Annotated in this window: 51 protein-coding genes and 1 riboswitch (1 of these 52 running past the window's edge); of the genes, 28 read left to right on the forward strand and 23 right to left on the reverse strand. The window is 70.7% G+C overall.

Features of this window, described 5'->3' with window-relative positions; genetic code table 11:
* Together AB0M63_RS35400 and AB0M63_RS35405 are read right to left on the reverse strand one after the other, a co-directional pair.
* The coding region (locus tag AB0M63_RS35400; RefSeq protein WP_366022215.1) for a maltotransferase domain-containing protein at positions 1-774 on the reverse strand (774 nt) is incomplete at its 3' end.
* Positions 775-992: 218 nt separating this feature from the next.
* The gene (locus tag AB0M63_RS35405) at positions 993-2,213 is read right to left on the reverse strand and encodes a S8 family peptidase (RefSeq protein ID WP_366022216.1); all 1,221 of its coding nucleotides are present in this window, start codon (positions 2,211-2,213) and stop codon (positions 993-995) included.
* 229 nt (positions 2,214-2,442) lie between these two features.
* On the opposite strand from AB0M63_RS35405, the gene AB0M63_RS35410 reads away from it, so the two are divergent.
* The gene (locus tag AB0M63_RS35410; protein WP_355924820.1) at positions 2,443-5,061 is read left to right on the forward strand and encodes a glycosyltransferase family 1 protein; all 2,619 of its coding nucleotides are present in this window, start codon (positions 2,443-2,445) and stop codon (positions 5,059-5,061) included.
* Here AB0M63_RS35410 and AB0M63_RS35415 read toward each other — a convergent pair.
* The 8 genes from AB0M63_RS35415 to AB0M63_RS35450 form a co-directional block, all read right to left on the reverse strand.
* The gene (locus tag AB0M63_RS35415; protein WP_355924822.1) at positions 5,058-5,576 is read right to left on the reverse strand and encodes a DUF1990 domain-containing protein; all 519 of its coding nucleotides are present in this window, start codon (positions 5,574-5,576) and stop codon (positions 5,058-5,060) included. The two genes, AB0M63_RS35410 and AB0M63_RS35415, sit on opposite strands and share 4 nt — an antisense overlap.
* 82 nt (positions 5,577-5,658) lie before the next feature.
* Complete coding sequence (locus AB0M63_RS35420) at positions 5,659-7,314, reverse strand: M4 family metallopeptidase (RefSeq protein WP_366022218.1); 1,656 nt, start codon at positions 7,312-7,314, stop codon at positions 5,659-5,661.
* A gap of 256 nt (positions 7,315-7,570) precedes the next feature.
* On the reverse strand, positions 7,571-9,598 hold the full coding sequence (locus AB0M63_RS35425) for a M4 family metallopeptidase (protein ID WP_366022219.1): 2,028 nt from the start codon (positions 9,596-9,598) through the stop codon (positions 7,571-7,573).
* A gap of 214 nt (positions 9,599-9,812) precedes the next feature.
* Positions 9,813-11,576 (reverse strand): ABC transporter ATP-binding protein, encoded by a 1,764-nt coding sequence (locus tag AB0M63_RS35430; protein WP_366022221.1) that lies wholly within the window; start codon positions 11,574-11,576, stop codon positions 9,813-9,815.
* Positions 11,573-11,704 carry a hypothetical protein gene (locus AB0M63_RS35435; RefSeq protein ID WP_366022223.1) on the reverse strand — a complete coding sequence of 44 codons (132 nt, stop codon included), beginning with the start codon at positions 11,702-11,704 and terminating at the stop codon, positions 11,573-11,575. The genes AB0M63_RS35430 and AB0M63_RS35435 overlap by 4 nt, the downstream gene beginning before the upstream one ends.
* Positions 11,701-11,823: a hypothetical protein gene (locus tag AB0M63_RS35440; RefSeq protein ID WP_366022224.1), complete on the reverse strand. Its 123-nt coding sequence runs from the start codon at positions 11,821-11,823 to the stop codon at positions 11,701-11,703. The genes AB0M63_RS35435 and AB0M63_RS35440 overlap by 4 nt, the downstream gene beginning before the upstream one ends.
* 167 nt (positions 11,824-11,990) lie before the next feature.
* A complete protein-coding gene (locus AB0M63_RS35445; RefSeq protein ID WP_366022225.1) occupies positions 11,991-13,703 on the reverse strand; it encodes an ABC transporter ATP-binding protein in 1,713 nt (570 codons plus the stop codon).
* 169 nt (positions 13,704-13,872) lie between these two features.
* The gene (locus tag AB0M63_RS35450) at positions 13,873-16,155 is read right to left on the reverse strand and encodes a hypothetical protein (RefSeq protein ID WP_366022226.1); all 2,283 of its coding nucleotides are present in this window, start codon (positions 16,153-16,155) and stop codon (positions 13,873-13,875) included.
* A gap of 206 nt (positions 16,156-16,361) precedes the next feature.
* Between AB0M63_RS35450 and AB0M63_RS35455 the strand changes: the two genes are divergently transcribed.
* Positions 16,362-17,084: a DUF6333 family protein gene (locus AB0M63_RS35455; protein WP_355924835.1), complete on the forward strand. Its 723-nt coding sequence runs from the start codon at positions 16,362-16,364 to the stop codon at positions 17,082-17,084.
* 101 nt (positions 17,085-17,185) lie between these two features.
* Here AB0M63_RS35455 and AB0M63_RS35460 read toward each other — a convergent pair whose 3' ends face one another.
* Positions 17,186-19,045: an ABC transporter ATP-binding protein gene (locus tag AB0M63_RS35460; RefSeq protein WP_366022228.1), complete on the reverse strand. Its 1,860-nt coding sequence runs from the start codon at positions 19,043-19,045 to the stop codon at positions 17,186-17,188.
* Positions 19,042-20,862 carry an ABC transporter ATP-binding protein gene (locus AB0M63_RS35465; RefSeq protein ID WP_366022229.1) on the reverse strand — a complete coding sequence of 607 codons (1,821 nt, stop codon included), beginning with the start codon at positions 20,860-20,862 and terminating at the stop codon, positions 19,042-19,044. The genes AB0M63_RS35460 and AB0M63_RS35465 overlap by 4 nt, the downstream gene beginning before the upstream one ends.
* A gap of 206 nt (positions 20,863-21,068) precedes the next feature.
* On the opposite strand from AB0M63_RS35465, the gene AB0M63_RS35470 reads away from it, so the two are divergent.
* The 4 genes from AB0M63_RS35470 to AB0M63_RS35485 are packed head-to-tail and all read left to right on the forward strand — an operon-like array spanning position 21,069 to position 24,650.
* On the forward strand, positions 21,069-21,980 hold the full coding sequence (locus AB0M63_RS35470) for an ABC transporter ATP-binding protein (RefSeq protein WP_355924841.1): 912 nt from the start codon (positions 21,069-21,071) through the stop codon (positions 21,978-21,980).
* Entirely contained in the window at positions 21,977-22,711 is a 735-nt protein-coding gene (locus AB0M63_RS35475) for an ABC transporter permease (protein WP_355924843.1), read from the forward strand. The genes AB0M63_RS35470 and AB0M63_RS35475 overlap by 4 nt, the downstream gene beginning before the upstream one ends.
* Before the next feature lie 24 nt (positions 22,712-22,735).
* Complete coding sequence (locus tag AB0M63_RS35480; protein ID WP_366022231.1) at positions 22,736-24,001, forward strand: sensor histidine kinase; 1,266 nt, start codon at positions 22,736-22,738, stop codon at positions 23,999-24,001.
* Positions 23,994-24,650 (forward strand): response regulator transcription factor, encoded by a 657-nt coding sequence (locus AB0M63_RS35485; RefSeq protein ID WP_366022232.1) that lies wholly within the window; start codon positions 23,994-23,996, stop codon positions 24,648-24,650. The genes AB0M63_RS35480 and AB0M63_RS35485 overlap by 8 nt, the downstream gene beginning before the upstream one ends.
* A gap of 5 nt (positions 24,651-24,655) precedes the next feature.
* Here the strand turns inward: AB0M63_RS35485 and glgX are convergent, their stop codons facing one another.
* The gene (glgX, locus tag AB0M63_RS35490; RefSeq protein WP_366022234.1) at positions 24,656-26,962 is read right to left on the reverse strand and encodes a glycogen debranching protein GlgX; all 2,307 of its coding nucleotides are present in this window, start codon (positions 26,960-26,962) and stop codon (positions 24,656-24,658) included.
* 152 nt (positions 26,963-27,114) lie between these two features.
* Here glgX and AB0M63_RS35495 point away from each other — a divergent pair, with 152 nt between their 5' ends.
* The 7 genes from AB0M63_RS35495 (at position 27,115) to AB0M63_RS35525 (ending at position 34,150) form a co-directional block, all read left to right on the forward strand.
* Positions 27,115-28,347, forward strand: a complete 1,233-nt coding sequence (locus AB0M63_RS35495; protein ID WP_366022235.1) for an Ig-like domain-containing protein — start codon at positions 27,115-27,117, stop codon at positions 28,345-28,347.
* A gap of 167 nt (positions 28,348-28,514) precedes the next feature.
* Entirely contained in the window at positions 28,515-29,765 is a 1,251-nt protein-coding gene (locus AB0M63_RS35500; RefSeq protein ID WP_355924853.1) for an Ig-like domain-containing protein, read from the forward strand.
* 84 nt (positions 29,766-29,849) lie between these two features.
* A complete protein-coding gene (locus AB0M63_RS35505) occupies positions 29,850-30,617 on the forward strand; it encodes an enoyl-CoA hydratase-related protein (RefSeq protein WP_366022237.1) in 768 nt (255 codons plus the stop codon).
* A gap of 180 nt (positions 30,618-30,797) precedes the next feature.
* Positions 30,798-31,406: an ATP-binding protein gene (locus AB0M63_RS35510; RefSeq protein ID WP_355924484.1), complete on the forward strand. Its 609-nt coding sequence runs from the start codon at positions 30,798-30,800 to the stop codon at positions 31,404-31,406.
* Positions 31,407-31,495: 89 nt separating this feature from the next.
* Entirely contained in the window at positions 31,496-32,281 is a 786-nt protein-coding gene (locus AB0M63_RS35515) for a polysaccharide deacetylase family protein (protein WP_366022238.1), read from the forward strand.
* Positions 32,281-33,474, forward strand: coding sequence for a hypothetical protein (locus AB0M63_RS35520; protein WP_366022239.1), 1,194 nt, complete (start codon positions 32,281-32,283; stop codon positions 33,472-33,474). The genes AB0M63_RS35515 and AB0M63_RS35520 overlap by 1 nt, the downstream gene beginning before the upstream one ends.
* 76 nt (positions 33,475-33,550) lie before the next feature.
* A complete protein-coding gene (locus tag AB0M63_RS35525; protein ID WP_355924490.1) occupies positions 33,551-34,150 on the forward strand; it encodes an ADP-ribosyltransferase in 600 nt (199 codons plus the stop codon).
* On the opposite strand, the gene AB0M63_RS35530 is transcribed toward AB0M63_RS35525, so the two are convergent.
* Complete coding sequence (locus AB0M63_RS35530; RefSeq protein WP_355924492.1) at positions 34,104-34,772, reverse strand: GNAT family N-acetyltransferase; 669 nt, start codon at positions 34,770-34,772, stop codon at positions 34,104-34,106. The genes AB0M63_RS35525 and AB0M63_RS35530 overlap by 47 nt on opposite strands.
* 59 nt (positions 34,773-34,831) lie before the next feature.
* On the opposite strand from AB0M63_RS35530, the gene AB0M63_RS35535 reads away from it, so the two are divergent.
* Together AB0M63_RS35535 and AB0M63_RS35540 are read left to right on the forward strand one after the other, a co-directional pair.
* Positions 34,832-35,743: a MerR family transcriptional regulator gene (locus tag AB0M63_RS35535; protein WP_366022240.1), complete on the forward strand. Its 912-nt coding sequence runs from the start codon at positions 34,832-34,834 to the stop codon at positions 35,741-35,743.
* A 48-nt stretch (positions 35,744-35,791) separates the two neighbouring features.
* Positions 35,792-36,004: an EF-hand domain-containing protein gene (locus AB0M63_RS35540; RefSeq protein ID WP_266772742.1), complete on the forward strand. Its 213-nt coding sequence runs from the start codon at positions 35,792-35,794 to the stop codon at positions 36,002-36,004.
* A 58-nt stretch (positions 36,005-36,062) separates the two neighbouring features.
* On the opposite strand, the gene AB0M63_RS35545 is transcribed toward AB0M63_RS35540, so the two are convergent.
* A complete protein-coding gene (locus tag AB0M63_RS35545; RefSeq protein ID WP_366022242.1) occupies positions 36,063-36,857 on the reverse strand; it encodes an ATP-binding cassette domain-containing protein in 795 nt (264 codons plus the stop codon).
* Positions 36,854-38,452 (reverse strand): 2-isopropylmalate synthase, encoded by a 1,599-nt coding sequence (locus AB0M63_RS35550; protein WP_366022243.1) that lies wholly within the window; start codon positions 38,450-38,452, stop codon positions 36,854-36,856. The genes AB0M63_RS35545 and AB0M63_RS35550 overlap by 4 nt, the downstream gene beginning before the upstream one ends.
* A 211-nt stretch (positions 38,453-38,663) precedes the next feature.
* On the opposite strand from AB0M63_RS35550, the gene AB0M63_RS35555 reads away from it, so the two are divergent.
* The 3 genes from AB0M63_RS35555 to AB0M63_RS35565 all read left to right on the forward strand — a co-directional run bounded on the left by AB0M63_RS35555 (position 38,664) and on the right by AB0M63_RS35565 (position 41,004).
* Positions 38,664-39,341, forward strand: coding sequence for an FCD domain-containing protein (locus AB0M63_RS35555; RefSeq protein WP_355924501.1), 678 nt, complete (start codon positions 38,664-38,666; stop codon positions 39,339-39,341).
* 116 nt (positions 39,342-39,457) lie between these two features.
* Positions 39,458-40,117, forward strand: a complete 660-nt coding sequence (locus AB0M63_RS35560) for an NAD(P)-binding domain-containing protein (RefSeq protein WP_366022245.1) — start codon at positions 39,458-39,460, stop codon at positions 40,115-40,117.
* A gap of 440 nt (positions 40,118-40,557) precedes the next feature.
* Positions 40,558-41,004 (forward strand): endonuclease domain-containing protein, encoded by a 447-nt coding sequence (locus tag AB0M63_RS35565; RefSeq protein WP_366022247.1) that lies wholly within the window; start codon positions 40,558-40,560, stop codon positions 41,002-41,004.
* Between the two features lie 3 nt (positions 41,005-41,007).
* Here AB0M63_RS35565 and AB0M63_RS35570 read toward each other — a convergent pair whose 3' ends face one another.
* Genes AB0M63_RS35570 through AB0M63_RS35580 form a run of 3 tightly spaced genes read right to left on the reverse strand, consistent with a single transcriptional unit; the run spans position 41,008 to position 43,659 of the window.
* Positions 41,008-41,565 (reverse strand): GH25 family lysozyme, encoded by a 558-nt coding sequence (locus AB0M63_RS35570; RefSeq protein ID WP_366022248.1) that lies wholly within the window; start codon positions 41,563-41,565, stop codon positions 41,008-41,010.
* 35 nt (positions 41,566-41,600) lie between these two features.
* Positions 41,601-42,641, reverse strand: a complete 1,041-nt coding sequence (locus AB0M63_RS35575) for a phosphatidylinositol-specific phospholipase C domain-containing protein (RefSeq protein ID WP_366022250.1) — start codon at positions 42,639-42,641, stop codon at positions 41,601-41,603.
* A 58-nt stretch (positions 42,642-42,699) separates the two neighbouring features.
* Positions 42,700-43,659, reverse strand: a complete 960-nt coding sequence (locus AB0M63_RS35580) for an aminoglycoside phosphotransferase family protein (RefSeq protein WP_366022251.1) — start codon at positions 43,657-43,659, stop codon at positions 42,700-42,702.
* A gap of 72 nt (positions 43,660-43,731) precedes the next feature.
* Between AB0M63_RS35580 and AB0M63_RS35585 the strand changes: the two genes are divergently transcribed.
* From AB0M63_RS35585 to AB0M63_RS35605, 5 genes are all read left to right on the forward strand, one after another.
* On the forward strand, positions 43,732-44,088 hold the full coding sequence (locus AB0M63_RS35585; protein WP_366022253.1) for a PRC-barrel domain-containing protein: 357 nt from the start codon (positions 43,732-43,734) through the stop codon (positions 44,086-44,088).
* A 53-nt stretch (positions 44,089-44,141) separates the two neighbouring features.
* Entirely contained in the window at positions 44,142-44,429 is a 288-nt protein-coding gene (locus AB0M63_RS35590) for a hypothetical protein (protein ID WP_355924515.1), read from the forward strand.
* Between the two features lie 417 nt (positions 44,430-44,846).
* Entirely contained in the window at positions 44,847-45,722 is an 876-nt protein-coding gene (locus AB0M63_RS35595; protein WP_366022255.1) for a phosphotransferase, read from the forward strand.
* Positions 45,719-47,575 (forward strand): ATP-binding cassette domain-containing protein, encoded by a 1,857-nt coding sequence (locus AB0M63_RS35600; protein WP_366022256.1) that lies wholly within the window; start codon positions 45,719-45,721, stop codon positions 47,573-47,575. The genes AB0M63_RS35595 and AB0M63_RS35600 overlap by 4 nt, the downstream gene beginning before the upstream one ends.
* Before the next feature lie 27 nt (positions 47,576-47,602).
* Entirely contained in the window at positions 47,603-48,694 is a 1,092-nt protein-coding gene (locus AB0M63_RS35605; protein ID WP_366022258.1) for an NUDIX domain-containing protein, read from the forward strand.
* On the opposite strand, the gene AB0M63_RS35610 is transcribed toward AB0M63_RS35605, so the two are convergent.
* The 4 genes from AB0M63_RS35610 to gcvT form a co-directional block, all read right to left on the reverse strand.
* Positions 48,681-50,048 carry an L-serine ammonia-lyase gene (locus AB0M63_RS35610; RefSeq protein ID WP_366022259.1) on the reverse strand — a complete coding sequence of 456 codons (1,368 nt, stop codon included), beginning with the start codon at positions 50,046-50,048 and terminating at the stop codon, positions 48,681-48,683. The genes AB0M63_RS35605 and AB0M63_RS35610 overlap by 14 nt on opposite strands.
* Before the next feature lie 102 nt (positions 50,049-50,150).
* Positions 50,151-51,410, reverse strand: coding sequence for a serine hydroxymethyltransferase (glyA, locus tag AB0M63_RS35615; protein ID WP_366022260.1), 1,260 nt, complete (start codon positions 51,408-51,410; stop codon positions 50,151-50,153).
* 16 nt (positions 51,411-51,426) lie between these two features.
* A complete protein-coding gene (gcvH, locus tag AB0M63_RS35620; protein WP_355924527.1) occupies positions 51,427-51,804 on the reverse strand; it encodes a glycine cleavage system protein GcvH in 378 nt (125 codons plus the stop codon).
* Between the two features lie 98 nt (positions 51,805-51,902).
* Positions 51,903-53,030 (reverse strand): glycine cleavage system aminomethyltransferase GcvT, encoded by a 1,128-nt coding sequence (gene gcvT / locus AB0M63_RS35625; protein ID WP_366022261.1) that lies wholly within the window; start codon positions 53,028-53,030, stop codon positions 51,903-51,905.
* Between the two features lie 142 nt (positions 53,031-53,172).
* Positions 53,173-53,294, reverse strand: a riboswitch (glycine riboswitch).
* 148 nt (positions 53,295-53,442) lie between these two features.
* Between gcvT and AB0M63_RS35630 the strand changes: the two genes are divergently transcribed.
* The 5 genes from AB0M63_RS35630 to AB0M63_RS35650 form a co-directional block, all read left to right on the forward strand.
* The gene (locus AB0M63_RS35630) at positions 53,443-54,117 is read left to right on the forward strand and encodes an AAA family ATPase (protein ID WP_366022459.1); all 675 of its coding nucleotides are present in this window, start codon (positions 53,443-53,445) and stop codon (positions 54,115-54,117) included.
* 64 nt (positions 54,118-54,181) lie between these two features.
* Positions 54,182-54,967, forward strand: coding sequence for an enhanced serine sensitivity protein SseB (locus AB0M63_RS35635; protein ID WP_355924531.1), 786 nt, complete (start codon positions 54,182-54,184; stop codon positions 54,965-54,967).
* A gap of 163 nt (positions 54,968-55,130) precedes the next feature.
* Positions 55,131-55,919, forward strand: a complete 789-nt coding sequence (locus AB0M63_RS35640; protein WP_366022262.1) for an enhanced serine sensitivity protein SseB C-terminal domain-containing protein — start codon at positions 55,131-55,133, stop codon at positions 55,917-55,919.
* Positions 55,920-56,262: 343 nt separating this feature from the next.
* Complete coding sequence (locus AB0M63_RS35645) at positions 56,263-57,261, forward strand: ABC transporter permease (protein WP_355924535.1); 999 nt, start codon at positions 56,263-56,265, stop codon at positions 57,259-57,261.
* A gap of 53 nt (positions 57,262-57,314) precedes the next feature.
* A protein-coding gene (locus AB0M63_RS35650) for an ABC transporter substrate-binding protein (protein WP_355924537.1) crosses the window boundary here: on the forward strand, positions 57,315-57,365 show its 5' portion. Its footprint extends 1,698 nt past the window's final position; only the first 51 of its 1,749 coding nucleotides appear in the window; it begins with the start codon at positions 57,315-57,317; the stop codon falls past the right edge of the window.

A 57,365-nucleotide genomic window follows, 5' to 3' on the forward strand; every position in this document is an offset into this window, starting at 1 on the left:
ACGGAACGTGCCGTGCGGCTCGGCCGCCGTGCCCTCGGAGCGCGGGAAGAACTCGTACCAGGCGCCGTACAGCGCCCGCTCCCGCTCCACCAGCAACGCACGAGGCTCGGAGACCGTCACCAGTTCGCGCAGCGGATAGCGGGCCAGGACCGTGTCCACCTCCGGCGTCAGCGCGGCGGCGAGCCGGGACATGGCCGGGCGGGTCTCGTCACGGAGAGCGGTGACGGCGGTGCGCAGGACGGCCTTCAGGCCCCGGCCCTTGGGCACACCGGTGATGGCGCGCTCGTAGAGCCGGGCGCCCTCCTCCAGGACCAGGTCCGTGTCCATGCCGGCCGGGATCTTGATCCGCGCGTGGTGGCGCCAGGTGGAGACCGGGTCGCTCCAGGCCTCGACCGTGTAGGTCCACCGGCCGGGTGCGCCGGGCGTGACGGTGGCGCCCCAGCGGTCGGTGCCCGGGGCGAGCTCCCGCATCGGGGTCCATGGACCCGGACGGCCGTCCGGGTCGTAGAGGACGACGTTGGCGGCGACCGCGTCGTGGCCCTCGCGGAACACGGTGGCCGACACCTCGAAGGCCTCACCGGTCACCGCCTTGGCGGGCCGGTGGCCGTGCTGGACGACCGGCCGGACATCGAGGACGGGGATGCGTCCGATGCCGGGGGACGTGCCGTCCTCGGAGGGTGGCTCCGGGACGGGTGGTGCGGTGCCGGCGGGGCGCACGGGGGGTGCGTCGGTGCCGGTTGTCGGGGGTGCTGACGAGTGGTGCGTGGCGGGCATGACCGCTCCTGTCCGCGTCAACGTGGGTATGGGCGGATGGATGTGGGGAGGTGGGTCCTGCGAAGGAGATCGGTGGTGCGTCTGGGGGATGTACCGGGGGAGCCTTCCCACCCTATTCGGGTTAGCAATCCGGCAGGTTGCTAACTACTTACACCCAGGTCTCCACAAAAGATCCGGCCCCGTCCTGGGCGAACGGGGCCGGAGCCGGCACTCTCGCCCTACGGCCGCGGTACTTGCAGAAGTTTGTCCGGCGAACCGGGCCCGGCGCCGGACACCTTGCCGGAAGCGGCCTCCGCGACGAGTGCCTTGGACACCTGTGCCGGTGCGGCACGCGGGTGGCCGCCGAGGTAGACGGCCGCCGCCCCCGCCGCGTGCGGTGACGCCATCGACGTACCGGAGTAGGTGGCCTTCCCGGTGTCGCTCGCGTACGACGCGGAGGTGATCGAGACGCCCGGGGCGAACAGATCGAGTGCCGGGCCGAAGTTCGAGAAGACGGCCCGTGCGTCGCTGCGGTCGGTGGCGCCGACCGTGATGGCCTCCTTCACGTCCGCGGGGGAGTACAGGCCGGCCGACAGCCCGTCGTTGCCCGCAGCGACCGTGTAGGTGACACCGGAGGCGATCGAGCTGCGTACGGCCGCGTCGAGCTGGGCGTTGTGGTAGCCGCCCAGGCTGAGATTGGCCACCGCCGGTTTGCGCGCGTGCCGGGTGACCCAGTCGATGCCCGCGATGACCTGCGAGGTCGTGCCGGCCCCGGTGTTGTCCAGGACCCGGACGGCGACCACCTTGGCCTTCTTGGCGACGCCGTACGTCGTACCGGCGATCGTGCCCGCGACATGGGTGCCGTGGCCGTTGCCGTCCTGGGCGGTGGCGTCGTTGTCGACGAAGTCCCAGCCGTAGCTCGCCCGGCCGCCGAAGTCCTTGTGAGTGACGCGGATGCCGGTGTCGATCACGTACACCGTCGCCCCGCCGCCCCCGGACTCCGGCGAGGTGTAGCTCCTGCTCAGCGGCAGGCTCGGCTGGTCGAGTCGGTCCAGGCCCCAGGACGGCGGGTTGTGCTGGGTGCGGCTTGTGGCGTCCAGGGTCACGCGGGTGTCCTGGGCGACGGAGGCGACCCGCGAGTCCGCCGCGAGGAGTCTCGCCCGTCTCTCGTTCGCCTCGACGGCAAAGCCGTTGAGGGCCGTGCCGTAGGTGTGGCTTATTCTCGCCCCGTACTTCCGGGCCAGGTCCTTTCCGGCGGCCGACGGAGCCGCTGTTCCCCCCTTGAGCGTCACCAGGTAACTGCCGCTGACGGAACCGGGTTCACCGGCGCCGAGTATGGTCCCCTCCGGTGCGGCCTGCGCGGGCAGGGTGATGACCGAGAACACCACGGCTGTGATGGCTGTGATGCCCGTGGTCAGGCCCCCCGCCCGGCGCAGACGCCGCGTGCGCGTCCGTGCCATGTCGAGTTCCCCTCCTTCAACTCTCCACGGGGCAGCCTCTCGTGCGGTGCGAAGCACCACAAGGGCGCATGAGGGTGCCTTTTCAGCCCACGCAACCCTTTTCGGCCCAGGTCGGCACCATCAGCCTGTCCGGCGTTTGCGGACGAGGGCCACACCAACGCCGGTACCTTCGTGGGAGACGACGACGCACAAGGCCGTGCGTCCTCCAGCGAACGCGCAAGGTGGAGCTGTGAAGGCGATCCGTCGATTCACCGTCCGTCCCGTTCTCCCCGAACCCCTCCGACCGCTGAGCGACCTCGCGCGCAATCTGCGCTGGTCCTGGCACGCCGACACCCGTGATCTCTTCCAGTCCGTGGATCCCGAGCGGTGGGCCGCCTCGGATCGCGATCCCGTACGACTCCTCGGGAGCGTCTCGGCCGAGCGGCTCGCGGAGCTGGCCGAGGACAGTCGATTCCTGCGCCGGCTCACCGAGGTGGCCGGCGATCTCGCCGACTATGTGGACGGCGACCGCTGGTACCAGGCCCAGTCCGCCGAACTGCCCGCCGCCGTCGCCTACTTCTCACCCGAGTTCGGCGTCACGGCGGCGCTGCCGCAGTACTCCGGCGGCCTCGGCATCCTCGCCGGCGACCATCTCAAGTCGGCCAGCGACCTCGGCGTACCGCTCATCGGCGTCGGACTCCTCTACCGGCACGGCTACTTCCGGCAGTCGCTGTCCCGGGACGGCTGGCAGCAGGAGACCTATCCGGTCCTCGACCCCAACGAACTCCCCGTGGCCCTGCTGCGGGAGGCCGACGGCTCCCCGGCCCAGGTCTCCCTGGCGCTGCCCGGCGGCCGGTCGCTGCGCGCCCGGATCTGGCTGGCCCAGGTCGGCCGGGTGCCGCTGCTGATGCTCGACTCCGACATAGAGGAGAACGACCTCGGCGAACGCGGTGTGACCGACGTCCTCTACGGCGGCGGCAGCGAACACCGGCTGCTCCAGGAGATGCTGCTCGGCATAGGGGGAGTGCGGGCGGTGCGGACGTACTGCCGGCTGACCGGTCACCCCGAGCCCGAGGTGTTCCACACCAACGAGGGGCACGCCGGTTTCCTCGGCCTGGAGCGGATCGCCGAACTCTGCGACGCGGGGCTGGACTTCGACGCCGGCCTGGAGGCGGTGCGGGCCGGCACGGTCTTCACCACGCACACGCCCGTCCCGGCCGGAATCGACCGTTTCGACCGGGAGTTGGTCGCCACCCACTTCGGGCCGGATGCCGAACTCCCGCGCATGGACGTCGAACACATCCTGCGCCTCGGCATGGAGACCTACCCGGGCGGAGAGCCCAACCTGTTCAACATGGCCGTGATGGGCCTGCGCCTGGGTCAACGCGCCAACGGAGTCTCGCTGCTGCACGGGCAGGTCAGCCGCGAGATGTTCTCGGGCCTGTGGCCGGGATTCGACCCCGAGGAGGTGCCGATCACCTCCGTGACCAACGGCGTGCACGCGCCGACCTGGGTCGCCCCCGAGGTGTTCCGGCTCGGCGCCCGGCAGATCGGCGCCCAGCGCACCGAGGACGCGATGACGGTCGGCGGCTCGGACCGCTGGGACGCGGTCGCGGAGATCCCGGACCAGGACATCTACGAGCTGCGGCGCGATCTGCGGGAGCAGCTCGTCGTGGAGGTACGGGAGCGGCTGCGTGCCTCCTGGCGTCAACGCGGGGCCGGATCGGCCGAGTTGGGGTGGATCGACGGCGTTCTCGATCCCGACGTCCTCACCATCGGGTTCGCCCGCCGGGTGCCGTCGTACAAGCGCCTGACGTTGATGCTGCGCGACCGCGACCGGCTGATGGACCTCCTTCTGCATCCGGAGCGGCCGGTCCAGATCGTGGTGGCGGGCAAGGCGCACCCGGCGGACGACGGCGGCAAGCGGCTGGTGCAGGAGCTGGTGAAGTTCGCGGACGACCCGCGCGTCCGTCACCGCATCGTCTTCCTGCCCGACTACGGCATGGCGATGGCGCAGAAGCTCTACCCCGGCTGCGACATCTGGCTCAACAACCCGCTCCGCCCGCTGGAGGCCTGCGGCACGAGCGGTATGAAGGCGGCACTCAACGGCTGCCTCAACCTCTCGGTGCTGGACGGCTGGTGGGACGAATGGTTCCAGCCCGACTTCGGCTGGGCCATCCCCACGGCGGACGGCACCGGCACGGACCCCGACCACCGTGACGACGTGGAGGCCGCCGCCCTCTACGACCTCCTCGAACAGCGCGTCACCCCGCGCTTCTACGAACGCGGCCAGGACGGCCTGCCCGACCGCTGGATCGAAATGGTCCGCCAGACACTGACGTTGCTGGGACCGAAGGTCCTCGCCGGCCGGATGGTCCGCGAGTACGTGGAGCGCCTCTACGCCCCCGCCGCCCACGCCCACCGCGCCATGACCCCCGAGGCGGCCCGTGAACTGGCCGCCTGGAAGGGGCGGGTGCGCTCCGCCTGGCACGGGGTGAGCGTCGACCACGTGGAGACGTCCGCCGCCACGACCACCGCCGAACTCGGTACGACCCTCAACCTCCGGGTGCGGGTGGGCCTGGGCGGCCTCGCCCCGGACGACGTCGAGGTACAGGCGGTCTCGGGCCGCGTCGACCCGGAGGACCACATCGCCGACGCCACGACGGTCCCGCTGAAACCGGCGGGCGGCCCGGACCAGGAGGGCCACTGGGTGTACGAGGGCCCGCTCGCCCTGGACCGTACCGGCCCCTACGGCTACACGGTCCGCGTCCTGCCCGCGCACCGACTGCTCGCGTCCAGTGCGGAGTTGGGGCTGGTGGCGGTGGCTTCGGAGGAACTGGTCGAGCAGGGAGGGGTGTTGATGCGCTAGACGTCGGAGTAGGGAGCACACATCTGCCGCAGTGTGCTCCCGATCCGGCGGGCGTAGGCGTGTTGCAACCCCCGGGTCGCCGGGCCGCCCAGGCGGGCGTACCACTTCGCGGCGCGGCTGAACGCGGAGACCGTCAGCCAGACCGTGCCGTCGCCCGTGCGGTCGACCACGAAGGCCTCCTCGCCGCACTCGGGGTGGCCGGGGAGGGTGCCGTAGGCCCAGCCGGTCCTGCGGGGTTCCTCCGCCGTCCACACGACACGGCAGGGGGCCTTGATCAGGCCGGCCAGGGTGACCGTGACGTCGACGCCCGGGGCGGCCTTGTCGGCGCTCGCCTCCATGCCGACGCCGAGCTCGCGGTGCAACTCCCAGGTCAGGAGCGCTTCGGAGGCCCGGCGGAAGACCTTCTCGCCCTCGCCGATCCGGGTGCGCACATACAGGGGGTGGAAGTCAGGGGGGCAGAAACCGCGCTCGCGGGTCGCGCCGACGTCGTTGTACGTGAAGTCCTGCAGTGGCATAGCTCCCAAGAGTAAGGCGGTACCCGGATGTGCCTTCGCTCCGGGTACCGCCTTTACGTCTGGCCTGTCAACTCAGCGGCTGTCAGGTGACGTTGACCGCTGTCCAGGCCGCCGCCACCGCGTTGTACTCGGCCGAGCCGGAGCCGTAGAGCGCGGTCGCCGCGCTCAGGGTGCCGGTGCGGGCCGACTTGTAGTTGGTGGTCGACGTGAAGTACGTCGTCAGCGCCTTGTACCAGATCTGCAGCGCCTTGGCGCGGCCGATGCCGGTGACCGTGGAGCCGTTGTACGTCGGGGAGTTGTAGGCCACCCCGTTGATGGTCTTCGCTCCGCTGCCCTCGCTCAGCAGGTAGAAGAAGTGGTTGGCGACGCCCGAGGAGTAGTGCACGTCGAGGTTGCCGACCGAGGAGGACCAGTAGTTGGCGGAGCCGCCGTCCTTGCTGGGCTGGTCCATGTAGCGCAGCGGGGTGCCGTCGCCGTTGATGTTGATCTTCTCGCCGATGAGGTAGTCGCCGACATCGGTGGAGTTGTTGGCGTAGAACTCGACGCCGGTGCCGAAGATGTCGGAGGTCGCCTCGTTCAGGCCGCCGGACTCACCGGAGTAGTTGAGGCCCGCGGTGTTGGCGGTGACGCCGTGGCTCATCTCGTGGCCGGCCACGTCCAGCGAGGTCAGCGGGTGGGTGTTGCCCGAGCCGTCGCCGTAGGTCATGCAGAAGCAGCTGTCGTCCCAGAACGCGTTCACGTACGAACTGCCGTAGTGGACACGGGAGTAGGCGCCGACACCGTTGTTCTTGATGCCGCTGCGGCCGAACGTGGCCTTGTAGAAGTCCCACGTCTCCTGGGCGCCGTAGGCGGCGTCCGCGGCGGCGGTCTGGTCGGTGGTGGAGCTGGAGGCCGCGCCGGTGCCCCAGACGTTGTCGGCGTCGGTGAACAGCGTGCCGGTGCCGGACGTCTTGTGCGCCAGGTTGTACGTCTTGTGGCTGCCGCGCGTGGCGTCGGTCAGGTTGTACGTCGAGCCCGACAGGGTGGTGTCGAGGCTGACGGTGCCCGAGTAGAGCGTCTTGCCGGTGCCGGTGGCGTTCTCGATGCCCTGGTACTCGAAGAGCTTCTTGCCGGTGGCCGCGTCGGTGATGACGTGCAGCTGGTTCGGGGTGCCGTCGTCCTGGAGTCCGCCGACGACGGTCTCGTAGGCGAGGACGGGGGTGCCGGTGCCGGCCCAGATGACCTTGCGGGCACCGTCGGCGGCGGTCTTGTCCGAGCCGGCGGCCTTGGCGGCGGTCAGCGCCTGCTTCTCGGCCTTGGCGACGGTGATCTTCGGCGTGACCGTGGCGACCTTGATGGTCGCCGAGTGCGCCTTGGTGACACCCTCGGTCTTGCCGGCCGGCGAGGTGTGCACGACGAGGTCGCCGCCGAGGACCGGGAGGCCCGCGTAGGTGCGCTCGTAGCGGGTGTGGACCGTGCCGTCGACGTCCTTGACGACGTCCTTGACGACCAGCTTCTCCTTGGTGCCGAGGCCTATCTGCTGGGCCGTCTCGGGCGCGGCGGCCTGCTTCTCCTGGACCAGCGCGGTGCGCGCGGCGTTGGAGAGGAGCTGCGGGGCGGCGGCGAGAGGAGCCGCCTTGCCGGCCGCGGGCTGGGCGGCGGCGCCGGTGGTGACACCGGTGGCGAGCAGGGCCCCGGCGGCGACCGCGGTGGCGATGGCCAGGGTGGTGCGCTTGTGACGCGCGTAGAGGGGGGTCACGCAAGCTCCTTTGTGGGGGAGTCCGGCAGCGTGGGGTTACTGACCGGAGCGGTTGTGAAATTGCTGTGCTGAAGCGGCGTGAGGGAAGAGTGGCATCAGGGGCGCGTACATGTCAGGACCCCGAAGTGATGTTGGCGGAAAATCGACTGTCCGGTGAACGTTGCGGCCATGTAAACGCCCACAACAGGGCGCCGCCCCGGAGTTGAAACCCCGGGACGGCGCCCTGTTCCTGCGGCCTGAAGTTGACGGCTGGATTTTACGGGAACGTAAGTTTCCAGCTGTTGATGTAGCCGGTGTCCTGTGCCGCCACGTCCTGGACCTTCAACTTCCATACCCCGTTGGCGACTTCGGAGGACGCGTTGACCGTGTAGGTCGCCTGCACGTTGTCCGCCGAGTCGGACGAGCTGGAGTTCTTCAGGCGGTACGTCGACCCGTCCGGAGCCACCAGATCGATCACCAGGTCACCGCGCCAGGTGTGCACGATGTCGACCGAGACCGAGAGGTTCGACGGGGCGTTGCCCGTCCGCCCGGACACGGTGACCGACGAGGTGACGGCTGCCCCGTTGTCCGGAATCGACACGTCGGCCGTGTTCTCGAACGACGTACCGCCGCCCCCGCCGCCACCGGAGCGCGCACCGACCGCGACGGCCGCCCAGGCGTCCTGCACCGCCTTGTACTCGGCGCCCGTCGTGCCGTACAGCTCACCCGCCGCCGCGAGTGTCCCGGTGCGGGCCGCCGCGTAGTTGGTGGTGGACGTGAACTTCGTGGTGAGCGCCCGGTACCAGATCTGGAGCGCCTTGTCCCGGCCGATGCCGGTGACCGGAAGCCCGTCCGAGGTGGGCGAGTTGTAGCTGACGCCGTTGATGACCTTGGCGCCGCTGCCCTCGCTCAGCAGGTAGAAGAAGTGGTTGGCGACGCCGGAGGAGTAGTGCACGTCCAGGTTGCCGACACCCGAGTACCAACTGTCCGCCGAGCCACCGTCCTTGCTCGGCTTGTCCATGTAGCGCAGCGGTGTGCCGTCGCCGTTGATGTCGATCTTCTCGCCGATGAGGTAGTCGCCGACATCGGTGGAGTTGTTGGCGTAGAACTCGACGCCGGTGCCGAAGATGTCGGAGGTCGCCTCGTTCAACCCACCCGACTCACCGGAGTAGTTGAGCCCGGCCGTGTTCGAGGTGACGCCGTGGCTCATCTCGTGGCCCGCCACGTCCAGCGCCGTCAGCGGGTCCGCGTTGCCGGAGCCGTCGCCGTAGGTCATGCAGAAGCAGCTGTCGTCCCAGAACGCGTTGACGTACGAATTCCCGTAGTGGACACGGGAGTAGGCGCCGACGCCGTTGTTCTTGATGCCGCTGCGGCCGAAGGTGTTCTTGTAGAAGTCCCAGGTCTCCGCCGCGCCGTAGTGCGCGTCGGCGCCGGCCGTCGCCGCGTTCGACGTGGTGCCGTTGCCCCAGGTGTTGCTCGTCTGCGAGAACAGCGTGCCGGTGCCGGACGTCCCGTGGTTCAGGTTGTACGTCTTGTGGCCGCCGCGGTCGCCGTCGGTCAGGGTGTAGTTGGAGCCCGACTGGGTCGTGGTCAGCGAAACCTGGCCGCTGTACTGGGTGTTGCCGGTACCGGTGGCGTTCTCGATGCCCTGGTACTCGTAGAGCTTCTTGCCGGTGGCCGCGTCGGTGATGACGTGCAGCTGGTTCGGGGTGCCGTCGTCCTGGAGTCCGCCGACGACCGTCTCGTAGGCGAGCACCGGCTTGCCGCTCGCGGCCCAGATCACCTTGCGGGCCGAGTCCGCGGCCGACTTGGTGGAGCCGAGGGCCTTGGCGCGGGAGACGGCCTGCTTCTCCGCGGTCGCCGTGGCGACGCTCGGGGTGAGGTCGGAGACCGCGATGGTGGCGTTCGTCGCCTTGACGACATGGGTGGTCGCACCGGACTTGGCGGTGTCGACGACGAGGTCGCCGCCGAGAACCGGGAGGCCCGCGTAGGTGCGCTCGTAGCGGGTGTGGACCGTGCCGTCCGCGTCCTTGACGACGTCACGGGCGACGAGTGTCTCCTTGGCGCCGAGGCCGATGTCCTTGGCGGTCGCGACCCGCGCCGACTGGGCGTCGCGGATCAGTTCGGCGCGCTGCGAGGGGGAGAGCGAGAGGGCCGCGTGTGCCGGATTCCCCTTGCTGGCAAGGGGGTTGGCGGGAGCGGCGGCGGAGGTCGCGCCGGCCTGGACGGCGGCGGCGAGCAGAGCGGTGACGCCGGCTGCGGCGACTATGTGGGAGGTGCGTCTGCGCGAGGAATTGCTTCTCAACACTGACTCCTTCAGGACGGTCGCGGATCACGCGACCAGGGGAGATCACAGGGATCACAGGCGTGAAACTGTGGGGTTGCTGTGAAGCGCCAGAGGGAAGAGTGGCAGCAGCCCGCGCTTTCTGTCAGGAGCGCGTCAGGAACTTGGCCGGAATTCGTTCGTTGTCCGGATGTTCATGTTCGCTATACGAACTGGTGGGAGGTTGTTGGCGCGACTACCGGCCGCCGTGCCACGAGTGCCACAGCGCCGCGTACGCCCCCTTCGCCGCCACCAGCTCCTCGTGCGGGCCGAGTTCGGTCAGCAGGCCGTTCTCCATCACGGCCACCCGGTCCGCGTCGTGCGCGGTGTGCAGCCGGTGGGCGATGGCGATCACCGTACGGCCCTCCAGTACGGCGGCCAGCGCGCGCTCGGTGTGCCGGGCGGTGGCCGGATCCAGCAGGGCCGTCGCCTCGTCCAGGATCAGCGTGTGCGGGTCGGCCAGCACGACTCGGGCCAGGGCGAGTTGCTGGGCCTGCGAGCCGTCCGTGGCCGAACCGTCCGCGCCCAGCGGAGTGTTCAGCCCCTCCGGCAGCTCCCGCACCCACTCCTCGGCGCCGACCGCCGCCAGGGCCGCCCACAACTCCTCGTCCGTGGCGGCCGGTTCGGCGATCAGGAGGTTCTCGCGGACCGAACCCAGGAAGACATGGTGCTCCTGGGTGACCAGCACGACCTGGCGGCGCAGCGTCTCCGGCGCCAGCCCGTGGACCGGCACCCCGCCCACGGTCACCGTGCCCTCGGTCGGCGCGTCGACGCCCGCCAGCAGCCGGCTCAGCGTGGTCTTCCCGGCGCCGGACGGACCGACCACCGCCAGCCGCTCACCCGGCCGTACGGTCAGATCGACGCCATGCAGCACCTCGCCGCCGCGCTCGTAGGCGTACCGCACCCCGGTCACGTCGATCCGGTCGTCCGCCGGAGTCGGGGCCTCGCAGTCCCCCTCCGCGCGGGGCGCCCGGGCCAGCCCCTCCACCCGGGCGAACGAGGCGCCGCTGCTCTGCAGTTGCTCGACCCGCATCAGGATCTGGTCCAGCGGGTCGATGAACTGCCGCAGATACAGCGCCGCCGCCACCACCGCGCCGACGCCCACCGCCCCGCGCCCGTGCAGCCACCCGCCCACCAGCAGCACACCGGCCACCGGGATGGTGTACGACACCTCGACCGCCGGGAAGAACACGGTCCGCAGAAACAGCGTGTACAGCCTGCTCCGCAGGGCCGCCCGCAAGGTGTCCCGGCTCGCGGTGACCCGCTGCTCCTGGAGCCGGAACGCCTCCACCGTGCGGGCCCCGGACGCGGTCGCCGTGAGGATCTCGGCGACCTCCGAATTGGCCGCGCCCTCCGCGAGATAGCCGTCCCGGGCCCGGCGCAGATACCAGCGCAGCGCGAACCAGATCGGCGTCAGACCGAGCACCCCGAACAGGCCGAGCAGCGGGTCGAGCGCGAACACCGCGCCCATCACGAAGGCCGCCTGCACGAAGTTGACCAGCAGATCGGGCCCGACGTCCCGCAGGGTCGTCCCCACGATGGCCACGTCCGCGGTGCCGCGCGCGGTCAGGTCGCCCGTCCCGGCCCGCTCCACCACCGACGCGGGCAGCGCCAGCGCCCGGTCGACGAAGTCCTCCCGGACCCGGGCCAGCGTGCGCTCCCCGAACCGGTGCCCCACGTACCGCGCCCACCGCGCCAGCAGCAGTTGTGCCAGCGCGCACACCACGATGACCAACGCCAGCCGGTCCACCGTGCCCACCCCGGCCCCGCCCCGCACCTCGTCCACGATCCGCCCGACCAGCCACGGCCCGACCAGCCCGGCCCCCGCCGCCAGCGCGTTCACCACGAGAACGACGACGAACGCCCGCCGATCGACCCGCACCAGCCGCACGGCGGCCCGCCGCACGTCTGCGCTTGCGGCGACGGGTAGTTGCCCCGTGGACCCCTTGACCGACGTCACCGTATGACCTCTTCCACGCAGGTGTTCCCGGCCGCCGGCAGCCTCGCGTCGGCTCGCTCGGCGAGCGGCGGTCGACCGCCGAATCCTGTCAACTCGCCCAGGTTCTCGGGCTTCTTGGGCGGCGTCATCGCACGACCGCGTTCGCGTCCGCGTCCTTGGCCGCCAACCCGTGGTAGCCGGACTCGGCCGCCGGCAGCCTCGTGTCGGCTCGCTCGGCGACCGGCGGTCGACCGCCGAATTCCGTCAACTTCCCGAGCTTCTCGGGCCTTTTGGGCGGCGTCGCCGTGCGACTTCGTTCGCGTCCGTGTCCCGGGTCACCAGCCCGCTGCAGCTGCACCGCGGTCCGTCCGGCGACCGGCGGCCGACCGCCGGCCCCCGTCAACTTCCCCAGCTCCTCAGGTCCCTTGGACTGCCTCACCGTACGACCTCCTCCGCGTCCGTGTCCCGGGCCACCAGCGCGCGGTAGCCGGGCTCGTAGTCCAGCAGGCCCCGGTGGGTGCCGCTGGCCGCGAGTTTGCCGTCGACCAGGTAGTGGACGGTGTCCGCGTGGTCGAGGACCAGGGGGGACGTCGTGGTCACCACCGTCGTACGGCCTGTGCGCTCCTCGCGCAGACGGCGTGCGACCGCCGCCTCCGTGTGGGCGTCCAGGGCCGAGGTCGGCTCCACCGCGAGCAGTACCTCCGGCTCGGCGAGCAACGCCCTTGTCAGCCGCACGCGTTGACGCTGGCCTCCGGAGAGGCTGCGGCCCTGGGCGGCCACCGGAGAGTCCAGGCCCTCCGGCAGCCCCTGCACGATGTCGTCGGCGGCGGACGCGTGCACGGCCCGCGCCAGCGACTCCCCGGACCGCTCCCGGCGGCCGGACACCACCTCCCGCAGCGGTCCGGCGAACAGGTCGGCCTCGTTGTCCGCGACCAGGATCCGCGCCCGCACCTGGTCCAGCGGAATCGCGTCGAGCCGCAGCCCGCCCCAGGTGGCCGCGGACGGCGCGTACCGGCCGAGGCGGTCGACCACGGACAGGGCGTCGGCGGGTCGGGCGCCCACCAGCGCGGTCAGCCGGCCCGGCAGGATCCGTACTCCCGAGTCGGGGTCGTGCAGCGCGGCCGGTTCGGCGGGCGCGGGCGTCGTTCCGGTGTCCGGTACGGGGTCGAGGCGCAGCAGTTCTACGACCCGCCGCGCGGCCACCACACCCCGGCTCAGTTCGTAGACCATCTGGATGAAGAAGGCCACCGGGCCGATCAGGACCGCGACATAGCCGTACACGGCGACCAACTCGCCGATGCTGAGCTGCCCTTGGGCCGCCAGCCGGGCCGCGAGCCAGGTCACCACGGCGAGGAAGAGGGTCGGCAGGCCCACGCCGATGGCCTGCACCCAGCTCGCCACCGCGCCCACCCGGTAGCCCTGCGCCCGCAGCCGCTGCGAGTCACGCCGGAACGCGTCCGCGAACAGCCCTTTGCCACCCAGGCCGTTGAGGACCCGCAGGCCGCCCGCGAGGTCGCCGATCCGCGCGGTCAGCACGCTCTGCCGCTCCCGGTACTCCGTCTCCACACCCTGTAACCGCACCGTCAACGGCCCCGCGAGCAGTGCGATCACCGGCACACCCAGCAGGACCACGGCGGCCAGCGGCGCCGAGATCGACAGCAGCACCCCGGCGACCACCCCGTAGACGACCAGCGCTCCGAAGCCGGGCCCGACTACCGTCAGGGACTGGGCGATCGTCCACACGTCGCCGACGCCGACCGTGATGACCTCACCGGCCCGCGCCCGGCGTGACAGCACCGCGCCCAGCCGGACCGCCTGCCCGACGATCAGCTTCACCGTGCGGAAGTTGGCGTCGATCCGCACCCGGGTCATCGTGCGGTGCCGCATGATGCTCAGCCACGAGTTGACCGCCCCGACCGCGAACAGCACCCCGGTCCACCAGGCCAGCGTGCCCAGACGCCCCGGCACCAGCCCGTCGTCGACCGCCCGGGACATCAGATACGGCGCCGCCGCCATCAGCACCATCCACACGCTCGACAGCAGCGCCCCGGACAGCGCCCGCCGCCACTGCCGCAGCACCAGCCACCACAGGAACCGCCAGCCGCTCCGGCAGTCGGGTGTCCCGGGATCCTCGTACGCGTCGATCATGTGCCTCCTTGCCCAGGCCGCTGAGCGCGGGCAGCCGTGAGCGGTCCGGGTGTGGTTGGAGACCTCGGAGATTACCGAGCGTGAACGCGCTTGCCCATCGAATAAACCACGCGACGGGGCCGGTACGCAGGCTGCGTACCGGCCCCATCAGGTGTGCGTCCGCCGCGAGTTACCCCCGGGCGGTCCTACGGCGGCGCATCCACCACACGAGCGCTCCGCCCGCCACGGCGAGGACGCCGGCGATGCCCGAGACAAGGCCGACCGGCACGTCGTTGCCGGTGTGGGCGAGATCGCCGCCGGGCTCGGCGGTCGCGGACGTGGCGGGTGTCGGGGCCGGGGTGCTCGTGCCGCCGCCACCGCCGCCGCTGTGAGTCGGGGTGGGCGTCGGCTTGCCGGTGTGGGTCGGCGTCGGGGTCGGCGTGGGCGTGGAGGTGCCGGTGTCGTCGGCGGCCGTGTTCGCGCCGAGGAGCAACTGCCCCGTCGTGTCGGTGTTGTCGGTGAGGGTCTTCACGCTGGTCTGCGTCTGCCGGGGCAGATAGCGGTGCTGGGCGGTGAACTGGACCTTGCCGACGTTCTGCTTGGGCTGCTTCGACAGGTCGACTCCGCCCACGATGTAGACCTGCACGGTGCCGTTCGCGTCGGGGACGTCGTAGGTGAACTCGCCGTGCGTGTAGATGTTCCGGTACTTCTGGAACAGGGCCTCGCGGGTCCAGTTCTGGTTGGGTGCGCGCAGCGGCCAGCGTGAGGCGTCGCCGCTGTTGATGATGCCGTGGTAGTCGGTGGGCGACTTGGCGTCCTGCTGGCGGATGTACTCGGCCGCGACCCGGGCGGTGTAGACGCGCCGCAGATCGGCGTACTGGGGTGCGGTGTTGATGGTCTTCTCCACCGCGGGGACGATCATCTGGTCGATGACCCGCTGGGCCGCCTTGGTGGTGGCCTCGTCCGGGGTGCAGATCGGCTCGCCGGGACCTTGGGTGACCGTGGTCTGCGCGGTCGACTTCAGGCGCAGCGGGGTGTCCAGGATGTAGATGCCGCCGTCCTGCTCACGGACCTGCGTGGTCTTCGGCTCGATCCAGTTGCGCAGACCGGGCATGCACGGCTTGCCGTTGACCTTGGGCAGGGCGGCCCAGTAGCGCTTGCCGAGGTCGGTGGCGGGGTCCATGGCCTTGTAGAAGTCGTGCTTCATCTGGAGATCGGCCTCCAGCAGCACCCGGCCGGCGTCAGTCCTGCCGAACTTGGCGTCCATGATGCGGTCCGGCTCGTCCGGGTTGAGGTTGACCCAGAACGTGTCGGGGGTCAGGGCGAGCCAGGTGAAGAACGCGTCCGAGATCAACTGGGACGTGGCCTTGCCGCCCCAGCCGGACTGCTCGGTGGGATCCTCCTGCGCGTCGAACGCGAAGTCGACGCCCTTGCCCTTGACCGGCTTGCCGATGTACTTCAGGTCCAGGGTGGAGAAGTCGACACCGCCCGGACCGCGCGGCAGACCACCCGGGTTCGCGGCGTTCCTGGCGTTGAGGAAGTCCGCCATGCTCTTCGGCGTGGGCCGGGACTCACGGATCAGATCGGTGAGTCCGCCGCGCGTGGAGCCGGACTGCCCCGGTGGCTCCATCAGCCCGCTGGTCGCCCGCTGACCGCCCTTGGGGGCCAACTCCACCCGGTCGGAGCGGTAGTTGTACTCGGTGACCCGGTCACCGGCGAGCTGCCGCATGTTCCCGAGGAACTTCTTCGCGTCCGCCTTCTGCGGCTCGGCGAAGACGTACTTGACCCTGCTGTCCTTCCATGCCGGGTCCTTGGCCCACGCCAGGTCCTTCGGGACCTGTGTACGGTCGGGGCTGCCGTTGGACTTGATCTCCAGGATCTGCTTCGTGCGCGTGTTGTACGCGTCGAGCTTGCGCCGGTACGTCTTTCCGGTGTCCGGGTCCTTGAACTCGACCTCCTTCTGGCAGATCCACTCAGGACCGACCAGTCCGTGATCCTTGATGACCTTCTGCTCGAAGGCCTTGCCGCGGGGGTCGTTCCCGGAGTTCGGGATGAACACCGCGTCCCGGTAGTCGGTGAAGTTCGGGTACTTGTCCTTCTGCTGGAGCCAACGCCACCAGACCCGGTCCGGCTGCGTCGCCGGGGCCTTGGTCAGCTCCGACAGCGCGGCCTGCTTGGCGGCCGACGGCGCCCCGAGGCCGTCCCACTCCTTGGCCGGGTTGACGTACTCGTAGTCGTCCCACTGGGACGTGGCGCGGGACGCGTCGAACTGCGGAAGCCCTGTGGTCGGGCGGGTGTTGCTCGGCAGGCCGTACAGCTCGTCACAGCGCTTGCCCGGGTCCAGCGGTCTCGGCGCGGCGTCCGCCGAGGTGAGGCCGGGCAGTCCGGTGAGGGCCATGACCGAGGCGCACGCGAGCGCGACGACCGACCGCCGCAGTCCGCGCAACCGCCGCTTGCGTATGGGTATGTGCACGAGAAGTCCCCGTGGGGGCCCGTAGGCATGGGGTGTTCGCGCGGCGCCAGGGCCCCCGTGGTCGATGTGGCGCCGACGAACGGGTCACACGCTAGACATGCGCATGTACATGCCGAAGCCGATCCGTGCCACGACGACGGTGTCACCCCGCCTTCTCCACAGGATGGTCACAGCCTGGTGCGAGGCCGCGGCATACGCTCGGCGTCATGAGTCCCGTATCTCCCGGCACACGGGTGGACCCCCGGTACGGCGGGCACGCGCATCTGGTCGTGATCCGTCCCCCCTTCGGGCCCCCGCTCCGGCCCGACGAGCGACCCTCCGCCACGGCCCATGACCCGGCGGCGGCGCGGGCGGCCGTGTCGTCCCTGATCTCCGTCGCGGCGATCCGCCGGGAGGGCCCGCCGTCCCGGCTGGACCATCCCGAAAGCCCGGCCGACCGGGGGGAGTTGGACATCGTCCACGCGTCCGCGTGGGGCGGCACGGTGAAGATCACCGACCCGGCGCTCGTCGAGGACGGGGTGCTGTCCGGCGCACTGGAGGACGAGTTCCGGGCCCGGAAGAAGGCGCACCCCGACGCCCGGATCGTCGCCGTCTGCGAACGCGACTTCGGCGCGGCCTACGTCAAGATCCTCGTCGCGGTACCCGGCGCGCCGGACCTGACGGTGGCCGGCTTCGACGAACTCGACATCACCGGCGACCGTCGCGCCACCCTGTCGGCGGCCGGCATCACCCCCGAACTGCTGGGCGAGGAGGAGTTCGACGACGAGGACCGCTGCGACGACTCCTTCTACGACTACGACGGTCTGCTGCACGCACTGACCGGCGGGGCGCTGTCCGTCTACGCGCACGAGGAACGGCAGGAGTCGGTGTTCGTCGTCGACCGGGGCGAGGAGGGAGAGGCGAACATCGGGGAGGTGTGGTTTCCCTAGCCTCTTGCCGCCCGGGCTGTGGCGGCGACCTCGCCGGTGTCGAGGACGTTGCCCGGCGGCACGGTGAGTGCTTCGCCGCGCGGGACCCGCACCCGCCCCGCTCACGCCAAGCTGTCCCGCCACGCCCGGTGCAGATCCGCGAACCGCCCGGTCCCCGCGATCAGTTCGGCCGGGCTGCCGTCCTCGACGATCCGGCCGTGCTCCATGACCAGCACCCGGTCCGCGATCTCCACGGTGGAGAGCCGGTGCGCGATCACCACCGCCGTACGGCCCCGCAGGACCGTCGACATGGCCCGCTGCACGGCCCGTTCACCCGGCACGTCGAGCGAGCTGGTCGCCTCGTCCAGGATCAGCACCGCCGGGTCGGCGAGCAACGCCCGTGCGAACGCGACGAGTTGGCGCTGGCCGGCCGAGATACGGCCACCGCGCTTGCGGACGTCCGTGTCGTAGCCGTCGGGCAGCGCGCTGATGAAGTCGTGCGCGCCGATCGCCTTCGCGGCCCGCTCGATCTCCTCGCGGGGCGCGTCCGGTCGGCCGATCGCGATGTTCTCGGCGACCGTGCCGGAGAACAGGAAGGCCTCCTGCGTCACCATCACCACCCCGCGCCGCAGTTCGGGCCCGGACAGCTCGCGCAGGTCGACGCCGTCGAGCAACACCCGCCCGTCCGTGGGGTCGTAGAAGCGGGCGAGGAGCTTGGCGAGGGTGGACTTGCCGGCGCCGGTGGAGCCGACCACCGCGACCGTCTGCCCGGCCGGGAGGGCGAGGTCGAAGGCGGGCAGCACCTCGCCGCCGGTGCGGTAGGCGAAGCGGACGCCGTCGAAGACGACCTCACGGCCGGGCTGCGAGGAGGCAAGTTCCGGGAGTTGCACGGGTGTTGAGGGCTCCGGCACCGAGGGGGTCTGGGCGAGCAGGCCCGCGATCTTCTCCAGGGAGGCGGCGGCCGACTGGTAGGAGTTGAGGAACATGCCGAGCCGGTCGATCGGGTCGTAGAGCCGCCGCAGATACAGCACAGCGGCGGCCAGCACCCCCAGCTCCAGTGAGCCGTCCGCGACCCGGCTCGCGCCCCACAGCACGATCGCCGCGACGGCGGTGTTGGCGACCAGCCGGGAGCCGGTGACATAGCGGGCCATCTCCAACAGGGCGTCTCCGTTGGACCGTTCGTGCCGCTCGTTGAGGACCCGGAAGTCGGCGTCGTTGACGTCCTCGCGGCGGAAGGCGCGCACCGGACGGATGCCGTTCATCGTCTCCACGAACTTCACGATCACCCGCGCGATCGCCGTGGAGCGCACCGCGTACACCCGCACCGCGCGCCGCTGGTAGACCCGCACCAGCCCGTACAGCGGCACGAAGGACGCCACCGCGACCGCGCCGAGTCCCAGGTCGAGCCAGAGCAGCATCGCCGAGATGTACACGAACGACAGGACGACCGTGATCAGTTCCTGGAGTCCCTCGCTGAGCAGTTCGCGCAGGGCCTCCACGTCCGTGGTGGAACGGGAGATGAGCCGGCCCGAGGTGTAGCGCTCGTGGAAGTCGATGCTGAGGGCCTGCGCGTGCCGGAAGATCCGGCCCCGCAGATCGAGCAGCACATCCTGGTTGACGCGGGCGGAGGCACCGATGAACGCGTACTGGAGCCCGCCGGAGACGAGGGCGCAGAGCAGATAGCCGACGGCCACGGCGATCAGCGGCCCGTGGTCGTCGGCGCGGAACGCGGGCACCGCCCGGTCGATGGCGTACGCCACGAGCAGCGGCCCCGCCTGCACCGCGGCCTGCTGGAGCAGCAGCAGGACCGTCGTGAACACGACCCGCGCCTTCATCGGCGCGAGCAGCGACCGCAGCAGGGCGGCGGTCGCGCCCGGGGGAGTGGGCAGGACGTCGTGGTCGAAGGGGTCGCCCGCGGCGGGCGGGCGCGGGGGTTCCTGGCCGTCGTCGGTGGCGGGCGCCGAGGTGGTCGGGGCGGTCATCGTGCGTCCTCCTGTTCCGGGATGCCCGAGTGCTCCGGGTTGACCGAGTGCTCCGGGACACCCGACATGAGATGCGCGTACTCCGCGTTCGTCCGCAGCAGGTCCTGGTGGGTGCCGACCGCCGTGATCCGGCCCTCGGACAGCAGGGCCACGCGGTCCGCGAGGAGGACAGTGGAGGGGCGGTGGGCCACGATCAACGCCGTGGTGTCGGCGAGGACCTGACGCAGCGCGGCCTCCACGGCGGCCTCCGTATGCACGTCCAGGGCGGAGAGCGGGTCGTCGAGGACCAGGAACCGGGGGCTGCCGACCACCGCCCGCGCGAGGGCGAGCCGCTGACGCTGGCCGCCGGAGAGGCTGAGGCCCTGCTCGCCGACCTGGGTGTCCGTGCCCTGGGGCAGCGCGTGCGCGAAGTCCGCCTGCGCTACGGCGAGTGCGTGCTCCAACTCCGGCCGCCCCGCGCCTCCTTCGGCTCCCATGAGGACGTTCTCCCCGACGCTCGCCGAGAACAGTGTCGGTTCCTCGAAGGCCACGGCGACCTTCGCGCGCAGCTCCTCGCGGGACATCGCCCTGATGTCCTCGCCGTCCAGGGTGATCCGGCCCGAGGTCACCTCGTGCAGGCGCGGGACCAGCGCGGTGAGGGTGGTCTTGCCGGTGCCGGTGGCGCCGACCAGGGCCATGGACTCGCCGGGTCTGATGTGCAGGTCGATGTGGTCGAGAGTGGGAGGGGAGTCGGCGGGGGCGTCGGGGTAGCGGAACACGACGTCTCGGAAGCGCAGCCCGCCGTCCCGCTCGGCGGGCCCCGGCTCGGTCACGACCCGGGAGTCCTCCGGCGCCTCGTCCATCACCTCGAAGTAGCGCTCGGTGGCCGTCGCCGCCTCCTGGCTCATCGCCAGCAGGAAGCCGATCGACTCCACCGGCCAGCGCAGCGCGAGCGCCGTGGACAGGAACGCGACCAGCGTGCCCGCCGACAGGTCGCCGTCCGCGACCTGCACCGTGCCCAGCACCAGCGTCGCCCCGAGCGCCAGCTCCGGCAGCGTCACGATGACACCCCAGATCGTGGCGAGCAGCCGGGCCTTGCGCAGCTCGGTGCCGCGCAGGGTCCGGGACAGCTCACGGAACGCCCGCGCCTGGCTGCGGTGCCGGCCGAACCCCTTGATGATCCGGATGCCGAGCACGCTCTCCTCGACGACCGTCGTCAGATCGCCGACCTGGTCCTGCGCGAGCCGCGCCACGTGCGCGTACCGCCGCTCGAACACCACGCAGGTGACGACCACCGGCACCGCGGGCCCCAGGATCACCAGCCCCAGCGTCCAGTCCTGGAGCAGCATGATGACCACGCCCACCAGGATCGTCACCGCGTTGACCAGCAGGAACGTCAGCGGAAAGGCGAGGAACATGCGCAGCAGCATCAGGTCGGTGGTGCCCCGGGAGAGGAGCTGGCCCGACGGCCACCGGTCGTGGAAGGACACCGGCAGCCGCTGGAGATGCCGGTACAGATCCGCCCGCATCCCCGCCTCGACATGCGACAGCGGCCGCGCGACCAGCCACCGCCGCAACCCGAAAAGACCGGCCTCCGCGATGCCGAGCAGCAGCAGATACAGCGCCCCGAGCCACACCCCCGCCGTGTCCCGGTCGGCGACCGGCCCGTCCACCATCCACTTCAGGACGAGCGGGAACACCAGCCCCGTACAGGACGCGACGACCGCGACGGCGGCTGCCGCGAACAGCCGCGCCCGCACCGGCCGTACATACGGCCACAGCCGGGCGAGGACGCGGACGGCGGATCGGTTCTCGGCGGTTGCACGTGTCGTCGACATCACGGGCGAGCCTACGGACCGGCACTGACAGTGCCCACCGAGTTTTGGCCGAACAGGGCTCCGACCAGGGTCCTAGGACCGGCCGCGGTGCCGGTCGCGGTGCCGGGCGCCGGTCCGGTCGTAGCGCCGTATCAACCGATCGGTCGATGTCCCTTCGAGCGCGATGGCCGATGTGCCCGGCCCGCCCCCGGCGGGACCCTCGGAGCATGTCAGTCACCCCTGTCATCGAAGTCACCGCACTGCGCAAGTCCTACGGCGGCCGGGCCGTCGTCGACGGTGTCTCCTTCGCCGTCGAAGAGGGCGAGATCTTCGGGATCCTCGGCCCGAACGGCGCCGGCAAGACCACCACCGTCGAGTGCGTCGAGGGACTGCGCGTCCCCGACGCGGGCCGGGTCCGTGTCACCGGCCTCGACCCCGTCGCCGACCACGAGCGGGTCGCCCGCGTGCTGGGTGCCCAGCTCCAGGAGAGCGAACTCCAGGCCAAGCTCACCGTCCGCGAGGCCCTGGAGCTGTACGCGTCCTTCTATCCGCACCCCGCCGACTGGAAGCCGCTGGCCGAACGCCTCGGCCTGACCGCCCAGTTGACCACCCGGTTCGCGAAGCTGTCGGGCGGCCAGAAGCAGCGCCTGTTCATCGCGCTCGCACTGATCGGCGACCCCCGGGTCGTCGTCCTCGACGAGCTGACCACCGGCCTCGACCCGCGCGCCCGCCGTGACACCTGGCAGCTCATCGAGGAAGTCCGGGCGAGCGGGGTCACCGTCCTGCTCGTCACCCACTTCATGGAGGAGGCCCAGCGCCTCTGCGACCGGATCGCCGTGATCGACCAGGGCAGGGTGGCCGCGCTGGACACCCCGGACGGGCTGATCCGCCGCTCGGCGGGCTCCACCGTCATCAGCTTCACGCCCTCCGCGCCGCTGGACGACGGCGACCTGAACGCGCTGCCCGCGCTCACCGCCGTGACCCGCAAGGACGGCCGGATCACGCTCTCCGGCAGCGACGAGACCGTCAACGCGGTCATCACCCTGCTCGCCCGGGGCCACATCACCGCCCACCAACTCCGGGTCTCCGACGCCACGTTGGACGACGCCTTCCTGGACCTGACGGAGGTCACCCGATGAACACCGCAGTCCTGCGCGCCGAGTTGCGCCTCTTCCGCCGCGAACCGGGCGCCCTGTTCTGGATCCTGGCCTTCCCGACCCTGCTCCTGGTGATCCTGGGCTCCATCCCGGGCTTCCGCCACCACCAGGCCGATCTGGGCGGTCTGCGCACGGTCGACGTGTACGTCCCGGTCGCCGTCCTGCTCGGCATGATCGTCGGCGCGCTCCAGTCGATGCCGCAGAACCTCACCGGCTACCGCGAACGCGGCATCCTGCGCCGCATGTCCGCCACCCCGGTCCGCCCGTCCGCCCTGCTCTCCGCGCAGATGGTGGTCTACGGCACGGCGGCCCTGGCGTCCGCCCTGTGCGCGCTGATCGTCGGCCGCCTCGCCTTCGACGTACGCCTGCCGAAGCAGCCCTACGGCTATCTCCTCGCCCTGCTTCTCGCGGTCCTCGCCGCGCTGGCGCTGGGCGCGGTGGTCTCCGCGCTGTCGCGGACCACGAAGATCGCCGGTGCGATCGGCTCGGCCGTGTTCTTCCCGATGATGTTCTGCGCCGGCGTGTGGATCCCGGTGCAGGCGATGCCGGACACCCTGGCCCGGATCGTCGGCTACACCCCGTTCGGCGCCGCCGCCGAGGCCCTGAACCGGGCGGCGGCCGGGAACTGGCCGGGCTGGACCCACCTGGGCGTGCTCGTGGCGTGGACCGTGCTGCTCACGGCGGGTGCCTCCCGCTGGTTCCGCTGGGAGTAGGGGAGAGCCGTGCAGACTGGGGAGATGACCACCGCGGACAGGCAGATCGAGCGGCGCTGGGAGCAACTGCACACCTGGGGGCCGTACGGCCTGCTCGGCATCGGTGTCGTCCTCGCGCTCGCCTCCTCCGGCCCGGTCGACATCGGCACCCGGTGGTACGCCGCCTGGACCCTGGTCGGCGCCGCGCTCGTCCTCCAGTTGTGGTGGCACGGCACTTGTTCCCGGCAGCCCGGCGGGCGTCGGACCCCGTCCCTGGCGGGGACCGGGTACTACGCCGTCCGCTGGGCCATCGCCTTCGCCCTCACCTGGCTCAACCCGTTCTTCGCGTTCTACGCCGCCGCCGGCTACATGGACGCCGACGAGACGATCCCGGGCAGGACATGGCAGCGACTCGCACTGGTCGCGAGTTCGGTGACCGTGGCCGGCGCGCAGGCCGGTGGGATGCCGTTCGGGAGCGCGGTCCAGTGGATGGTCTTCCTCGCGCTCCTGGTCACCATGTCCGCCCTCCAGATGGTGGTCGCCCATCTTCAGGAGCAGGAGATGAGGCGCTCCCACGAGCGCGGCGACACCATCGCCGAACTCGAACGCACCAACACCGCCCTGCAACAGGCCCTCGACGAGAACGCCGCCCTGCACGCCCAACTCCTCGTCCAGGCAAGGGAAGCCGGGGTCGCCGACGAGCGCCGCCGACTGGCCGCCGAGATCCACGACACGATCGCCCAGGGCCTCACCGGCATCATCGCCCAGCTCCAAGTCGTGGCGGGCGCCCCCGACTTGACGACCGCCCGCACCCATCTCGACCGCGCCTCGGCGCTCGCCCGGCACAGCCTCGGCGAGGCCCGCCGCTCCGTGCAGAACCTCGCCCCCGTGGCCCTGGAGCACGACGGACTGCCCGAGGCCCTGAAGAACACGGTCGCGGAGTGGGGTGAACGCACCGGTGTCCGCGCCGAGTGCACCGTCACCGGCACCACCGAGCAGCTTCACGACGAGGTCTCGGCGACCCTGCTGCGGATCGCCCAGGAGGCGCTGTCGAACGCGGCCCGGCACGCCCGCGCCACCCGCGTCGGAGTGACCCTCTCCTTCCTCGGTGACGAGGTCATCCTCGACATCCGCGACGACGGACAGGGCTTCGACCCGCTCGCGCTGCCCGAACGCACCGACGCCGGCGGCTTCGGCCTCGACGGCATGCGCGCCCGCGCCGAACGCATCGCCGGTTCCCTCGCGGTCGAGTCCGAGCCCGGTCACGGCACGGCCCTGTCGGCTCGCGTACCGTTGGTCCGCCATGAGTGAGGACCTGCGTGACGAGCCGCTGATCTCCGTTCTGATCGTCGACGACCATCCCGTCGTACGCGACGGTCTGCGCGGCATGTTCGAGTCCGCGCCCGGATTCCGTGTCCTGGGCGAGGCGTCCGACGGCGTCGAGGCCGTGGAGCGGGCCGCCGCCCTCGACCCCGACGTGATCCTGATGGACCTGCGGATGCCGGGCGGCGGGGGAGTCGACGCCATCCGGGAGCTGACCCGCCGCTCCGCCCGCGCGAAGGTGCTCGTGCTGACGACGTACGACACCGACTCCGACACCCTGCCCGCGATCGAGGCCGGCGCGACGGGCTATCTGCTGAAGGACGCCCCGCGCGACGAACTGTTCACCGCCGTCCGCGCGGCGGCGGCCGGCCGCACGGTCCTCTCGCCCGCCGTCGCCTCCCGCCTGGTCTCGGCGGTCCGCGGCCCCCAGAGTCCCGGCAACGAACCGCTCTCCGCCCGCGAACGCGAAGTACTGGTCCTCGTCGCCAAGGGCACCTCCAACCGCGAGATCGCCCGCGAACTGTTCATCAGCGAGGCCACCGTCAAGACCCATCTCACCCATCTCTACGGCAAGTTGGGCGTCAAGGACCGCGCGGCCGCGGTGGCGGTGGCCTACGACCGGGGCATCCTCGGCTGAGGCGGTCAGCCGACCACCTTGAGCAGCAGCACCGCCCGCGCCGGCACGGTGATCGCCGCCCCCGCCCGGTGCACCACCCCCGGCGCCGCCCCCTGCTCCTCCCGCGAGGTGTCGACGACCACCTCGTACCGCTCCGCCCACGGCGGGCCCGGCAGCACGAAACTCACCGGGCGGTCACCGGCGTGCAGGACCGCGAGGAAGCTGTCGTCGAGGATCGGGGCGCCGCGTTCGTCGCGGCCGGGGATGTCCCGGCCGGAGAGGTACATGCCCAGGGTGGCTGCGGGCGCGTACCAGTCCCGTTCCGTCATCTCCGTGCCGCGCGCGGTGAACCAGGCCAAGTCCCTGATGCCGTCCGCCGAATGGGCCCGCCCGGAGAAGAACGCCCGGCGGCGCAGCACCGGATGGCGGTGACGCAGCTCGATCAGCCGGGCGGTGAGATCGGTCAGCGCCCGCCAGCCGGGGTCGTCCAGCAGCCCCCAGTCCACCCAACTGATCTCGTTGTCCTGGCAGTAGGCGTTGTTGTTGCCCCGCTGCGTCCGCCCCAGCTCGTCGCCCGCGACCAGCATCGGTACCCCCGTGGACAGCAGCAGCGTGGTGAGGAGATTCCTCAACTGCCGCCGCCGCAGCGCCCGTACGCGCTCGTCGCCGGTCTCACCCTCGGCCCCGCAGTTCCAGGAGCGGTTGTCGTCGGTGCCGTCCCGGTTGCCCTCGCCATTGGCCTCGTTGTGCTTGCGTTCGTACGACACCAGGTCGCGGAGCGTGTAACCGTCGTGCGCGGTCACGAAGTTGACGGAGGCGTAGGGGCGCCGGCCGCCCCACGCGTACAGGTCGCTCGACCCCGACAGCCGGTACCCGAGGTCCCGTACGTCCGGCAGCGTGCCCCGCCAGAAGTCCCGCACGGCGTTGCGATAGCGGTCGTTCCACTCCGTCCACAGGGGCGGGAAGGCGCCCACCTGGTAGCCGCCGGAGCCGACGTCCCACGGCTCGGCGATCAGCTTCACCCGGCGCAGCACCGGGTCCTGGGCGATCACGGCGAGGAACGGGGAGAGCATGTCGACGTCGTGCATCGAGCGGGCCAGCGCCGCAGCGAGGTCGAAGCGGAAGCCGTCCACGCCCATCTCCGTGACCCAGTAGCGCAGCGAGTCGGTGATGAGCCGGAGCACATGCGGCTGCACCACGTGCAGGGTGTTGCCGCAGCCCGTGTAGTCCGTGTAGCGGCGGGCGTCGCTCTGGAGACGGTAGTAGCCGCGGTTGTCGATGCCCTTGAGGGACAGCATCGGCCCCAACTCGCCCGCTTCCGCGGTGTGGTTGTAGACCACGTCGAGGATGACCTCGATCCCGGCCGCGTGCAGGGCCCGCACCATCCGCTTGAACTCGCCGACCTGCTGCCCCGCCGTACCGGTCGCCGCGTAGGCCGCGTGCGGGGCGAAGTAGCCGATGGAGTTGTAACCCCAGTAGTTCCTCAGGCCCTTGCGCAGCAGATGGTCCTCGTGCGCGAACTGGTGGACGGGCAGCAGCTCGACGGCCGTCACGCCCAGTTTCACCAGGTGCTCGATCGCGGCCGGGTGCGCCAACCCGGCGTAGGTGCCCCGGAGTTCCTCCGGGATGCCCGGGTGCAGTCTGGTGAAGCCGCCGACGTGCAGCTCGTAGATCACCGAGTCCGCCCACGGCGTCTTTGGGCGGCGGTCGTCCATCCACTCGTCGTCGGTGGCGTCGTCGTGTACGACGACACCCTTCGGGACGTACGGCGCCGAGTCCCGGTCGTCGCGCACGGTGTCCGCGACCTGCTGCTGCGGCCAGTCCCGCACATGCGCGTACACCTCGGGCGGCAGCCCGAACTCGCCGTCCACCGCCCGCGCGTAGGGGTCCAGAAGCAGCTTCGCCGGATTCCAGCGGGCGCCGGTCCACGGGTCCCAACGCCCGTGCACCCGGAAGCCGTAGCGCTGCCCCGGCATGACACCCGGCAGGAAGCCGTGCCAGATCTCGTGCGTCAACTCGGTGAGCTGGACGGCCGTTTCCACACCCTCCACGTCGAACAGACACAGTTCGACCGACTCCGCGCCCCCCGCCCACAGCGCGAAGTTGGTGCCGGGCACCCCGTCCGGGCCGACCCGGAACCGGGCGCCCAGGGGCATCGGCGTGCCCGGCCACACGGCCACGGCCGGCGCCGGGTGCGGAGCCCCGTTCAGCGCGGGGGCGGCACGCGGCGACGGCACGGCCGCGTCCGCCGCGTCATCGACGGGCCGCTCCACCGGCACGCCGCCGTCGACGCGCTCCTCCTGCACGGCCTCCTGCTCGGCTGCGCTCGACACCGTCCGGCCTCCCGCGGCTCATGGAACGACGAGGTGAAGGGCGTGCGGCGTCCCGGTCGCGGTGCCCTGTCCTGTTGTCCTCCCCACTGTTCTGCCCAGAGCGCGCGTCGCACTCACGTTTCCCTGAGGCGGGCCCGCTCGTTGAGCACCCCGTGAGGCATGCACAAGGGCGCGCGCGACGCGCAGGGGTCGCACTGGCCGCCGTACTGACATGGGCAGGACTGCTGGCCGGAGCCACCGGCTGTACTTCCGACGGCTCGGGAGGGAGCGGCATCGACGAACTCTTCGGCAAGGCACCGGCACCCGAGGACGTGATCCGGATCTCCCCCGACGACGCCGCCAAAGGCGTCAAACCCGACCAGCGGCTCCTGGTCCGGGTGCCCAGCGGACGGCTGGAGTCGGTCCAGGTCGTCAAGGACCAGGACGCGCAGGACACGCCGGTCCCCGGCCGGATCTCCGACGACGGACTGCGCTGGGAACCCGAGGACCCCAAGCTCGCGCTGGCCGCCGAGTACACCGTCGACGCCGTCGCCCTCGACGGCCACGGCCGCCGCTCCGCCCGGCACGCCACGTTCACGACCTACGTCCCCGACGAGCGGTTCATCGGCTACGTCACCCCCGAGAACCGCGCCACCGTCGGCACCGGAATGATCGTGTCCCTCGGCTTCAACCGGGAGATCAAGAACCGGGCCGCCGTCGAACGCGCGGTCCACGTCACCGCGAGACCGGCCGTGGAGGTCCGCCCCCACTGGTTCGGCACCACCCGCCTCGACTTCCGCCCCGAGACCTACTGGAAACCCGGCACCCAGGTCACCGTCTCCCTGCGCCTGCGCGACGTCGAGGGCGCACCCGGGGTCTACGGACTCCAGTACAAGACGTTCTCCTTCACCGTCGGCCGCAGCCAGGTCTCCCTGGTCGACGCGGCCAAGCACACCATGGAGGTACGGCGCGACGGCGACCTCCTGGCCACCGTGCCGATCACGGCCGGCGGCCCCAGGACCACCACGTACAACGGGAAGATGGTGGTCCTGGAGATGCTGGAGGTGACCCGCATGAACAGCCGCACGGTCGGCTTCGGCGGCGAGTACGACATCCCCGACGTCCCGCACGCCATGCGGCTCACCGACTCCGGCACCTTCCTGCACGGCAACTACTGGGCGCCCGCCGCCCCCGGACACATCAACGTCAGCCATGGCTGCGTGGGCCTGCGGGACGTCAAGGGCGGGGGCTCGGACACCCCGGCCGGCTGGTTCTTCGACCGCAGCATCATCGGTGACGTGGTCGAGGTCGTGAACAGCAACGACAAACAGGTCGCCCCGGACAATGGCCTCGGCGGGTGGAACATGGGTTGGAAGCAGTGGAAGGCGGGCAGTGCGGTCAAGTGACCGGAGAAGGGGCGGGCGCCTTGTGTCAGGCGGCAGTTGAAGTTGCGACCGAACGGTGACATTCGACTGACACGAACCTCAAAACCTGGCGGTTAATATGCGCGGACGCGCACGTCAGATGCGCAAAGGGGTGCGGGCCGGACCGGGCCCGGCGAGGGGAGAAAGTCTTGAACGTGCGACCGATATCGGGGGCGTCGGGGGACGCGCGCGGCCGTGGTAACAGAGGGCTGCTGGCGCTGATTCTCGGCGTGCTGCTGCTCGCCGTCGCCGCGTGCGGGGGTGGCGGCGGCTCCAACTCGGGGTCCGGGTCGGGCGACGGCAAGGACAAGGGCTCGGAGACGGCCCAGGCCAGTAAGCAGTCGCAGGCGGTCGTCACCATCGCGCCCAAGGACGGCTCGAAGGCCGTCGACACCAGCGGTGCCCTGAAGATCAGTGCCGCGAAGGGCAAGTTGACCCAGGTCACCGTGAAGGACGCGGACGGCACCGCGGTCACCGGCGCGATCACCGGCGGCGGTGCGACCTGGACGCCCGCCACGCATCTCGCCGCCGCCACCAAGTACACCGTGCACGCGGTCGCCAAGGACTCCGACGGCCGGGTCGCCGCGGAGGACTCCACCTTCACCACGCTGACCCCGGCGAACACCTTCATCGGCAACTTCACCCCGGACGACGGCTCCACGGTCGGCGTCGGGATGCCGTTCTCCATCCGCTTCACCAGGGGCATCACGCACCCGGAGGACGTGAAGAAGGCGATCACCATCACGACCGAGCCGGCCGTCGACGTCGAGGGCCACTGGTTCGGCAACGACCGCCTCGACTTCCGCCCCGAGAACTACTGGAAGTCCGGCACCAAGGTCACCGTCAAGCTCGACCTCGACGGCGTCGAAGGCCGTCCGGGCGTCTACGGCAAGCAGGCCAAGACGGTCAAGTTCACCATCGGCCGCAACCAGGTCTCCGTCGTGGACGCCAAGAAGCACACGATGAAGGTCACCCAGGACGGCAAGACCATCAAGACCATCCCGGTCACCACCGGCAAGCCCGGCTACGACACCTGGAACGGCCAGATGGTCATGAGCCAGAAGCTCGAAGTGACCCGGATGAACGGTGAGACGGTCGGCTACGGCGGCGAGTACGACATCAAGGACGTCCCGCACGCCACCCGCCTGACCGACTCCGGAACCTTCATCCACGGCAACTACTGGGGCGGCGACGCCTTCGGCAACTACAACGCCAGCCACGGCTGCATCGGCCTCCAGGACGTCAAGGGCGGTTACAGCAAGACCGTGTCGGCCGCGTGGTTCTTCAACCACTCGATCCTCGGTGACGTCGTGGTCGTCAAGAACTCCAACGACGCGACCGTGGCGCCCGACAACGGCCTCAACGGCTGGAACATGTCGTGGGCGAAGTGGAAGGCGTGACGCTTTCGCGGTGACGTGATCGGGCCCGGTGCTGTGACCCACAGCACCGGGCCCGTTGTCGTTAGCACGCGTTAACCTCCTGGCATGACCGTGAATCTCGAAGTCGCAGAGGGTGTCGGCACCATCCGTCTGGACCGCCCGCCGATGAACGCGTTGGACACCGCCGTCCAGGAGGGCTTGCGCGCGTTGGCCGGGGAGGTGGCGCGGCGCGAGGATGTGCGGGCCGTGGTCGTCTACGGCGGGGAGAAGGTGTTCGCGGCGGGTGCGGACATCAAGGAGATGCAGGGCATGGATCATGCGGCGATGGTCGTGCGGTCGCGTGCGTTGCAGGAGTCGTTCACGGCGGTGGCCCGGATTCCGAAGCCGGTGGTGGCGGCGGTCACGGGCTATGCGCTGGGCGGGGGTTGTGAGTTGGCGTTGTGCGCGGACTTCCGGATCGCGGCGGACGACGCGAAGCTCGGGCAGCCGGAGATTCTTCTGGGGCTGATTCCGGGTGCGGGCGGTACGCAGCGGCTGGCGCGGCTGATCGGTCCGTCCAAGGCGAAGGATCTGATCTTCACGGGTCGGATGGTGAAGGCGGAGGAGGCGTTGGCGCTGGGTCTGGTGGACCGGTTGGTGCCGGCCGGTGCGGTGTACGCGGAGGCGCATGCGTGGGCGGCGCGGCTGGCGAAGGGTCCGGCGATCGCGTTGCGTGCGGCGAAGGAGGCGATCGACACGGGGTTGGAGACGGACATCGAGACCGGGTTGGCGGTCGAACGGACGTGGTTCGCGGGGCTGTTCGCGACCGAGGACCGTGAGCGCGGGATGCGGAGCTTCGTCGAAGAGGGCCCCGGCAAGGCCAAGTTCCTCTGACACGGGTCGTCAAATCCCGCTGGACCACTTGCAATTGACGCGATGTCTCATACAGGTCCCCCGACCGGGCGGTTTATGGGAGCCTTAACTGGACCTTAAGCCTGCCTTGTCGAGGGAGCCTGTCGATTGCCACCAACACAGCCTTCGCCGCAGGTCGGAGGGGTTGCGGCGAGCCCTGAAATGCCTTTGGCATATGTCGACCAGATGTCGCGGAATGGGGGCTTCCGGGGGGCGTATTCCGCCGGAACCGCCCCGGAGGGCCTGCGGGGCGGCCATGATGGACGCATGGCGGGGCTGGAAGGTATCGGACAGCCGCGGGGACAAGGCCGTGCGACCGCGGCGCGCTGGTCGCCTGCGGTCGAGGACGAGCGGGCACTCAAGGCGATCGAACTGTTCGGCAATCCGACGGAGGCCGAAGTTCCGCTCCCGTCCCGCCCCGAGTCCGCCGCCGCCGCCCGCAGACTCACCCAGATCGTCGTCCTGCGGCACTGGGGACTCACCCCGAAAATGACCGAGGACGCCGTTCTGCTCGTCTCGGAACTCGTCGGAAACGCCGTACGGCACACGGGTGCCCGGGTGTTCGGACTGCGGATGCGGCGCCGTCGCGGCTGGATCCGCATCGAGGTCCGTGACCCCTCCCGCGGTCTGCCCTGTCTGATGCCGGTCCAGGAGATGGACGTGAGCGGCCGGGGCCTCTTCCTCGTCGACAAGCTCTCCGACCGCTGGGGCGTCGACCTGCTGCCGCGCGGTAAGACCACCTGGTTCGAGATGCGGGTCGCCGACCGCTGAGCACCCTGTTGGAACTCCTGTTCCGAGCGCGACCCGTGAGGGTCCCTCAATCGGGTTAATGCCCCGCTTTCTTACTCGACGCCCCTTAAATGGGCCGGGTGACCACGACCGACCGCCGTACGGCGTTGCGTGCGGGTGCCGGGCTCGTCGCCGGGGGCGCGCTCGCCGCCGGATGTGCCACGACCGGCTCCGCCGCACCTCCCGCCACCCCCGCCCGCGCCCGCGCCGCCAAGGCGACCCCGCTCACCGCCCCCGCCCCCCGCGCCTTCCCCCGACAACCCGCGCAGATCACCCACGGACCCCGCGACCGCCCCCGGATCGCGCTCACCTTCCACGGCCAGGGCGACCCGAAGATCGCCACCGCCCTCCTCACCGAAGCGGAGAGGCACGGCGCCCATGTCACCGTGCTCGCCGTCGGCACCTGGCTCGACACGCACCCCGAGATGGCCCGCCGCATCCTCGACGGCGGCCACGACCTCGGCAACCACACCCAGCGGCACATCGCCGTCAACACCCTGCCCGAGGCCGACGCGCTGGCCGAGATCACCGGCTGCGCCGACCGTCTCAAGCGGCTCACCGGCTCCATCGGCACCTGGTTCAGGCCCTCGCGCGCCCCGGCCGCGTCCCCGCTCGTCGAGCGGCTGGCCCACCGCGTGGGCTACCCCCATGTGCTGTCGTACGACGTCGACTCCCTCGACTTCACCGAACCCGGCGCCCCGGCCATCACCCGCAAGGTGCTCGCCGAGGTCCGCGACGGGTCCGTCGTGAGCATGCACTTCGGGTACGCCGGCACGGTCGCCGCGCTCCCCGCCGTACTGGAAGAACTCGACCGCCGCGGACTGCGCGCGGTGACGACCACGGAGCTGCTGAGCTGATGCACCCCACCCGACTCGCCCGCGCCGTCCGCGTCCTGGTCACCGGCGCCGCCCTCGCCGTGCTGGCCACCCTGGCCGGCTGCGGCTCGCAGGACCACGCCGACGAAGCCCTCGGCACCAAGGCCGCGCCCCAGCCGCAGCAGAAGAAGAAGCAGGCGGCACAGGCGCTGCCCGGGATGCCGCCGGTGCTCGACGCGTCCGACCTGTACGCGGCCGACCGGCCGAACCAACTCTCCCCGGTCGTACGGGACTTCCCCTCCCGGGTCTACGTCCCCAACACCAACTCCAACACGGTCTCGGTGATCGACCCGAAGACGTACAAGGTCATCGAGACCATCCCGGTCGGCACCCAGCCCCAACACGTCGTCCCCTCCTGGGACTTGAGGACGCTGTGGGTCAACAACGACCGCGGCAACACCCTCACCCCGATCGACCCGAAAACGGGGGAGGCGGGCGACCCGGTCGACGTGCACGACCCCTACAACCTGTACTTCACGCCCAACGGCAAGTACGCGATCGTGATGGCCTCCCTCGACCGCCGGCTCGTCTTCCGCGACGCGCACACCATGAAGACGGTGAAGGCGGTGCCGGTGAGCTGCTACGGCGTCAACCACGCCGACTTCTCCCCGGACGGGCGGTACTTCATCGTCTCCTGCGAGTTCAGCGGCGAACTCCTCAAGGTCGACACCGAGAGGATGAAGGTGATCGGACAGCAGAAGCTGCCGTTCCACGGGGCGATGCCGCAGGACGTCAAGATCTCGCCCGACGGCAAGAAGTTCTACATCGCCGACATGATGGCCGACGGCATGTGGGTCCTGAACGGCGACACCTTCGCCAAGCCGGACTTCCTGCCCACCGGCAAGGGCTGCCACGGCCTGTACATCAGCCGCGACTCGCGCGAGATGTACATCTCCAACCGCGGCGAGGGCAGCATCTCCGTCTTCGACTTCACCCGGAACAAGCTGACCAAGAAGTGGCATCTGCCGAACGGCGGCAGCCCCGACATGGGCGGCGTCTCGGCCGACGGCAAGGTCCTGTGGCTCTCCGGCCGCTACAACTCCGAGGTCTACGCCATCGACACCCGCACCGGCACCCAACTCGCCCGCATCAAGGTCGGCAGCGGCCCGCACGGCCTCGCGGTGTACCCCCAGCCGGGCCGCTACTCCCTGGGCCACACGGGAATCTTCCGCTGAAATCAGGTCAATTGGACACGCCCCGTACGGGTGATGATCCCCAACTCGCCGCCGCGGAACCGGAATCGTGCCCCGCATGATCACGATTCAGCTGCGGCGGCGAGCCGCTGCCGCCGTCCTGTCCCTCGCGGCCGTCCTCGCCACGACCGCCGCCACCGTCCCCGCCCACACGCCGGCCCGCGCCGCCGCACCGGCCTGCCCCGACGTCGCCGACCCGGCGATGGCCGCCGTCGACCAGCGCGTGGACATCACCCGCATCACCCCGGACCCCGTCTGGCGCACGAGCTGCGGCACCCTCTACCGCAGCGACAGCCGCGGCCCGGCCGTCGTCTTCGAGCAGGGCTTCGCCCCCAAGGACGTCATCACCGGCCAGTACGACATCGAGAAGTACGTCCTCGTCAACCAGCCCTCGCCGTACGTCTCGACGACGTACGACCACGACCTCTACAAGACCTGGTACAAGTCGGGCTACAACTACTACATCGACGCCCCGGGCGGTGTGGACGTCAACAAGACCATCGGCGACACCCACAAGTGGGCCGACCAGGTCGAGGTCGCCTTCCCCGGTGGCATCGCGCGGCAGTACGTCATCGGCGTCTGCCCGGTCGACAAGAAGACCAAGACCGAGATCATGAGCGACTGCGAGAGCAACCCGTACTACCGGCCCTGGCACTGAGCAGCAGCGCCTCCGAACCCACCGGACGGTAACCCGCCCCCAGGAACGCCCGCATGCTGCGGGCGTTCCCCGGCGCCACCTGCGCCCACAGGGGTTCGGCTGTGAGATGGCGGGCCGCGGTCACCAGGGTCCGGCCCAGGCCCCGGTGTCGTACGTCCGCGTCGATCTCGACCGAGACCTCCAGCCGGCCGGCCACACCGCGGCCCGTCACCAGCACACCGCCCTCCGTCGTCCACGCGCGCACGTCGTCGCGCCGGTGACGGGCGTACACGATCCGCGGGTGGTCGCCGTCCGTGATCTCCTTCAGCGGGAGCGGCGGTTCGCCCGGCAGCGGGGAGCCCACCAGCAGCGCGTCGACGGTCTCGGACGTACGGCCCGTCCGGTCGAGCAGGGCCGTCAGGAACCTCGGGTTCATCGGCGCCGCGAGCGCGTCGCACGGCACGGCCGCCAGGGTCTCCCGGACCCACTCCGGATCCTCGTCCGTGAAGACCACCGCGTGCGCGGTGAAGGCGAGCACGCCCGCGTCCCGCTCGGACGCCTGGGGCACCACGGTCGTACGGCCGTCGGGTGGGGGGAGGACACCCCGCGCGACCGCGTCGAGAATGTCCCGGAGAGTCTCCACCACCGTGCTCCCTCCCGCTCCTTGAGTCTCCACCCACTGGAAGGCCCACACTCGCAGACATGATCGAAGACGGCACCGGACTTTTCACCATCGGAGAACTGGCCAGGTCCACCGGTCTGACCGTGCGCACCATCCGCTACTGGTCCGACGAGGGCGTGCTCACCCCGGTGACCCGCTCCGAGGGCGGCTACCGGCTCTACGACGCCGAGTCCGCCGCCCGCCTGGAGCTGATCCGCACCCTGCGCGAGCTGAGCCTCGGCCTGGACGACGTACGCAAGGTGCTGGAGGGGGAGAGGACGGTCGCGGAGGTGGCCGCCGCCCATGTGGTGGCGCTGGACGCGCAGATCCGTTCACTGAGGGTGACCCGTGCGGTGTTGTCGACCGTGGCGCGACGCGGCTCGACCACAGAGGAGATGACACTCATGAACAAACTGGCACGGCTGTCGGCAGCCGAACGCAGGCGGATCATGGAGGAGTTCGTGGAGGAGATGTTCCACGGGCTCGAACTCGCGGACCCCGACGTCCGCGAAAGGATGCGGAACACCGCGGTGAACCTGCCGGACGACCCCACACCCGAACAGGTCGACGCCTGGGTGGAGTTGGCCGAGATGGTGCAGGACCCCGAGTTCCGGGCACAGATGCGCAGGGCGGCCGAACTCAATCACGCCGACCGGGGGCCCGACACACCCGCCGGGGCGTCCCGGTGGTTCGCCAAGCGGCTGGTGGAGCAGGTGGGGAAGGCGCGCGAGCACGGGATCGCGCCGGAGGCGCCGGAGGCGGAGAAGGTGCTGCGGGAGCTGTTCGGTGACGCCGACCGCGCCGCGATCCTCGAACGCGTCAACGCGACCCACAATGTCCGTCTCGCCCGGTACCGCGAACTGCTGGGGACACTCAAGGGGACGCCCGTGAAGACCTTCGCGGAGGAGTTCGCCTGGGTGGCCGCCGCACTGCGCGCTCGCACGGCCGGTTAATCTGGCCTCCGTCAACAGGCGGTAATGCGTTACGAAGGGGCGGATCCGGTGGCGGACATCGAGGAAGCACGCAAGCAGTTCGAGCGGATCGATACGGACGGTGACGGCTTCATCACCGCGGCCGAGTTCAAGACCGCCCTGGCCCAGGGAGGCGACTGGAACGTGACCGAGACGGTCGCCGAGGCCATCATCAAGAGCCGGGACCTCAACGGGGACAAGGTCCTCTCGTTCGACGAGTTCTGGGCCCACCTGAACAAGTGAACCGGGAGTGATCCCAGCGGCAGGGGCGCCCGTCCTTCGTGGAGGGGCGCCCCTGCCGTCATGCCCGGCTGCCCCTACTGATCCGCACGCTCCAGCGGCCGTCGTGCCGGTCCAGCACCAGCGGCAGGTCGAAGCACTTGCCGACCTGGTCACCGGTGAGGACCTCGGCCGCCGGACCCTGCGCGAGGGGACGGCCCTCGCGCAGCAGCAGGGCGTGGGTGGTGCCGGCCGGCAGCTCCTCCAGGTGGTGGGTGACCAGGACCGTGGCCAGGTGCGGATGCTCCTCGCGCAACGAGTCCAGCGCGTCGAGCAGCCGCTCCCGGCCCGGCAGATCCAGGCCGGTGGCCGGTTCGTCCAGCAGCAGGAGCCGGGGCTCGGGCATCAGCGCGCGGGCGATCAGGGTCCGGCCGCGCTGCCCCTGGGAGAGCGTGGGCCAGCGCGCCTCGCGCAGTTCCGTGAGCCCCATCGTCTCGATGAGCCGGTCGGCCCGCGCCTCCTGCTCCGGTGTCGGCCGCCAACGGGGCACCGGCACCACGGAGTTGGTCAGCCCGGTCAGCACGACCTCCCGCACCCGCAGCGGCTCGGCGAGCGGATGGCGCGGGTCGACGTGACCCACGTACGACCTCAACTCCCGCACGTCGACCCGGCCCAGCCTGCGGCCGAGCACCTCCACCGTCCCACCGCTCGGATGGACCCGCGCCCCGAGCAGGCTCAACAGGGTCGACTTCCCTGCCCCGTTGGCGCCGAGGAGCGCCCAGTGCTCACCGGCCCGGACGGTCAGGGACACCTCCGCGAGGATGGGCCGCCCGTCCCGTACGACCCGCACGTCCTCGGCGCGCAGCACGTCGCTCATCGGGCCACACGGTTCACCGCGGAGAGGACGGCCCCCACGGAGCCGGCCGAGCCCTCCGCGGCGCCCCACACCGTGGCGCCGTCCACCCGGCACTCGGCGTAGGCGGCCGTCCCGTCCTCGGTCAACTCCAGGACCTCGACCACGCATCCGGTCCGCGCGAGCGCGTCCACCAGGGCGGGTGTGTCCGGGTACGCGCCCGGTTCCAGTGGCCCCTCCACCACGTACGTCTCCCGGAACAGCTCGTACAGCTCCTTCGGTGTCGCCTCCCGTCCGCTCGCGTCCGTCGCCTCCTGGACGACCCGGGAGAAGTCGGGCCGCATACGCGGCGGCAGGTCGAGGCCGTGGTGGGTGCGCAGCAGATACGCCATTCCGCCCTTGCCGGACTGCGAGTTGACGCGGATCACCGCCTCGTAGGAACGGCCCACGTCGGCCGGGTCGATGGGCAGATACGGGACGGACCAGGGAGCCTGCCGCTCAGGGACGCCCAATTCCCTTGCCCTGTCCGTGTGATGGGCCAGGCCCTTGCTGATCGCGTCCTGGTGGGTGCCCGAGAAGGCCGTGTACACCAGGTCGCCGGCGTACGGGTGCCGGGGGTGCACCGGCAGCCGGTTGCAGTGCTCGACGGTCTCCCGGACCGCGTCGATGTCCCCGAAGTCGACCATGGGGTCCACTCCTTGGGCGAACAGGTTGAGCGCGAGGGTCACCAGATCGACGTTCCCGGTGCGCTCGCCGTTGCCGAACAGACAGCCCTCGACGCGCTGGGCACCGGCCAGCACGGCGAGTTCGGCGCAGGCCACACCTGTGCCGCGGTCGTTGTGCGGATGGACGGAGAGGATCACCGACTCCCGCCGGGACAGGTTCCGGTGGGCGTACTCGATCTGGTCGGCGTAGACGTTCGGCGTCGCGATCTCGACCGTGGCCGGGAGGTTGTGCGTGACCGGGCGGTCCGGGCTCGCGTCCCACAACTCCGTGAGTCCGTCGCACAGTTCGAGGACGAAGTCGGGCTCCGTGAGGTTGAAGGTCTCCGGCGAGAACTGGAAACGGACGCCGGGCGCGTCCCCGGCCCGGCGCGCCATGTGCTCGGCCGCCGCGCGCACGGTCTCCCGGACCTCACCCCGGCCCCGGCCGAGCACCACCTCCCGCCACACCGGCGAGGTCGCGATGTACAGGTGCACCACCGCGCGGGGCAGTCCCTCGATCGCGTCGAAGGTGCGGTCGATCAACTCCGGCCTGGCCGGGGTGAAGACGACGGGAGTGACGTCGTCGGGTACGGCCCCGCCGGTCACCAGATGCCGTACGAAGTCGAAGTCCGTACGGCTCGCGGAGGGGTAGCCGACCTCGATCTCCTTGAAGCCGGTCGCCACCAGCAGGTCGAACAGGCGGCGCTTGCGGGGGGTGTCCATCGGCTCGGCGAGGGCCTGGTTGCCGTCGCGCAGATCGACGGGGACCCAGAGGGGGGCGCGCTCGATCCGGGCGGAGGGCCAACTCCGGTCCCCGGCAGGGACGTTCACCCGGTCGTGGAAGGGGCGGTAGCGGTGGTGCGGCATGGGGCTCGGGCGTTGGGGGTTCCAACGGACGGCGGGGGCGGTGGTCATCGTCTGCTGACTGCTCTCGGCTCGGTCGGACGGTGACCGGCAGCACGGCGACCCGCGGCGGGGTGCCGGTCGCGTCAGGCCCCGCCGCGGCAGCCGAGAAGAAGGAGACCGCGAAGCGTCATGCAGGTACGCTATCCACACCTCAGGTCCTCAGACAAGTGAGAATTTCCTGAGCCCCTACCCTCCCGACCCCGGAGTTGGTGAACCGCGCATGCCGCTAGGTCCCGTCCGCCCCAGTCCCCTCGTCGAGCAGGCCGCCGCCCGACTGCGCGCGCAGATCGCCGCCGGTGAGTGGCCGGTCGGCACCAAGCTGCCCGGGGAGACCACTCTCGCCACGGAGCTGGGGGTGGGCCGCTCGACGGTCCGCGAGGCGCTGCGGGCGCTCGCCGGAGCGGGGCTGGTCCGGCCCCGGCAGGGCGCCGGCGTGTTCGTCGTCGCCACCGAACCCGCCGAGGACTGGCCGACCCGGCTGCGGCGGGCCGCGGTGACGGACGTCTACGAGGTGCGGATGGGAGTCGAGGTCCAGGCGGCGCGGCTGGCCGCGCGGCGCCGTACACCCGAGGACGTGACGGCGATGGAGCGCGCGCTGGAGGCCCGCCGGGCCGCGTCCGCCCTGGACGACACCGCCTTCGTCGACGCCGACATCGCCTTCCACGCGGCCGTGGTCGCCGCCGCGCACAACCCCGTACTCGCGGATCTCTTCGACCAGTTCAGGCCGGTGTTGCGGGAGGGGCTGGTGGATCTGCTGGCGCTGACCGGACTGCGCGAGCACGACCCGAACACCGGGGACGGGGCGCACGAGGCACTGGTGCGGGCGGTCGCGGAGGGGGACGCGGAGACGGCGGCGGAGGTGCTGCGGGCGGAGTTGGAGGATCCGTTCGGGGAGTAGGCGCTGAAGGTGTGTCACCCATACGGCAGGGGGTCCGGAATAGCCGGTGGTCGGCCGGGGTTGAGGCCCCCAGAAGAATGCATGTGCATTGATTCCGGATCGGCGAAGGGTCTGTCATGAAGATCGGCATCATCGGCGCGGGCAACATCGGCGGCAACCTCACGCGGCGGCTCACCGCCCTCGGCCACGACGTCTCCGTCGCCAACTCGCGGGGCCCGCAGACACTCACCGCGCTGGCCGAGGAGACGGGCGCGACCCCCGTACCGGTCGAGGAGGCGGCGAAGGGTGCCGAGGTCGTCGTGGTCACCGTCCCGCTCAAGGCGGTCCCGAACCTGCCCAAGGGCTTCCTCGACGGCGCGGCGGACGGCGTCGCGGTCGTCGACACCGGGAACTACTACCCCGGGCGGGACGGCAGGATCGACGCCATCCTGGACGACGGCCTCACCGAGAGCCGCTGGACGGCGCGACAGATCGGCCACACCGTGATCAAGGCCTTCAACGGCACCTTCGCCCAGGACATCCTGGACCGCCACCGCCCCGCCGGCGCCCCCGACCGCATCGCCCTCCCCGTGGCCGGCGACGACGAGGCGGCCAAGCGCAAGGTCAGGGCCCTGATCGACGACCTCGGCTTCGACACGGTCGACGCGGGCACCCTGGACGAGTCCTGGCGCCAGCAGCCGGGGACGCCGGTGTACGGCCTGCGCGAGGACGCGGCCGGCATCACGAAGGGACTTGCGGAGGCTTCGCCGGAGCGGACGGGGGACTTCAAGGGCTGACCAGGCGCAGGCTCACATGATCTCCGGGGGTAGGTGCGGCCCCGCCCGCTGGAGCACTTGATCGCCTTCGCGTGCGTATGCGTGACGTATGTTCGACTTCTTCGTTGATCGGGTGATGTGCCTTACGGATCAACGCGGTTGGGGAACGGGTGAAGAAGTGCCTGGCGGGCGGGGACGGGTGGGCTTGCGGTCGGTCTTCCGACGAGCATCGGCTCACGAGGGGGCTCTGCGCGGCCCATTACGCGCAACACCGGAAGGGCCGAGGTCTGGCTCCCGTCGGCGCTCCTCGCGTGGCGCTGGAAAGTCGTGCGTGTGCGTTCGATGGATGTGTGCGAGGCGCGAGGGCCAGAGGGCTATGTACAGGCCACTACCAGCAGCAGAGAAGCGGGAAGCCTCTCGCACCGCTCGGGAGGAAAAGGCCCAACGGCTCCATCCGTCAGATGGTCGAACGGGGCATCGTCGAGTGCCGCGGATGCGGCGAGCACAAGCCCATATCGGAGTACTCGATACTCAGTGCGGCGGGTCTGCCGCGGCCCTACTGCAAGCCCTGCAACAGCGAGCGTGTGCGCCTCGGCAACTACAGCGTGACGAAAGAGTTCGTGGACCTGCTTCTGGAGTTCCAATGCGGGAGATGTGCCATATGCGGAGCTCCCGACTCGGGGACGAAAGCCATGCACGTCGACCACGACCACATGTGTTGTCCTGGGCGTCGGAGCTGTGGAGACTGCGTGCGGGGGTTGCTCTGTTCCACGTGCAACTGGCGTGGCCTCGCTTGGTATGAGGCTCTTCCGTCAGCTCTTCGCAGCTTCGATGTCCTGAACGACTACTTGGCAAATCCGCCCGCGCGGCAGATGCGTGCGGGATGGGGCGCCGCGCCGGACGGATAGCCGTTACGCGTCCGCGGCCCACTTCTTCAGCGCGGCCTTGTCCGCGAAGTCGGCCACGTCTTTGTCGTGCGGGTCGCTGGTGTACTGGTGGAAAAGCCACTTGGCCTTGATGCGGGGCTTGCCCGCGGTGACGTAGTCGGCTATCCAGAGGCCGTCGCCGGCGTATGACGTGGTATCCACGGTGAGCCAGAAGTTGCGGTTTGTGTACAGCACGACCCGGTTGTTCGGCCGCAACGCCTTCACCTTGCGGATGAAGCTGTCCTTCTCCGCGTTGGTCGCGTGGGTGCCGTCGCCCGTCGTCTCCCAGTCGACGGCCAGCAAGTCCCCTGCTTTTTCAGGGGCCTTGCTCACGAAGTACTCCGCCTGGGCCGTGATGTTCCCGGGCCAGAGGAAGTGGTAGAAACCGACGACCAGACCCGCGTCACGGCCCGTCTTCGTCTGGGCGGCGAGTCTCGGGTTGACGTACGAGTGGCCCTCCGTCGCCTTGATGAAGACGAAGGAGGAGCCGCTCGTGCTGTACGTGGTGGACTGGTACGCGCTTACGTCGATGCCATGCAACATGGGGGACTTGTGCCCCGTCGCCGACATCCGGAACCTCAGCTTCTGGTCGCCACCGAGCTGAGTACCGACGCCGACTTTGCCGACCAGTCCGAGGTGATCACGCTCGCGTGGTCGGCCGCCAACAGGGCCAGTTTGGCGGCGACTTCCGCGTCCGTGGGGGCCGTCGAGGAGATCGCCGGGGCCACCGCGTACGCGTCCGTCATGATCAGGATGTAGTGGTTCGCGGAGTAGAACGACGTGTCGTAACCGTTGTTGACGTACGTCGCCGCGTCCCCGTCGAAGAACACGAACCAGGGTCGGATCGAGGTGTCGGAGGTCCAGCGGCTCGCCCTCGGGTCGCCGTTCGCCGCGCCCAGCACCGCGGGGAAGGCCTGTGCCTGGGAGATGTTCCCGGCCGCGTACAGGTCCCGCAGATGGTCGCCGTACTCCTGGTCCGTCCAGTAGTGGTCGAAGGGGTTCGCCTGCTCGACCGTCCCCGGGATCAGCTCGAAGAGGAACTTGCCCTTGAGGGCGTCACGGGAGGGCCACGCGTTCGCCTGGGCCGCCGCGTCGAGCGTGGAGTAGGAGGAGCCGAGCAGGTCGGACGGCTTGTAGACGCTGCTGCCGAGCTTCTGCGAGACCAGGGTGTCGAACTCGTCCGGGCCGAGGCCGACGTCGTTGTTGAAGCCCACCTTCATCTCCACCTTGATGATGACGGGCGCGTGGTCCGGGTGCAGGGTGTTCCAGGCGGCCATGTTGTCCAGGCAACTGCCGAGGTCCTGGTTGCGGGCCTTGCTGTAGAGGTCGGCGGGAGTGCTCGCGTACTCGCAGTTGTTGTCGTTGCCGAGCGGGTTGCTGTGGCTGACCCGCCACCGCTTGCTCAGGCTGTCGGCGTAGACGTCCAGTTCGAGCAGCGAGGCCCCGGAGTCCAACGCCTGCGCCCAGTACGTGTACTTGTCCTGCTCGTACGCGTTGTGCGTGCCGATCGTCGTCGTCTCGGAGAACTTCGCCGCCGCCGCGTGGGCGTTGCCCGCGGCCCCCGTCAGCAGCAGAGCCGTGGCGCCGAGCAGCGCCGCGAGCCGTCTTATCGCCTTCATGGGTCTCAAGTCCCCTTCGCCGTGGCCTGGTTGGCGGCAGCAGCGTAGGGGGAAGTGGTTACTGCCCGGTAGCCCCTGGAGGAACATCGGCTTCCGCCGGGCGGGGAGAGGGAGTCGCCGGGTCCGGCGACTGCCTGCCTGCGCCGGCGTGTTCGGTGAGGACCTCGGTGAGCTGTCGGGTGGTCTGCTGTGCGACCCGGGGGTCCGTGGCCGCGTGGCTCGTGTACGCGTTCAGGCCGGTGGCCAGAGCCCAGCCCATGCCGCGGGTCCAGGTGGCGTCGTCCAGGCCGAGGGCGGAGCGGAACAGTGGACGGGTCGCCGTCGACAGCAGGGTGTAGGCGATGACCAGATCGCAGGCGGGGTCGCCCATGCCCATGCCGCCGAAGTCGATGACGGCGGAGAGGTGGCCGTCGGTGGTGAGCAGGTTGCCCGTGTGGAAGTCCCCGTGGCACCAGACCGGTTCGCGGTCCCAGGCGGGGGCCCGGAGCGCGTTGTCCCAGACCTCGGTCATGGCGGCGGCGTCGAACACCCCGTCCACGGCCTCGATCGCCGCCCGGGTCGCGTCGTCGCGGTCGGCCAGCGGGGCGCGGGTCAGCTCGGGATGGGCGCCGGGGATCAGCGTTCCGGCGGCCGGGATGTCGTACAACGTCCGTAGGAAGTCGGCCAGTTGGACGGCGGTCCGTTCGGGGTCGGCGAGACCCTCCGCGCTCGCCGTCGTCCCGTCGAGCCAGCGGGTGACGGACCAGTGCCACGCGTAACCGTCTCCCGGTGTGCCGAGTCCCAGCGGTTCCGGGACGGGCAGGGGCAGCAAGGGGGCCAGGCGCCGGAGCCACAGGTGCTGCTTGGCGGCCTCCCCGTCCGCCCAGTCGCTCCGCGGCAGCCGCACCGACATCGTCCCGCCGAGCCGGTAGATGACGTGATCCGAACCGGCGACCTCCAGACGGGTCAGTGGCAACTGTGCCCACTGCGGGAACTGCGTGGCGAGGAGTCGGCCGACGAGCGCGGAGTCGATGGTCATCTTTCCCTTTCCGAGGGGTGGGTACCCGGTCAAGACTGGCAGCAAGAGGCGGCCGTCCAGAAGGAGAAGGCCATGATCCACGCAGCGGACATCCGGGAGTGGCGTGAACGCGACGTCGTGGACCCTCAGGCGCACAGGATCGGTGTCCTGGAGGCCGTCTACGTCGACACCGCCACCGATGAGCCGGCCATGGCCACGGTCCGCGTCGGGCTGCCCACGCGGCACCGGCTGATCTTCGTCCCCCTGGACGAGGCGATCGTCGGCCCGGACTACATCAAGGTCGGCTACGCCAAAGCCCTGGTGAAACAGGCCCCTTCGATCGGCACCGACGACATCCTGCCCGCCGAACAGGAGGAGCCGATCTTCAAGCACTACGGCCTGCCCTACCGCCCGGGTGTCAACGGCGAACGCCGGCTCGCGCGCCGCTGACGGCACCGGGCGCCACCTGGTTTCAACCCGGCTTTCCGGGCCACCCGTTGAACATGTCCACACGCTACGGCGGAAGCCCCGCGGGGACGGTCATCGCCGTCGTCGCGGACATCGCGGCACTGATCCTGATCCTGTGGATCGGCCTCTACCTGTTCGACGCCAACACCGCGAACAGCTCGGTCGACTGGGTTCACCACGCGGCCAACTGGCTTTCGGGCTGGTCGCACAACCTCTTCACCATCCACTCGGCGGACTGGCGCACCGTGGTCAACTACGGCCTGCCCGCCCTCGTCTACCTCTTCATCGGCCACGCGGTGGCCGGCGGGGTCAACCGGACCTAGAGCACCGGTTCGCGCGGGCAGACGGCCGACCGGCGCACACGGTGTTCCGGCCTCCCGTCCCCCGTCGCAATCCCTCGATCAGGTGACACCCCGGTGCGCGGTCGGTCGAACACCTCATGGTGACCGCACTTCCCAGCAGGCCCTGGGCCCGCACCCGTCGTCTCGAACTTTCGTCCGACGGTTCGCCCGGCCTCACCCGTGACGGCTCCGTGATCAGGCGCGTTCTTCAGGCGCCTAGTCGCTCAGTCCGTCGCAGGAGGTCGCCATGAATCCCGTCCCCGTTCCCGCCCTTGTCCTGCTCGCGTTCGAACATCGCGCCCCCTTGAACACGGTCCCCGTCCTGTCCGCGACGTACGAGGTTGACGCCACGGCTGTCGCCCACGCGGATACGTCACGGCGGGCACCGAGGTGGGGGGCATGAGCGGAGCGACCACCCTTCCGGACTCCGTCCGGGCCTGGGCCGAATCCGTCGTCGGTCCCCTCACGTCTCTCGACGACGCGCCCTCCGCCGCCTGCTCGTCGCCCTCGCGCGTGTGGGAGGTGACGGCGGGGCGGCAGGGCGGTGGCGACCGCTTCTGGGTCAAGCTCGCCGCCTCGCCCCTCGCCTTCACCCGCGAGACCTTCGCCCACCGGCACGCCGTGTCCTACCTCGGCCCCGGTCGCGCGCCCCGGCTCACCGCGACGTCCGCCCAGCACCTCGCCCTGATCACGACCACCGTCCCCGGCACCCCGCTGAGCGCCCTCACCGCGACCGGTGCCGCGCTGGAGGCGGTGCACCGCAAGGCCGGTGCCCTCGTCGCCCAACTGCACCAGGCCGGAAAACCGACCCGCGCGGCACGCGAGGAGGCGGGGCGGGCGCTGCGGCACACCGCCGACCGCGCCGAGCGGAGTGTCCGGGCGGCGGGGGAGCAACTACCGCCCGCGGAACGGGAGTTCATGCTGGCCCACACCGCCGGACTGCGTGACGCGGGACGGGTCCCGCTCGGCTACATCCACGGCGGGCTGGACGAACACGCGCTGAGGTGGTCCGGCGTCCGCGCACCCCTGGCGCTCGTCGACTTCCAGCGTGCGCGGTTCGCACCCGTCGTCCTGGACTTCGTACCGCTGGCCTGCGGACCCTGGGTAGGCCAACCGCGCCTGAGGACCGCGTTCTTCACCGGCTACGGGCGTCGCCTCCTCCCGGAGGAGAAGCGGGCCCTGTACTGTCTGACGGCTCTGCGTGCCGTCGGCCGCACCGCCCGGCAGCCGGGGCCGGCACGGCACTTCCCCCACCATGCCGAGGGAGCCCTGTGAGTGTGCCGTCACCCCAGCCCGCGCAGATCCGCTACGCGGGCCGCCAGGCCCAGAACCCGCTGGCCGAGGCCGAGTTCGGCAAACTGTGCGCACGGCTGCCCTCGGTGCTGGCGCAGACCGCCCGGATGGCGTGGGCGATCGACCGGTCCGCGGTCCTGCTGCTCGCCGGCTGCCAACTGGCCGTAGGGGCAAGTGCTGTTGTCCTGCTGCTGTCGACCACGCGGGCGATGCGCTCGGTGCTGGCCGCGGGGCCGGTGGCCGACCGGCTGCACCAGGCGCTGCCCGCGCTGCTGGTGATCACCGTCGCGGCGGCGGTCGGCCGGACCGCGAGCGCGCTCTCCTCGTACGCGGACGGGCGCATCACACCCCGGCTGACCACGGAGGCGGACAGCGCCCTCGTCGAGGCGGTCTGCCGGGTGGAGGCCGCCGCCCGGGCCGAGGACGGCTTCGCGGACCGGCAGGAGGCCGCGGAGATGGGCGTGATCCGCGGCCATGTGATGGTGCAGGACGCCACCCGCTTCACCGCCGCCGTGGTCCGCATGGTGAGCGCGAGCGGGGTGCTGTCCGTGCTGCACCCGCTGATGCTGCCCCTGTTGCTGCTCGCCGTGGTGCCCGCGGCCGTCGGCGCGATCCTGCACGCGAAGGTCCAGTACGAGACGCACTACGCCAACGTCGGCGACCGCAACGTCCGCCAGAACATGCGGGGTTGGGTGACCAGCCCGAAGTTCTCCGACGAGATCCGCGCCAACGGCATGGTCCCCTACCTGGGGTTCTGGCACCGTACGATCTCCGAACGCATCGACCGCCGGGTGCTGGACGTGGCGCCGCGCATGCTGCGGATCGTGCTGGCCAGTTCGGCGATCGGCGGGGTCTTCCTCGTCGCGACCTGGGCCGCGCTCGCCTGGCTGGCCGGCACCGGACGCGTCGAGCCGGCGATCGCCGCCACCGCGGTCGTCGCCGTCCAGACCACGCTCGCCGCCCTGGGCCAGCTCGTCGTCCATGGCGCCGCCCTGTTCCACACCGCCCTCTACCTCGCCGACATGGAGGGCTTCCTCGCCTTCGCCGCCGAACGCGCCCCAAGGCGAGGGGAGTCGGGGCCGGGGCAGCCCGTGGAGGAGATCCGGCTCGACGAGGCCGTCTACTGCTATCCGGGCAAGGAGACCCCGGCGGTGGCCGGCGTCTCGCTGACCGTGCGCCGCGGTGAGATCCTCGCCGTGGTGGGCGAGAACGGCTCCGGGAAGTCCACGCTGACCCGTCTCCTCGCGGGCATCTTCCTCGCCGACAAGGGCACGGTGAGCTGGAACGGCCAGGACCTCGCCGAGCTGGCCCCGGACCGGCTGTGGGAGCTGTCGGGGCTGGTGCCGCAGAACTTCGCACAGTGGCCGCTCAACGTCCGCGACAACGTCACCCTCGGCCAACCCCGCACGTCCGACGACGACTTGGTGTGGACAGCGCTGGAAGCCGTAGGCCTGCGGGAGGCCATGGAGGAACTCCCGTACGGACTCGACACGTTGCTGGCCCGCGAGCTGTGGGGCGGCACCGAGCTCTCCGGCGGTCAGTGGCAACGGCTGGCCTGCGCACGGGCGTTGTACCGGCAGCCGGACCTGCTGATCCTGGACGAGCCGACCAGCCAGATGGACGCCCGCGGTGAACACGCGATCCTCGAACGGATCAAGGCGATCGCCGCCCATCGCATGACGATCGTGGTCACCCACCAACTGGTCAACACGAAGATCGCCGACCGGATCGTCGTCATGGCACACGGCCGAATCGCCGAACAGGGCACGTACGACGAACTCGCCTGCGGCGGCGGCCTGTTCGCCGAGCTGCTGACCTTGTCGACCGACCGCTGACCGTCAAACGACCGACCAGGAGCCCCGGTGGGACACACCAACCCTGAAGAATGGGACGCGTACTACGCCGAAGGCAACACCTTCAGCCCCCTGCGCGACGCCGAACGCGCGCTGCTCGCCGCGCACGCCCCGGCCCCCGCCGGCGGCGGACGCGCCCTGGACGTCGGCTGCGGGCTGGGTGAACTCGCCCGTCACCTCGCCGAGTCGGGGTACGAGGTCGACGCCGTCGACTACGCCCCCGCCGCCCTCACCCGCGCCGAAGCCCGGCACCCGGCCACCGCCGCGGTGACCTACCACCTCTTCGACATCGAACGCGACGACCTCGACACGCTGCCCCGCCCCGCCTACGACCTGATCACCTTCCGCCACACCTGGGCGTTCGTCCACGACCGCACCCGCGTGCTGAACCGGCTGCGCGAGCGGTTGCGGCCGGGCGGCGCCCTCTGTGTCATCACGCCTCTCGCGCGGGACGTACCGGACGGCAAGCGCTCCATCGCCCTCGACGACGAGGAGATCGACGCGCTGTGCGCGGGCTGGGCGTCGGCCGGGCGCCACGACGCGGACGGCCTCGCGTTCGTCGTCCTACGAGGGTCCGCTCCCGCCCAGGCCACCTGTGCGGGCAAGGGGCGTCCCTCCCCGCACGCCCTCACCGGCGCCGGTGTCGTCGTCACCGACCCGGCGGGGCGGATCCTGCTGGGCCGGTCGGTGCGCGGGGTATGGGAGTTGCCCGGCGGCAAGAACGACCCCGGCGAAGGCTTCCTGGAGGCGGGCGTCAGGGAGTTGGAGGAGGAGACGGGCCTGCGGGCCGACCCCGCCGAGGCGCGTGTGCCGGCCCTCCTGCTGGACTCCATCGACACCATGCCCCGGCTGACGGCCGCCGTCCACGTCCCTGCCTGGACCGGTCGACCGACCGTCACCGAACCGCAGTTGATCCGCCGCTGGGAGTGGCACGAGGTCACCGACCTCCCCGCCCTGCCGCAGCCGCTGTTCACCCCGAGCGCGCACGTCATCGACACGGTGTGGCCCGGCCTGCTCGCGGACCTGCCACCCGCCCACCGCTACCCGATCGCCCTCGAAGCCGGGCATCAGCTCGGGGACAACGGCTTCAGCACTCGATGATGTTGACCGCCAAGCCTCCGCGCGCGGTCTCCTTGTACTTCACGCTCATATCCGCCCCCGTCTCCTTCATCGTCTTGATGACCTTGTCCAGGGACACCTTGTGCGAGCCGTCCCCCCGCATCGCCATCCGCGCCGCCGTGACCGCCTTCACCGCGGCCATGCCGTTGCGTTCGATGCAGGGGATCTGGACGAGGCCGCCGACGGGGTCGCAGGTGAGGCCGAGGTTGTGTTCCATGCCGATCTCGGCCGCGTTCTCGACCTGTTCGGGGCTGCCGCCCAGGACCTCGGCCAGGGCGCCCGCGGCCATGGAGCAGGCGGAGCCGACCTCGCCCTGGCAGCCGACCTCGGCGCCGGAGATGGAGGCGTTCTCCTTGAAGAGCATGCCGATGGCGCCCGCGGCCAGCATGAAGCGGACCACGCCGTCCTCGTCGGCGCCCGGCACGAAGTTGATGTAGTAGTGCAGGACGGCCGGGATGATGCCGGCCGCGCCGTTCGTGGGGGCGGTGACCACGCGGCCGCCCGCCGCGTTCTCCTCGTTCACCGCCATCGCGTAGAGCGTGATCCACTCCATCGCGTGCGCCAACGGGTCGCCCTCCGCCCGGAGTTGGCGTGCCGACATGGCGGCCCTGCGGCGGACCTTCAGGCCGCCGGGCAGGAGGCCCTCGCGTGACATGCCCCGCGACACGCACGCCTGCATCACACGCCAGATCTCCAGCAGCCCGGCCCGGATCTCCTCCTCCGTGCGCCAGGCACGCTCGTTCTCCAGCATCAGCGCGGAGATCGACAGACCGGTCTCCCGCGTGAGCCGCAGCAGCTCGTCGCCGGTGCGGAAGGGGTACTTGAGGACCGTGTCGTCCAGCTTGATGCGGTCGGCGCCGACCGCCTCCTCGTCGACGACGAAACCGCCGCCCACCGAGTAGTACGTCCTGGAGAGGAGCTCGGTGCCCGCCGCGTCGTACGCCCACAGCGTCATGCCGTTCGCGTGGTACGGCAGGGCTTTACGGCGATGCAGCTTCAGATCGTCGTCGTAGGAGAAGGGAATCTCGTGGTCGCCGAGGAGCCGGATGCGGCCTGACTCCTTGATCCGCTCCACCTGCTCGTCGGCCTTCTCCACGTCCACCGTGCGCGGCGACTCGCCCTCCAGGCCGAGCAGCACCGCCTTGGGGGTGCCGTGCCCGTGGCCGGTCGCGCCGAGCGAGCCGTACAGCTCGGTGCGGACCGAGGCGACGGAGTCCAGCAGCTCCTCGTTGCGCAGCCGGCGCGCGAACATGCGGGCCGCCCGCATCGGGCCGACCGTGTGCGAGCTGGACGGGCCGATACCGATCGAGAACAGGTCGAAGACCGAGATGGCCACGGTGACTCCTCAGAACACAAGAAACGCGAGAAACGCGGGGTGGTGCAAAGGGGTGGGGACACCGCGCACACCTTCCAGTGTGCGCGGTGTCCCGGGGGCCGACTACAGCCCGGGATACAGCGGGTACTTCTCCGCCAGCGCCGTCACGCGGGACTTCAGCCCGTCGACGTCGTACGACGGCTTCAGCGTCTCGGCGATGACGTCAGCGACCTCGGCGAAGTCCTCGGCCGTGAAGCCGCGGGTCGCCAGCGCCGGGGTGCCGATGCGCAGGCCGGAGGTGACCATCGGGGGACGCGGGTCGTTCGGGACGGCGTTCCGGTTGACCGTGATGCCGACCTCGTGGAGCCGGTCCTCGGCCTGCTGCCCGTCCAGTGCGGAGTCGCGCAGGTCGACCAGGACGAGGTGCACGTCCGTGCCGCCGGACAGGACGTCGACGCCTACGGCCTTCACGTCGTCGCGCACCAGGCGCTCGGCCAGCAGCCGCGCGCCCTCCAACGTACGCCGCTGGCGCTCCTTGAAGTCCTCGCTCGCCGCGACCTTGAAGGAGACCGCCTTGGCGGCGATCACATGCTCCAGCGGACCGCCCTGGAAGCCGGGGAAGACCGACGAGTTGAGCTTCTTCGCGAAGGACTGCTTCGCGAGGATGATCCCGCCGCGCGGGCCGCCCAGCGTCTTGTGGGTGGTGGACGTGACGACGTCCGCGTACGGCACCGGGTTGGCGTGCAGACCGGCCGCGACCAGTCCCGCGAAGTGCGCCATGTCGACCCACAGGTACGCCTCGACCTCGTCGGCGATCCGGCGGAACTCGGCGAAGTCCAGCTCGCGCGGGTACGCCGACCAGCCCGCGATGATCACCTTCGGCCGGTGCTCCTTGGCGAGCCGCTCCAGCTCGGCCATGTCGACAAGACCGGTCTGCGCGTCGACGTGGTAGGCGACCACGTCGAACTGCTTGCCGGAGAAGTTCAGCCGCATCCCGTGGGTGAGGTGGCCGCCGTGCGCCAGGTCCAGGCCGAGAATGGTGTCGCCGGGCTGGGCCAGCGCGAACAGCGCGGCCTGGTTGGCGGAGGCGCCCGAGTGCGGCTGCACATTGGCGTACTCGGCGCCGAACAGCTCCTTGACCCGGTCGATCGCGATCTGCTCGGCCACGTCGACGTACTCGCAGCCGCCGTAGTAACGACGGCCCGGGTAACCCTCGGCGTACTTGTTGGTGAGGACCGAGCCCTGCGCCTCCATGACCGCGACCGGAGCGAAGTTCTCCGAGGCGATCATCTCCAGCGTGGACTGCTGACGGCGCAGCTCGGCGTCGACGGCGGCGGCGATGTCGGGGTCGAGTTCGTGCAGGGGCGTGTTCAGTACGGACATAGGGGTGTACGACTCCTCAGCCGGCGGCAAACGCGGTGTACTCGTCGGCGGAGAGCAGGTCGGCCGGCTCCTCCGCGACGCGTACCTTGAACAGCCAACCGCCCTCGAAGGGGGCCGAGTTGACGAGCGACGGGTCGTTCACCACGTCCTCGTTGATCTCGGTGACCTCGCCGCCGACCGGCGAGTACAGGTCGCTCACCGACTTGGTCGACTCCAGCTCACCGCAGGACTCGCCCGCGGTCACCGTGGAGCCGACGTCGGGGAGCTGGGCGTAGACGACATCGCCGAGCGCGTTGGCCGCGAACTCGGTGATGCCGACCGTCGAGACGCCGTCCTCGGCGACCGACAGCCACTCGTGCTCCTTGCTGTAGCGCAGTTGCTGGGGGTTGCTCATGGCCTGAATTCTCCTGTACGCGAGGGAGTGCTGATGAATGGGGGACTGCTGGAAGCGTGCGTGAGCAGCGGTGACGTACCCGGGGCCACGCCCAAGGGTTACTTCTGGCGCTTGTAGAACGGCAGCGCCACGACCTCGTACGGCTCGTGACTGCCCCGGATGTCCACGCCGACACCGGCCGTGCCCGGCGCCGAGTGCGCGGCGTCGACGTAGGCCATGGCGATCGGCCTGCCGAGGGTCGGGGAGGGCGCGCCCGAGGTGACCTCGCCGATCACCTGGCCCTCGGCGACCACCGGGTACCCGGCGCGCGGGACCCGGCGGCCCTCGGCGACGAGCCCGACCAGGACGCGCGGCGGCCGCGAGGCGGCGCGCTCGGCGGCGGCCTCCAGGGCCGTACGCCCGACGAAGTCGCCCTCCTTCTCGAACTTCACCACCCGGCCGAGCCCGGCGTCGAAGGGGGTCAGGTCGGTGGACAGCTCATGCCCGTACAGCGGCATGCCCGCCTCCAGGCGCAGGGTGTCCCGGCAGGACAGCCCGCAGGGGATCAGCCCGGCCGGCGCCCCGGCCTCGGTCAGTGCCTCCCACAGCTTCTCCGCGTCACCGGGGGCGACGAACAGCTCGAAGCCGTCCTCGCCGGTGTAACCGGTGCGCGCGATCAGCGCGGGGACGCCCGCGACCGTGCCGGGCAGACCGGCGTAGTACTTCAGGCCGTCGAGGTCGGCGTCGGTGAGGGACGCGAGGATGGCGGGGGACTCGGGGCCCTGGACGGCGAGCAGGGCGTAAGCGTCACGGTCGTCGCGGACGACCGCGTCGAAGCCCTCGGCCCGCTCGACCAGCGAGTCCAGGACAATCTGGGCGTTGGAGGCGTTGGCCACGACCATGAATTCGGTCTCGGCCAGCCGGTAGACGATCAGGTCGTCCAGGATGCCGCCGTCGGCCCGGCAGATCATGGTGTAGCGGGCCCGGCCGACGCCCACCGAGGCGATGTTGCCGACGAGGGCGTAGTTGAGGAGTGCGCTCGCCTCCGGTCCGGTGACCGTGATCTCGCCCATGTGGGAGAGGTCGAAGAGGCCGGCCTTGGTGCGGACGGCGAGGTGCTCGTCGCGCTCGGAGCCGTAGCGCAACGGCATGTCCCAGCCGGCGAAGTCGGTCATCGTCGCACCGAGCGAGCGGTGCAGCGCGTCGAGCGCGGTGCGGCGTTTGTCAGGGGTGGCGGTACTGCTCATCGGTCGGTCTCCCAAGGCATGACGGCGAGGTCGTTCCTCCCCATCTGTCATCGGGACCTGAGAGGTTCGCCATGACCGCGTGGGCCATGGGTTGCACCTTGGGTGGGACCACCGGGAAGGGCGGCCCGCTTTTCAGATGTGCCTCGCCCGCGCGGTAACGGGGCCTGAGAGATTCAAGGGAGGGACTTGCTCCTTCGGCGCCCCGGACGACGTACAGCCGACGTGCGACTGACGTACTGCCGGGGACTCTCCCGCGCGGATTCAAGCGGCCGGTATGCAGTTGGCGCGCACATCATCGCACAGCCTTTGTAACAGGCCTGTGGCCGGAAGCGAACGGAACCGCGAGACACCGTGCATTACCTTCTCTTTACGTTCAGTGGGGAGAACCTTTCCTGACCCCGCAGGGAGGACGATCACGGTGACAAGGACCACGGTGTACGCCACGACCTCGGCCGTCGCGCTGCCGAAGCAACCTTCGGCCCCGGCCAGAGAGGCCTGCCCGGCCCGCCCGGCACCCGTCGTCCGTGACCTCCGCGAGCGCGCCGGCCACAGCCCGCACGGACTCCGCTTCGGCCCCCGCGACCTCGTGGTGGTCACCGGTCTGCCCGGCAGCGGCAAGTCCACGCTGATGCACCGCACCGTCCGGGGCGCCCGGATCGACTCCCAGGACACCCGCGACCACTGGGACGCCCGGATGTCGGGCCGACTCCCCTATGCGGTCTACCGCCCCCTGGTCCGGCTCGCCCACTACGCCGGACTGCGCCGCACCCTGCGCTCCGCGTCCGGCGCCGTCGTGCACGACTGCGGCACCCAGACCTGGGTGCGCGGCTGGCTGGCCCGCGCGGCACACCGCCGGGGCGGCACCCTGCACCTGGTGTTCCTCGACGTCGGCCCGGACACCGCGCTCGACGGCCAGCGCGAGCGCGGCCGCGGAGTCTCGCGGTACGCGTTCCTGCGCCACCGCAGGGCCGCCGCCCGGCTGTTGCGCGCGGTGGAGCGCGGTGACCTGCCGCGGGGCGTCGGCTCGGCGGTCCTGCTCGACCGGGACGCGGCGGACGTGCTGCGGCGGATCGACTTCGCGGACTGAGCCGCTAGCCTTTTCAGCCACAGCAGGTTTGCAGCAGGCGGTTTCACCAGCAGGCGGTAGGTAGATGGACTTCCCGGCGGACTTCCCCGGTCAGGCGTACCCCCACCCGCATCCGCACGGCGGATGGCCCGGCAACGAGCTGGAGGAGGTGCTCTCGGCGTCCCTCGGCATGCCCTCGGCCGGCGGCCGGATCATCGAGGTGCTCGGCCGCAGCTTCATCTGGATCCCGCTGCCCAGCGGCGGCGGCCCGCAGAGCGGCCCCCTGGACCTGCCCACCCTGGAGATCGACGGACAGGCCTACGTCCCGGTCTTCAGCTCCGAGGAGCAGTTCCGCCGGGTCGTCGGATCGCATCTGTCGTTCACCATCGCGCCCGCCGTGGAGTTCGCCCGCGGGCTGCCCCCGCAGGTCGGCATCGCGGTGAACCCGGACGGCATGGTCGGCGTACCGCTCCCGCCCCCCGCCGTCGCCGAGTTGTGCCGCATCGGCCGTACCGCACTCGACGGCCCCACCAGCGGCGGCCGGGTCCGGCTCTTCGAGCCCGACTGGCAGGAGGACCCGGTCGACTTCCTCGCCGCGGCCTCCGCCGAGTTCGCCGGCACGGGTGTGATCGCCACGGCCCGCCGCTGCCTGGCCGCGATCGAGACCGCCGACCCGGTCATGTTCGTCGGCGTCGAACTGACCAACTGGGACGGCGACCTGAGGGCGGCCCCGATGGACGCCCTCTCCCGCGCCCTGTCCCGGGCCGAGGTGAAATGGCCGGTCAACCTGGTCCTCCTCGACGTGACCCAGGACCCGGTCGCCGACTGGATGCGCCAGTCGGTGCGCCCCTTCTACACACAGGGTCACTAGGGCCTGTCTGGCAATTCCCCTCCGGGCGACGACGAGAATTGTCAGACAGGCCCTAGACCGCCGACCCACCCGCCGACGGACATCGGACCCCCGGCCACCGGGCGCTTAAGCTGTTTCCATACGCGGGTCAACTCAGGGCAACTACCAGAAGGGGCGGTACACGTTGAGCGCCAGCGGCACCGCGACCGGCCAGGTCGAGCACATGCTGCGCCAGGTGACGCCCGGGCGCTACGACGCCTACGAGGCGCTCCTGCGCGCCCTCGCGACCCCCCACTCCGGTCAGATCTGGATGCTCCTGTGGCACGGCCAGTCCGGCTCCCCGGACGCCCAGTACGGGAACATGCAGGTCGACAGATACGGTTACGCCCCCTGCGTCACCTCCGCCCAGGAGCTCTCCGCCAGCGGCTGGAACCGCTCCTACGAGGTGGTCGACGGCCTCGACGTGGCCCGCACCCTGTACCCCGACCACTTCGGTCTCTGGCTCAACCCGCACGCCCCCGGCGGCGGCGTCGGCATCCCCTGGCTCGACCTGCGCCGGATCGCCACCGGCCTGGAGCGCCAGCCCGCCGGACCGCTCAGGCTGTCCGAACCGGGCATCGAGATCCCGCAGTTCTACGCCCTGCTCACCCAGAACGCCCATCGCACCCCGGCGGTCCGCACGCTGCGCCGCGCCTGGGTGCAGCCCGCGCTCGGGGCGCCGTATCTCGCGATCGGGCTGGATGTGTACGACACCAGCCCGCCCGCCGTGGACTCGGTGCGCGGGATGATGCAGCAGTCGATCGGCGCGGTCCCGGACGGGCTGCCGGTGTCGACCGTGGCGATGTCCGACGAGTACGACCCGGTGGCCCTGTGGCTGCGGGCGAACGCCCGCCCGTTCTACGACCGCGAGGCGCACGCGGCGCCGGCTCAGGCGGGTGGGTACGGTTACCCGCCCGCCCGTGGTGGATACTGAACCCGCGAGTCCTCTTCCCCGCTTCTCCGCAGGATTTACGTCTACGACACATTTCTTCGCGCGTAGACGGCGGTGCGATGCCCCGAAAGACGCCGGATCGACGTTCTGTCCCATCTGTCCGGCGTCCGGGAGGCGTTACCCGCTGTTCGGATAACGGAATCCCTAGTTAAGCATCACGGTTGCGCATACTTTCTCCGCCAGACCTGGCGGGTGATCGCGGCCACGCTGAAGACTCGCGACTCAGACACAGGGTCGAGGGCCCTGCGTCCACTGCAAGTCGACAAAGCCGCTAATCCGCGGCAGGCGTAAGCCGGTAACCACCGGCGAGAGGGGTCGGGTCACAGTGACCGCACCGATCGAGACCACGGGGGCGGAAGCCGGGGCGCAGCCGGAGGCTGTGCTCGCCGGCGCCGAGAAGGGGCAGATCGAGGGCCGTTCCCTTGGGCAGATCGCCTGGACCCGCTTCAAGAAGGACAAGGTCGCCGTCGCCGGCGGTGTCATCGTCGTCCTGCTGATCCTGGTCGCGGCACTCTCCCGCCCCATCCAGGCGATGTTCGGCCTGGACCCCGACGCCTTCCACCAGAACCTGATCGACGCCAACACCTCGCTGCCCAAGGGCGGCTGGGGCGGCATGAGCTGGGACCACCCGCTCGGTGTGGACCCGCAGTTCGGCCGCGACGTCGCGACCCGCATCCTCGAAGGCTCCTGGGTCTCGCTGGTGGTCGCCTTCGGCGCCACGATCCTGTCGAACGTGATCGGTACGATCCTCGGCGTCGTCGCCGGCTACTACGGCGGCCGGGTCGACTCGATCATCAGCCGCCTGATGGACACCTTCCTCGCCTTCCCCCTGCTGCTCTTCGCCATCGCCATCTCGGCGACCCTCCAGGGCGGCGCCTTCGGCCTCAACGGCCTGCCGCTGCACCTGAGCGTGCTGATCTTCGTCATCGGCTTCTTCAACTGGCCCTACCTGGGCCGGATCGTCCGCGGCCAGACCCTCGCCCTGCGCGAGCGCGAGTTCGTGGACGCCTCCCGGGGCATGGGCGCCAAGGCGCCCTACATCCTCTTCCGGGAACTGCTGCCCAACCTGGTCGGTCCGATCATCGTCTACTCGACGCTGCTCATCCCGACGAACATCCTCTTCGAGGCGTCCCTCAGCTTCCTCGGGGTCGGTATCCAGCCCCCGCAGGCATCCTGGGGCGGCATGCTGCGGGACGCGGTCACCTACTACGAGGTCGACCCCGCGTACATGATCGTGCCCGGCCTCGCCATCTTCGTGACCGTCCTGGCGTTCAACCTGCTGGGAGACGGTCTCCGCGACGCTCTCGACCCCCGCAGCCGCTAGGGCCCGCACCCGAGAGTCCACCAAGTTTCCGACAATGGAGGAAGCAGACCATCATGCGAAGGTCAGCGCTGGCCGCAGTTGCGGCCATCGGCTCCGCGACACTG

The organism is Streptomyces sp. NPDC051576, assembly GCF_040681835.1.
In the GTDB taxonomy this organism is placed as follows: Bacteria; Actinomycetota; Actinomycetes; order Streptomycetales; family Streptomycetaceae; genus Streptomyces.

Coding starts and splice junctions, on each gene's coding strand:
- AB0M63_RS35405 (WP_366022216.1), bottom strand. CDS start 2,213: ATGGCACGGACGCGCACGCGGCGTCTGCGCCGGGCGGGGGGCCTGACC.
- AB0M63_RS35415 (WP_355924822.1), bottom strand. CDS start 5,576: ATGCCACTGCAGGACTTCACGTACAACGACGTCGGCGCGACCCGCGAG.
- AB0M63_RS35435 (WP_366022223.1), bottom strand. CDS start 11,704: ATGACGCCGCCCAAGAAGCCCGAGAACCTGGGCGAGTTGACAGGATTC.
- AB0M63_RS35445 (WP_366022225.1), bottom strand. CDS start 13,703: ATGATCGACGCGTACGAGGATCCCGGGACACCCGACTGCCGGAGCGGC.
- AB0M63_RS35455 (WP_355924835.1), top strand. CDS start 16,362: ATGAGTCCCGTATCTCCCGGCACACGGGTGGACCCCCGGTACGGCGGG.
- AB0M63_RS35460 (WP_366022228.1), bottom strand. CDS start 19,045: ATGACCGCCCCGACCACCTCGGCGCCCGCCACCGACGACGGCCAGGAA.
- AB0M63_RS35465 (WP_366022229.1), bottom strand. CDS start 20,862: ATGTCGACGACACGTGCAACCGCCGAGAACCGATCCGCCGTCCGCGTC.
- AB0M63_RS35470 (WP_355924841.1), top strand. CDS start 21,069: ATGTCAGTCACCCCTGTCATCGAAGTCACCGCACTGCGCAAGTCCTAC.
- AB0M63_RS35475 (WP_355924843.1), top strand. CDS start 21,977: ATGAACACCGCAGTCCTGCGCGCCGAGTTGCGCCTCTTCCGCCGCGAA.
- AB0M63_RS35480 (WP_366022231.1), top strand. CDS start 22,736: ATGACCACCGCGGACAGGCAGATCGAGCGGCGCTGGGAGCAACTGCAC.
- AB0M63_RS35485 (WP_366022232.1), top strand. CDS start 23,994: ATGAGTGAGGACCTGCGTGACGAGCCGCTGATCTCCGTTCTGATCGTC.
- AB0M63_RS35505 (WP_366022237.1), top strand. CDS start 29,850: ATGACCGTGAATCTCGAAGTCGCAGAGGGTGTCGGCACCATCCGTCTG.
- AB0M63_RS35510 (WP_355924484.1), top strand. CDS start 30,798: ATGCCTTTGGCATATGTCGACCAGATGTCGCGGAATGGGGGCTTCCGG.
- AB0M63_RS35515 (WP_366022238.1), top strand. CDS start 31,496: ATGGGCCGGGTGACCACGACCGACCGCCGTACGGCGTTGCGTGCGGGT.
- AB0M63_RS35520 (WP_366022239.1), top strand. CDS start 32,281: ATGCACCCCACCCGACTCGCCCGCGCCGTCCGCGTCCTGGTCACCGGC.
- AB0M63_RS35525 (WP_355924490.1), top strand. CDS start 33,551: ATGATCACGATTCAGCTGCGGCGGCGAGCCGCTGCCGCCGTCCTGTCC.
- AB0M63_RS35535 (WP_366022240.1), top strand. CDS start 34,832: ATGATCGAAGACGGCACCGGACTTTTCACCATCGGAGAACTGGCCAGG.
- AB0M63_RS35545 (WP_366022242.1), bottom strand. CDS start 36,857: ATGAGCGACGTGCTGCGCGCCGAGGACGTGCGGGTCGTACGGGACGGG.
- AB0M63_RS35550 (WP_366022243.1), bottom strand. CDS start 38,452: ATGACCACCGCCCCCGCCGTCCGTTGGAACCCCCAACGCCCGAGCCCC.
- AB0M63_RS35555 (WP_355924501.1), top strand. CDS start 38,664: ATGCCGCTAGGTCCCGTCCGCCCCAGTCCCCTCGTCGAGCAGGCCGCC.
- AB0M63_RS35560 (WP_366022245.1), top strand. CDS start 39,458: ATGAAGATCGGCATCATCGGCGCGGGCAACATCGGCGGCAACCTCACG.
- AB0M63_RS35565 (WP_366022247.1), top strand. CDS start 40,558: ATGGTCGAACGGGGCATCGTCGAGTGCCGCGGATGCGGCGAGCACAAG.
- AB0M63_RS35570 (WP_366022248.1), bottom strand. CDS start 41,565: ATGTTGCATGGCATCGACGTAAGCGCGTACCAGTCCACCACGTACAGC.
- AB0M63_RS35575 (WP_366022250.1), bottom strand. CDS start 42,641: ATGAAGGCGATAAGACGGCTCGCGGCGCTGCTCGGCGCCACGGCTCTG.
- AB0M63_RS35580 (WP_366022251.1), bottom strand. CDS start 43,659: ATGACCATCGACTCCGCGCTCGTCGGCCGACTCCTCGCCACGCAGTTC.
- AB0M63_RS35585 (WP_366022253.1), top strand. CDS start 43,732: ATGATCCACGCAGCGGACATCCGGGAGTGGCGTGAACGCGACGTCGTG.
- AB0M63_RS35590 (WP_355924515.1), top strand. CDS start 44,142: ATGTCCACACGCTACGGCGGAAGCCCCGCGGGGACGGTCATCGCCGTC.
- AB0M63_RS35595 (WP_366022255.1), top strand. CDS start 44,847: ATGAGCGGAGCGACCACCCTTCCGGACTCCGTCCGGGCCTGGGCCGAA.
- glyA (WP_366022260.1), bottom strand. CDS start 51,410: ATGTCCGTACTGAACACGCCCCTGCACGAACTCGACCCCGACATCGCC.
- gcvH (WP_355924527.1), bottom strand. CDS start 51,804: ATGAGCAACCCCCAGCAACTGCGCTACAGCAAGGAGCACGAGTGGCTG.
- gcvT (WP_366022261.1), bottom strand. CDS start 53,030: ATGAGCAGTACCGCCACCCCTGACAAACGCCGCACCGCGCTCGACGCG.
- AB0M63_RS35635 (WP_355924531.1), top strand. CDS start 54,182: ATGGACTTCCCGGCGGACTTCCCCGGTCAGGCGTACCCCCACCCGCAT.